We start from the raw sequence: 57671 nt of genomic DNA on the forward strand, positions 1-57671 counted from the left end.
CATTGAGATCGCAGGGGGGCAGGGGGCAGGGAGCAGGGGAGAGGGTTTGCAGCTTTTATCACCATAAAAATGGTGCAATTTAAATGACGATTAGCTTAGCAGTTCTCATTTGGATGTAATATGCACTTTAGGAGTACGGCTGTCTGCCTCTAAGAATGAGTAAGCATATATTCCACGCTATTGAGAACCGCTATAGACGCAAATAATCGTAACTAGTAGCATAAATATCTCATGCACTCTTGATAAATATAATGCTGTCTAATTTTCCAGGTGACTCTAATGGGACAAATCATTACTCAGGTTGATGCTTTTACCAATACACCTTTTGCAGGTAACCCTGCTGCTGTCTGTGTTTTGCCCACTGCCCAAGATGATTGCTGGATGCAAAATGTGGCGCAAGAGATGAATTTATCTGAGACGGCTTTTTTAGTTAGACAGGATGATGGCTTCAATCTGCGTTGGTTTACGCCCACAGTAGAAGTACCGCTTTGTGGACATGCAACTTTAGCTAGTGCCCATGTACTTTGGTCAGAGGGGCATTTGTCACAGAATGAAGTTGCGCGTTTCTACACTAAAAGCGGAGTGCTGACTGCTAAATTGCAAGGTGAGTGGATTGAGTTAGATTTTCCTGTGAATCATTCACAAGCAACAGTCGCCCCGCAAGAACTCAAGGCTGCTTTGGGTGTCCCATACAAATCTGTTTTTCTAAATTCCTTGGGCTATTTAGTAGAATTGGCATCTGAAGATTTGGTACGGCAAATACAGCCAAATTTTCAAATATTGAAAACGTTGCCTATTTCTGAAATCATTGTCACCAGCCTTACCCACCCTGATTCTGAATATGATTTCGTTTCCCGCTTTTTTGCACCGGGTTTAGGGGTTAATGAAGATCCTGTAACAGGAGCGGCTCATTGTTGTCTTGCTGCCTTCTGGCGCGATCGCTTGCACAAAAATGAGTTATTGGCTTATCAGGCATCCAGTCGTGGTGGGGTGGTAAAGGTATATTATGACGGAGGCGATCGCGTCTTTCTTTCTGGACAAGCGGTAACTGTTATGCGAGGTGAGTTATTTACTACTTGAAGGAGGCAGGAGGCAGATCGCGCAGCGTGTCGTAGACAAGGCAGGAGGCAGAAGGGGATTCTAACCCTTCCTAGTCAAAACAATCGCATTGTCAGGCGATACAATGGGATTGTCGGTCGATGCAATAGCATTGTTAATCAAAACAATCGCATTGTTAGTCGATGCAATGGCATTGTTAGTCAAAACAATCGCATTGTTAGTCGATGCAATGGCATTGTTAGTCAAAACAATCGCATTGTTAGTCAATGCAATGGCAATATTTAGTTCTAAAGTGTCTACTAAAAATACAAATAATCGAAATCTGATCGCATCTCGTGACTGGCCAATTGAGCAATTACCTGGACTGAGCCACGAGGAACAATCTCAACTGCAAAATTGTGGGATTACTAGTACAGGGGCGCTAGTCAAACAAGGGAAAACTTTAGAGACAAGACTAGCGTTAGCAAATAAACTACATATCCACCTTCAATATGTAAATAAATGGATGGCTTTAGCTGACTTGGCGCGTATTCCGAGTGTAGGCATACAATATTGTGGTTTATTGCTCCATGCAGGTATTGGTTCTGTAGCACAGTTGGCTCAGACTCCCACTCACAGATTGCACCAACAAATTATGCGCTTGCAGGTAGCAACAATGCAGCGACGAGATTTGTGTCCACCAATTGAGCTAGTACAACAGTGGAGTCAGCAAGCGAAAATATTGGGAAGTGGAAATTAGGGAGTGGGGGGCAGGGGGAGCAGAATTAATAACCAATGCCCAATGTCCAATGCCCAATGCCCACTCCCTAATCTTTAACTAAAACACCATTAAGGAAGATATCAGCAAGTCCTTCTGCCATTTCCTGCATTTGTTGGGGAGAAGCATCAGGTTCCATAATGGTGTTGTTAGAAAAACCTGCGATCGCAAACATTCCCAAGAAGACTTTAGCAACTAGCTTTGCGTCCATCTTGCGATAAATGCCTTTATCCATCGCTGTTTGAAAAAATGCTTCGCCCACATCGGTCATTTTGGTGATGACTTCTAACTGGATGCGATCGCGCAAATCGGGGTGAAACTGCACCTCCATAAAACAAACGCGCATTAAATCGGCATTTTTTTGAAAGTTCCACATCCGGCGACGCATCACCTGAGCTACGGCTTTATAGCTGCCCATTTCACTTAATTCTGTCAGCAAATCTGTGAGAATCTCCACCCATCCACTCGTAGCTACTTCTACCAAAATTGCCTTTTTATTGGGAAAATGACGGAATAGAGTGCCTTCAGCTACACCTGCTGCCTGTGCTAAATCGCGGGTGGTAGTGCCGTCAAATCCTTGAGAGGCAAACAACCGTTGTGCTGCCTGTAAAATCCGGGTACGCGTCTGAGCCTCTGAGGGTGGGGAAGAATTAAAAACTCGCATAACAGTTATGGTGAAATTTCCGGAACAGGATTTGTAGCATTATTGTCTAACGTCAAGTAAAAAAGCTCAAAAAGCTTAATACAACATTAACGTCCTGGTACTAAGTATCTTGTTTTTTAGGTAATGTAACTTTATCTTAATTTTTGCTTATGAACCAGATGAGTCGGTCAATTTGGGATTGGTCAATTAAAGGAGGCAGAGGGTCACTGAGCGCAGCCTCTCAAAGAGTTGGGAGCCTAAGTAAGATAGGAGGCAGGAAGAAGACTGCTCTCTGTGTGCCTTCTGCCTTTGTTGATAAAGTATCTGTGATGTTGCGGCGCTTATTTGTCGCTTTGTTGGCTTTGCTCATCCTCTGGTGCGGATTGCTGCCAGAAATTGCTTTGGCTCAAACTCAGACAGCACCTCTTCCTCAAAGAGTTCTGCAACCTAAGAAAAGTCAAACTCCACCGGTTCAAAGTTCGATTCAACCTTATCTGGATCGAGTTATCAAGCGGTTAACGGAATTTCGCCTCGATAATGGTCTAAAATTCATTGTCTTGGAACGGCATGAAGCGCCAGTAGTTTCTTTTCTGACATACGCAAATGTCGGTGGAGTCGATGAGCCAGATGGCAAAACTGGTGTAGCTCACTTTCTGGAACATTTAGCGTTTAAAGGCACGACGCGCATTGGTACAGAAGATTACAAGGCAGAAAAACCTTTATTAGAAACCTTAGAACGGTTGGATGCCCAAATTCAAGCAGCGAAAACCGAGGGCAAAAAAGATGAGGTTGCTCGGTTAGAAGCTGAGTTTAAGCGAGTGGAATCGCAAGCAGCCAAGCTAGTTAAGCAAAACGAATTGGGGCAGATTGTCGAACAAGCAGGAGGTGTGGGTTTAAATGCCAATACTTCAACCGAAGCCACACGTTATTTGTACAGTTTTCCTGCTAATAAGCTGGAACTTTGGATGTCGCTGGAGTCGGAACGATTTCTCGATCCTGTAATTCGTCGTGAGTTTTATAAAGAAAGAGATGTAATTTTAGAGGAGCGACGGATGCGGGTGGAAAATTCACCGATTGGACTGATGGTGGAGAAATTTATTGATACTGCTTACAAAGTTCATCCCTACAGACGTCCGGTGATTGGTTATGACGAAGATATCCGCAATCTGACACCAGAAGATGTCCAAAAGTTTTTTGATACTCACTACGTACCAAGTAATTTGACCATTGCTATTGTCGGAGATGTTAACCCGGCTGAAGTAAAAAAACTGGCGCAAACTTATTTTGGCCGCTATCTGGCAAAAACCAAAGCTGTTGAAAAAATCCCGGTGGAACCACCACAACAACAAACACGGGAAGTTACTTTACAGCTACCTTCTCAACCCTGGTATTTAGAAGGTTATCATCGTCCGGCAATTACCCATCCAGATAATGCAGTCTATGACATCATTGCCAGCTTATTAAGTGATGGGCGCACGTCGCGGTTGTATAAGTCTTTAGTAGAAAAGCAGCGTTTGGCACTAAATGCTAGAGGTTTTAGCGGTTTTCCTGGAGATAAGTACCCAAACCTGATGTTATTCTATGCTCTCACGGCTCCTGGTCATACGGTTGATGAGTTGGCGGTGGCTTTGCGCCAAGAAATTGACAAATTAAAAACTGAGCCTGTAGCTACGGTTGATTTGGAACGGGTGAAAACCCAAGCACGGGCGAGTTTGTTACGTAACCTCAATTCAAATATGGGAATGGCTCAACAATTGTTGGAATATGAGGTGAAAACTGGCTCTTGGCGGAATTTGTTTAAGCAGTTGGATGATATTTCGGCGGTAACGACGGCTGATATTATGCGGGTAGCAAAAGAGACGTTTACGCCGAAAAATCGCACGATTGGGAAGCTTTTGTCGAAAGAAAAATAAGATAAACAAACCGCAAAGGGCGCAAAGGGCGCAAAGGCAGGAGATATGAAAAGGTACAAGGTGAAGGGTAAAAGGCGAATGGCATTGAAAATCCAAAATGGCAAGGGGTTGATTTATGGTTTGGTTGCTGTTTTTGCGTGTTTACTTTTAACTTGTAATTTTTCTCTGGCAGCGACGGCTGAGGCAAAGCATTACACTGAGTTGCAGTTGCCACCGCTACCTGAGATTAAGTTACCCAAGTATGAGCGGTTTGTTCTCCAAAACGGCTTAGTTGTCTATTTAATGGAGGATCACGAATTACCTTTGGTAAATGGTACAGCGTTTGTGCGGACAGGAAATCGCTTGGAACCACAACAGAAAGTCGGTTTAGCGGGTTTTACAGGCGCGGTAATGCGAACTGGAGGAACTAAGCAGCATTCGGCTGATGAACTAAACGAGATGTTGGAACGACGGGCAGCATCTGTGGAAGCTAGTATTGGTGAAGCTTCTGGTGGTGCTAGTTTTGATGCTTTGAGTGAAGATTTAGAAACAGTATTTGGGCTGTTTGCCGAGGTGTTGCGATCGCCAGTATTTGCTCAAGAAAAGCTAGACTTGGCTAAGACACAGGCTAAGGGTGGCATTGCTCGTCGCAATGACGATCCAGATAGTATTGCTAGTCGAGAATTTAAGAAGTTGATCTATGGGAAAGATAGTCCCTATGCTCGCACAATAGAATATGCAACGGTGGATCAGGTTGAGCGTGAGGATTTGCTCAAGTTTTATCAGCAATATTTCCACCCCAACAATATGATTTTGGGAATTGTAGGGGATTTTGATGCCAAAAAAATGCGATCGCTCATTCAAGCTAAGTTTGGCGACTGGAACCGCAACCCAGGTATTGCTAATCCCAAATTACCAAGCGTTGTGCCAGCCAATACAGGCGGAGTCTTTTTTGTAAATCAGCCACAATTGACGCAAAGTAGTGTGCTTATCGGGCATTTAGGCGGACGGTTTGACAATCCTGATTATCCGGCGCTGGATGTATTGAATGGGGTTTTAAGTGGATTTGGTGGACGCTTATTTAATGAAGTGCGATCGCGTCAAGGTTTAGCATACTCTGTATACGGGCAGTGGAGTCCCCGTTTCGATTATCCTGGGATGTTCATTGCTGGTGGACAAACGCGATCGGATGCTACTGTGCAGTTTGTCAAAGCCTTACAAAATGAAATCAAGCGCATCCAAACTCAAAGAGTAACAGCAAAAGAACTTGCTTTTGCCAAAGAGTCTACACTCAACTCCTTTGTATTCAACTTTCAAGACCCCAGCCAAACTTTATCACGGTTGATGCGATACGAATATTACGGCTATCCTGCTGATTTTCTCTTTCGCTATCAAAAAGCTGTCGCTGCTATCACATCTGCTGATGTGCAACGGGTAGCACGAGAATACCTCAAGCCAGAAAAGATCGTGACTTTAGTGGTGGGGAATCAAAGTGCCATTCAACCGCCATTGACGCAGCTAGCAACACAGGTAACGCCGATAGATATAACGATTCCTGGTTCGCAGCCACAGGCGAATAATTAGTTCCATCTTTACCATTTTTTAAGGGGGTAGGAGCAAGTCTTAATTGAACTGGATTGCGCTATCAACAAGGTATCCCTCTAGTATTTCCTGGTAATCAGCATTCAGTTACAGTACTTGACTAACGACTCAAATCAAATAATTTCCTTGATTATCTGGAAATGACTGAGGCCAAATTGTAGTAACCAGTAGAAACTAAATCAGGAACCAAAACCTCTGGAGTTCCCAGAGGTTTTTTTTTAATACGCTTTTCGAGGAGCGATCGCCCGATAAACCTCAATAATAAAATTGTTGCATTAACTGGAGTAAGCTAAATTTAGGTTTGAGCTACTGGGAGTGGAAATGATGTTGTTGGAATTAAAGCGCATCTATGTTCCACCAGGACAAAGAGTGCTACTGCGAGATGTAACCTGGCAGGAATTGGAAACAATTCTAGAGGATTTAGGGGAACACCGTGCAGCACGAATTGCTTATGACAGGGGAATATTGGAGATTATGGCACCACTGCCAGAACATGAATATGGCAAAGAGATTATTGGCGATTTAGTCAAAGCGCTTCTAGAAGAGCTAAATACTGAGTTTATCAGCCTTGGTTCTACCACTTTCAAGAACCAAGCAATGGCTCAAGGTATAGAACCTGATCAGTGTTTCTATATAAAAAATGAATCCAAGATTCGTGGCAAGAAGCGACTAGATTTAACAGTAGATCCCCCTCCAGATTTAGCTCTAGAAATTGATATTACTTCTCGCACTCATCCTAATATTTATGAAGCGCTACAAGTACCTGAGCTTTGGCGTTTTAATCAAGGAAAGCTCCAAATTAATATTTTGCGAGATGGGCATTATATAGAGTCTCAGCAAAGCCTAAATTTTCCTTTATTCCCACTAATTGAAACGATTCCCCAATATCTGGAGCAAAGTACAACAGCAGGTAGAAATGCAACGCTCAAGGCTTTTCGTCTTTGGGTACAAAAGCAAATACAACAGCAATGATTGAATAATTCGTAATTCGTAATGGGCTACGCCCCGCTACGCTAACGTAATTCATAATTAATTTTAGGAGAGCTGCCTAACTTCGACCTCTATTTGGATCTGGCAACAGGTTAAGACAAGTCGGCTCGGTGAACCAAGAATCCCACGGCTTCAAGCCGTGGGAGTGTCAATTAGTAATGATTTAGGTTAATGCCAGCTTCTTTTGCCATTGCTTCTAACCCTTTAACTTCTAAGCTTTTGATTGCTTTAGTAGACAGCTTTAATTTTACCCAGCGATTTCCGCCTGCCCACCAAACACGCTTGCTTTGCAGATTAGCGTGCTGAAGGCGTTTTGTACGGCGGTGGGAGTGGGAAACAGCAAAGGCGTTATTTGCCTTCTTACCAGTTAGTTCACAGCGACGGGACATAGCAAGTATCTCCAGATTATTATTTTAATACAGCCTTTCCATTTTAGGTCTTAGGCAACAGAAGTGGAGAAGAGAGTAGGGAGATTAGGGCAGGGGGCAGGGGGCAGGGGGCAGGGGAGGCAGGGGGAGCAGGGGAGGCAAGGGGACAAGAGGTGAGAACTTGAAACAAGTCTTTCCCCTTGTCCCCAATTCTCCTTGTCCCTAAGTCCTCTTGCCAATGCCCAATGCCCAATGCCGAATGCCCGACTCGCACTATTTACTTGCTTGTTCCGTCAGTTTAGTGAGTACCTCATTTGATCGCTCGACGAAAGATTTCATTCCCTCAGCGTCAAAGCCTTTCTGAGACATCAGCGCTAGATCGTAAACGTGTTGGCAAATCAAGTTCACTAACTGATCTGTATGCGTTTGACCGTCACCTTGAATAATACTACCTTGGTTAAGATTTGCCAGATTTTGAATTAATGGGTGAGCAGTATTCACTAGCAAAATGTGATCTTCGGGAAACTCTGCTGTCCCCTGCTGCATCATGGCGTTCATTTCTCGCAGGCGGCGAAGAATCTCTGGTAAAAGCACCATCGCAGGTGGTGTACCTTGAGGATCGTCTGATTTCAAAGCTTCGGTACGGATGTTGAGTTTGGGTTTGTTGAGAGATTTCTCAAATAACTCTTTAATCGTCTCACTGCGGGTTTTGTTCGTTTTGGGATCGACAATTTCCGTAGCTTTGTCTTGTTCTAGCAGAGTATTATCTAAATCTGAGTCTACCCGCGTAAACTTGACATCCTGATATTCCCGCTCTAGGAAGTTGATAAAGTGGGTGTCGATGAAGGAGTCCATAAATAGGACTTCCAAACCTTGATTTTTGTGTAGTTCTATGTATGTAGCTTGGGTTGTTTCATCGGTGCTGTAAAAAACTCGGTTTTCGTTGCGTTCTTTGTTGCGTTCTAGATACTCTTTGAGTGTGGTGTAAGGAGCAGTGGGTGCTGAGTTCTCAGCACTGGGTGAGGGAGTAACATCTTGCCAAGCATCCCCCTCTGAGGACTGTACTTCAACGGCTGGAGTTTCAGCAGCAGCTTTTTCTGTCAGCTTGGCGGTGGTGCGGAAGACGATGATATCTTCAATTTGTTTTTTGAATTTCTCGTCGTTGAGAACGCCGAATTTTACAAAAGTACCGAGGTCTTTCCAGGCGCTGATGTATTGTTCACGATTATCGCGGAAAAGTTCTTTGAGGCGATCGCCTACTTTTTTGGCAATGTAATCACCAATTCGCTTCACGGTGCGATCGCCTTGCAAAGCACTCCGCGATACGTTTAGGGGAATATCGGTACTATCAATTACACCCCGCATCGGCATTAGAAATTGCGGGATAATTTCTTCGCAGTTGTCGCTAACAAAAACTTGATTGCAAAATAGCTTGATCTGCCCTTTGGTAACATCTACATCCGGCCTCATTTTGGGGAAATACAGAATCCCGTTGATGATAAAGGGATAGTCTGTATTTAAATGTACCCACAACAGAGGTTCTTCCTGAAAAGGATACAAGTAGCGGTAAAACTCTAAATAATCTTCTTGACTCAGATTACTTGGAGACTCTCGCCAAGGTGCTTTTTGCTTATTTACTACTTCACCATCAAGTTTAATTGGGACTGGCAAGAAGTCACAGTAGGTCTTGACAAGATTCTTAATTCGTGCGGACTCGAGAAATTCTTCCTCTTCTCCTTGCAAGCTGAGAGTAATAGTAGTACCGCGAGTTGTTCGGGGCGACTCTTCTAGGGTGAATGCTGGCGAACCATCGCAAGTCCAGTGAACCGCCTGCGCCCCTTCTTGATAGGAGAGGGTATCAATTTCTACCTTTTGCGCCACCATGAAGGAAGAGTAGAAACCAAGACCGAAATGGCCGATTATCGGTTGATCTGATTTGCCTTCATACTTATGAATAAATTCTTCAGCACTAGAAAAGGCAACCTGATTGATATATTTCTTAACTTCTTCTGCGGTCATCCCGATACCGTTATCGGAGATGGATAGAGTTTTGTTATCTTTGTCAATGGCAATTTCAATTTCTGGTTCGCCGATATCTCCAGCGTAGTCTCCGGCGCGGGATACCATTTTCAGCTTTTGGATAGCGTCTACAGCGTTGGATACGAGTTCCCGCAAGAAGATTTGGTGATCTGAGTAAAGCGACTTCTTAATGATCGGGAAAATATTCTCAGTATGAATACTGATAGTGCCTTGTTCTAGCATAATTGGTAATTTTTCGATGTTAGTATCTGAAATGATGATAGTGGCTAATATAGCCTAGCCTTCTGTTTTCCAGGATAAACCCGGAGAAAATAGAAAGGTATGATACCAATTAGGATTTTAAAAGCATAACTTAGGCGATTGAACCTTTTTTGAGCATTGTTTGCCCCCATTTTCTGATTCGGATTTCCCTACTCCCAATTTTCACCGCAGGTTTATTAACCTAGTTGAGACTGTTACCTAAGTACTAATGCCAGTTTTTTCCAACACCAAAAAATAGTGATACGGATAAGTTTGGCCGATTTTTTGATAAATATTCCGAATTTCTAAATATTGCAATATTTTTTACTTATGGTTAATAGTTCTGACTTACTTGCAAAACTCTACAATGCCTTTAACCCCTTTGAACCCTTACCCGCAGGTGATCCAAAATATGTATATTGTCAGAATGTGCGCGGAGATGCGGATATTGAGCAAGAGTTGGGAAATCGGATGCGATTAGCAGATACAAATACTTGCCAATTGTATTCTGGCCATCGGGGTGCGGGGAAGTCTACAGAATTACTAAGGTTAAAGAAATATTTAGAAAATCGAGAATTTTATGTTGTGTATTTTGCTGCTGATGAAGAGGATATTGATTCAGAAGATGCCCAGTATACAGATATACTCCTCGCCTGTACCCGCCGTTTGCTCAAAGATTTAAAAGGAATTGCTAATCCTCGTCCTATACTCAACTGGTTGAAAGGTCGTTGGGAAGATTTGAAAGATTTGGCGCAGACTCCCATAGAATTTGAGAGTCTGGGAGTAGAAGCACAGCTAGCTCAATTTGCTAAGTTGACCGCAAATTTAAGGGCTGTTCCTGAATTACGCCAGAAGATTCGCCAAAAAATTGATCCTTACACTGTCACTTTAATTGAGGTGTTAAATGAGTTTCTGGTGGATGCAAAACAGCACTTACCTAATGGCTACAAAAAACTGGCGGTAATTGTCGATAACTTAGACCGAATGGTATTAGTCAAAGATGGAGAACGCACCAACTATGAGGAAGTCTTTTTAGACCGTAGCGAACAACTCCAAGCTTTAGATTGCCATTTGATTTACACTGTTCCCATTTCAATGGTCTATTCTAGTAGAGCAACAGACCTCAGAGATATCTACGGCGACCCCCAAATTTTGCCGATGATTATGGTAAACACTCTCAAGGGAGACGTTTATCAGCCAGGACTAAAGAAAGTTAAAGAAGTAATTAAGAAGCGAGTCCGGCAAATTGCACCCGAACTATCACTAGAAACAGAAATTTTTGACAGTCCCCAAACCTTAGACAGGCTTTGTTTAATGAGTGGAGGCCATGTGAGGAATTTGCTATTGTTAACTCAAGATGCCTTTGGACGCACTGAAGATTTACCTGTTTCAGAAAAGGCGGTGCGACGAGCAATTACTCAAGCTAGAGATACTTATCGCCGCGCTGTGGAAAATCATCAATGGTGTCTGTTAGCGGAAGTCTCTTGTTCTAAGCGCATTATTAATGATGACTTATATCGCAGTTTGATGTATAACCGTTGTCTTTTAGAATACCGCTATTTTGATGATGATGGAGAAATGCAGCGTTGGTATGATATTCATCCATTGATTCAAGGAATTCCAGAATTTAAAGAAGCTGTAACAAAACTTTCATGAACCCAAATTTAAGTGATTGGGATGATGATTTACCCCCAGAACCAGAAGAAGCTTATCAAGACTTGCTTCGCGCACTGAAGCGAAAATTAGGATTTGGCTTGTTTTTTGTCCAATGTACACCTGGGGAAGCAGACAAGTTTATTGTCAAACTTTTCCAAGAGATTCCGCAGAAGAAGATTGCAGTTTTGCAGTTGGTTGAGGCGATTGATAATCTATATCAGCCAGTGGCAGAGTTTATTAAAAATAAGCAAGTTGATATTTTACTAATTCAAGGTCTGGAATATTCTTTATATAAGTATGAAAAAAGAAGTTTTGGGGAAATTACAGAAGGACAATTTAGTAATTTAACCAGTGTCCCGCATATTTTAAATCACTTAAACCAACAGCGAGAACGGTTTAGAGATGATTTTCCTATTAGCTTTGTTTTTCTTTTGCGTTCATTCTCGATTAACTATTTTATTCACCGCGCCCCAGATTTTTTTGATTGGCGTTCTGGGTTGTTTGAATTACCAACTACACCAGAAGTAGTAGATGAAGAATCATCTCGCCTACTGGACGAAGCAGGTTATGAAGAATATTTAAAACTTAGCCATGAAAAAAAAATAGAGAAACTTCTAGAAATTAAAGATATGCTAACAGAAAAATTCCAGACAGAAAGCCGGAAGCCGAGTTTACTATGTGAGTTGGGAAAATTATTAGTTACCGCTAACGAAAATGAACTAGCAATCGCATCCTATGATGAGGCGTTGGAAATTCAACCTGATTATTACCAGGCTTGGTACAATCGGGGCATTACACTAGGAAATTTAGGATGTTATGAACCAGCAATCTCATCCTACGATGAGGCAGTAAAAATTAAGCCTAACTACTACTATGCTTGGTACAATCGGGGGATTATGCTAGTGAATTTAGGACGTTCTGAAGAAGCAATTGCATCTTACGAAGAAGCCCTAAAATTTAAACATGATTATCATGAGGCTTGGAATAATAAAGGTAATTTACTATTAAATTTAGGCAATTATGAAGCAGCGATAGCATCTTATGAAGAAGCGCTAAAATTTAATCCCGATTACTACTTAATTTGGAATAATCGAGGCATTGCTTTAATAAAGCTGGGACGTTATAAAGCAGCGATCGCATCGTATGAAGAAGCATTGAAACTTAAATCTGATTACCATTTATCTTGGTATGGTAAAGGTAATGCATTAGCTAATTTGGGAGATACTGAAGCAGCGATTGCTTTTTATCAAAAAGCAGTGAAAATTCAACCTGATTACCACTTAGCTTGGTATAGTCAGGGAAATGCACTAGAGAGTTTGGGACGCTATGAAGAAGCGATTAGATGCTACGAAGAGGCGCTGACAATTAAACCAGATGACTATTTAGCTTGGTATGATCGAGGTATTGTACTAGAAAATTTAGGAAACTACGAGGTAGCAATTACTTCCTATGACCAAGCATTAAACATTAAGCCAGATGACTATTTATCTTGGTACGCTAAAGGTTATGCTTCTAAGAATTTAGAACGTTACGAAGCAGCAATTATATCCTTTGAGCAAGCACTGCAATTTCAACCAGATAATCATGAAGTTTGGTACAACAAAGCTTATTGTTATGCTCTCCAAGGTAATATTGAGCAGGCACTAGAAAACTTACAAAAAGCAATTAATCTGGGTGGTGACGAATATCGTGCGAGGGCAAAAACTGACTCTTGTTTTGATGCTATGCGGAAAGTTGAGTGCTTTCAATATTTAATTCAATAACCTCTATAAAGATTAAATTAATATAGCGATCGCCCTCAAACTTCTACTGAAAATACTAACTGAAATTAAAAGCGATGCCTATGAATAAAAAATTAAAACTTTAACCTATCTTGAAGAACGGAAATAAAATGTCAGAAACAATCAATATTGAACAAGCGGTATTAGATAATCTGCGAATTCTCTCGAATGACAAGCAACAAGAAGTCCTAGATTTTGTTGAGTTTCTTGTAAAAAAAACAATCAATCACCAACAGTTAGACACTGAAGATTCAGATTCTAGTATTTCATCAAATCTCCAACAGCAAAAACGGCTATCTCTCCGAGAAATTGCCCGACTACCTGTAGCAGAACGTCACAAAATACTAAAACCTTTTATCGCCGCCATAGCCGAAGATTTTTTGAATGACCCAGAATTAACAGAGTTTGCCGTTCTAGATGGTGAAGACTGGGAAACCGAGAATGACTAATCGCAAAAAAGGTGAGATTTGGCTAGTGCAACTTGATCCAACTAGAGGACAAGAAATTCAGAAAACTTGCCCTGCTGTTGTAATTAGTTCTGATATATCTATTTCTATACCAGTGCGGATTATTATTCCTGTGGCAACATGGCAACCTAAATTCCAAAATCGCCTTTTCATGATTCCTATCCAGCAAACTAGTGAAAATGGCTTAGACTCAAACTCAGCAGGTAATGTCTTACAAGTTCGTAGTGTAACAACTGAGCGATTTGTCCGATGTTTAGGGAAAGTTTCAACAGCCGTTATGCAAGAATTGCTAGATGGTTTAATTATCTGTATTGATTATGCTGCTGAAACCAACGACTGAAAAAGAGTATCTTTGAGAAAAATACAATTCAGATGCAGCGATCTCTTTGAAACTTCCACTGAAAACAATAGCTGAAATTAAAAGCGATCGCCCCTAAGTTGAATTACATTAACATTAAGAAAATTCTAACTAAGCAGTTATGCAAAATGAACTGACCACTCTAACTTATGAAGTTGAACTACAACCAGGAGAAAAATTCAATCTTCCAGAATCATTACTGGAAAATGTCGGTGCAGGAAGTTGGGTAATTACCATCCAAAAAAAGACACAACTACCTGTAGAAACTGGTACCCATGATAGTTTTTTGAACGGCTACGCACCAGAAGACGAAGGACTTTATGACAATTATTCAAGCCGTTTAAATTAACAGCGATCGCTGCTGAAAAGTACATGGCAAAATAATTCGCGGCTACACGGTTTGTTTGTGTAGCCGCGAATTCTAATCATCTTCTCAGACTATGTAGCAATCTGTGGTACTGATACCTTTACCACCACTTTTTTGCTAAAAGACAGACCATTTTCATTTTTGTCAATGATAATCGTATCTCCAGAGATAAAAGTATTTTCCAATAACTTGGTGGCGAGGGGGTTTTCTACTTCTCGCTGAATTGCCCGTTTGAGTGGACGCGCACCATAAACTGGGTCATAGCCTGATTCGACAAGGTGATCGCAAGCTGCTTGGGATATCTCAAAGAAGATTTTTTGCTCGCGCAGGAGATTTTCTACCCGCTTGAGTTGAATACGGATGATATGCCGCATTTCCGTGCGATTTAGGGTATGGAAGAGAATAATATCATCGACGCGGTTGAGAAATTCGGGGCGGAAATGCGATCGCAAAGCTTCCATTACCCGCTTCCGCATCGTTTCATACTTGGAATCATCACCAGATACATCCAAGATATGTTCGCTACCAATGTTACTGGTCATCACAATAACGGTGTTACGAAAATCTACCGTTCTTCCTTGAGAGTCAGTAATTCTCCCATCATCTAACACCTGCAATAAAATATTGAACACATCGGGGTGCGCCTTTTCCACTTCATCCAGCAGCACCACTGAGTAAGGACGACGGCGAACCGTCTCGGAAAGTTGACCGCCTTCTTCATAGCCTACGTATCCTGGAGGCGCTCCCACGAGGCGAGAAACCGAGTGTTTTTCCATATACTCAGACATATCCAAGCGCACCAAAGCATCATCAGAATCAAAGAGAAACTGAGCTAAAGCACGCGCAAGTTCGGTTTTGCCCACTCCTGTGGGGCCCATGAACAAAAATGAACCAATGGGACGCGAGGGATCTTTCATCCCTGCACGGGCGCGACGGATCGCGGCTGCTACCGCTTCTACAGCTTCTTCTTGCCCAATGACTCGCTGATGCAAATGACTTTCTAGTTGCAGCAATTTTTGCCGTTCCGATTCCAACAAGCGATTGACGGGAATTCCTGTCCATTTGGCGACGATTTCGGCAATATCAGCTTCGGTGACTTGTTCTCGCAGTAACGTGGAACCTTGGTTTTGAATTTCTAAAAGGCTCGCTTCTTTGGCTTCGCGCTCGTGCTGTACTCCTTCCAATTTGCCATACTTCAATTGGGCAGCTTTATTTAAATCATAAGCACGTTCCGCCTGTTCAATTTGCACTCGCAGGGCATCTTCTTCTTTCTTTAAGGCGCTTATCGCCTCCAATATCTGCTTTTCACCTTGCCATTGCTCATTAAATACTTGCTGTTTTTCTGTTAAATCGGCAATTTCTTGCTCAATTCGCTCCAAACGTTCTCTCGTTTGCGGAATGCCTTTCTCTTCGCCAGCTAATGACAGTTTTTCCATTTCTAACTGCATGAGGCGGCGATCAATGGTTTCCAATTCGGCTGGTTTGGAGGTAATCTCCATTTTCAACTGTGCTGCTGCCTCATCCACCAAATCAATGGCTTTATCTGGTAAAAAGCGATCGCTAATATAACGTGCTGACAAAGTTGCTGCTGCTACCAACGCCGAATCAGAAATTTTGACGTTGTGATGCACTTCGTAGCGTTCTTTCAATCCCCGCAGAATGGAAATAGTATTTTCTACAGTTGGCTGATCGACAAATACTTGCTGAAAGCGGCGTTCTAGGGCAGCGTCTTTCTCAATGTGTTTGCGGAATTCGTCGAGGGTAGTCGCACCAATACAACGCAGTTCTCCCCGCGCCAGCATTGGTTTGAGTAAATTTCCGGCATCCATTGCCCCTTGTTGGGTGGAACCTGCACCAACTACGGTATGCAATTCGTCAATAAATAGTACGATGTCACCGTTAGATTCTGTAACTTCCTTGAGGACTGCTTTCAGGCGTTCTTCAAATTCTCCTCGTAATTTTGCCCCAGCAATCAAACTACCGATATCTAAAGAAATGAGTTTGCGATTTTTCAGAGATTCGGGAACATCACCGTTTACCATCCGTTGTGCTAAAGCTTCTGCGATCGCAGTTTTACCTACTCCAGGTTCACCAATCAATACAGGGTTATTTTTGCTACGACGAGACAATACTTGAATTACCCGCCGAATTTCCTCATCCCGTCCAATTACCGGGTCGAGTTTTCCAGATTTTGCCTGTTCTGTCAAATCTCTACCAAACTTTTGTAAGGCTTCATAACGAGATTCTGGGCTTTGATCTGTCACCTTTTGGCTACCGCGAATGGCTTTGATCGCAACTTCTAGTTTAGCTGCATCCGCACTAAAGCCTTTGAGTATCTTTCGTCCAACGCGATCGTCTTCAGCAAAGGCTAAGAGCATGTGTTCTACAGAAATGTAGGAGTCTTTCATCCTGACTCTAGCTTCCTCGGCTCGATCTAGTAAAACATCTAAACTGCGGCTAAGGTAAAGCTGATCGCTTTTACCAACTTTGGGCTGACGTTGGGTAAAGGCTTCTAGCTGCTGTTGGAAGCGGATTGGATCAACCTCAGATTTAGCGAGGATACGTATTGCTAGACTAGTGGGTTCTTCTAACAGGGCAATAATTAAATGTTCAACATCTAGTTGCTGTTGTTGATAAGCACGGACTATATCCTGAGATTTAACAATCGCTTCCCAGGCTTTATCAGTAAATTTATTCGGATCTGTAGGTTGCATCTTTAGAATTTTAGAATTTTGATTTTTAGTTTAGGGATTGCGTGTTGGGGATTGGGGACTGGGTATAGGAAAAACTCTTGCCCAGTCTCTAATTATCCAAACATTCTCAGCGTATATCCGCGTGTATCTCCAGTGGCAATTTTGGATTGGTAATTGGCGATAGTTTAATCCATTACCTATTTTCTAATTTAAAACGAAAACACTGTTCTGAACGGACTTTCTCAAACGGTGCTATTGGAGCGATGTTTACGACGGGCTACGCTTACGTTATTAGTGTTGCTCATCGACGACAGTATGGGCGTAATACTAATAGGATTTACGCCCAGAAGATTCCCTAACCCGCCAAAAAAAGGGGAGGTAAAAAGTGAAAAGTCTCGCGCATTCGGTTAACAGGAGCGCGATACACCTGTCTGCGGAAAAATAAATCTTCCCGTATCTGGTTCAGCTTTTCAAGACATCGGTGTGGATTTTCCTACAGCTTTATTGCCTTTGATAAAGTTTTACTCCGTACTTAGGCAAAAGTAGGAGCGACGGAAACCGCTACTCTTAACTTTGGTGACTCAGCACAACTGAAGCTCAACTCCATCACCTATATTCTTAATTATAAGAATTACTGACTCACAAGTTGCTCTTGTGATTCCTGTTTGGCTGCTGATCCTTGAGTTCCCAATTGAATCAGTTCAAGTTTATACCCATCTGGATCTTCCACAAAAGCAATTACTGTCGAACCATGTTTCATCGGCCCTGGTTCACGGACAACTTTACCACCCTGATTGCGGATTTCCTCACACGTAGCGTAAATATCATCAACGCCAAGGGCAATGTGACCATAAGCATTACCCAATTCGTACTTTTCTACCCCCCAGTTATAGGTTAGTTCGATCACCGAGTTGTCGCTTTCGTCGCCGTAGCCAACAAAAGCTAGGGTAAATTCTCCCCCTGGATAATCTTTTCGGCGTAGTAATTTCATTCCTAGAACTTCACAGTAGAACTTTAAGGACTCTTCAAGGTTGCCTACCCGTAGCATTGTATGCAGTAATCGCATATTGACCTTTTCTTTGTAATTGATTTAGTGTTATTCTCTGCCAATATTTTACCTAGCTGAAAGTCTTCAGGTAAAAATGCATCAGGGAAAAAATTAATTGAAGGAGGCAGAGGGTAATTAAGGGACTTCCAACTAAAAAAATATCCCACCGCGTTTAGGGCAGGGGAGCAGGGAGCAGGGAGCAGGGGGAGGAACAGTCGTATTGAATCCAGAAATTGGGATAATTTATTTTTTGGAGTTCCCTAATTTTCCTTCTGTTTTCTGCCTGGTTGTTGAGCGTACCCCTACGGGGAAGCAAGCTACGCGTAGCGTTTCGTAGAGAAGTCGAAACACTGCCTTCTGCCTTCATTGATAAACATTCCCTTACCCATTTTTGGTGTTGATCCCTATCCATATAATGGAAATCTTCTTTAATCTCAGCCAATAAAGTCTCTTAAACGCCTATGCTAGCGATTGGGTTAGGCAGCTGGACTGTATGCGTAACAGACTCGAACAAAGGATAAAGTACAGATGAGTAAATTTCTAGATACTGCAATTGAAGCGATCGCAGCCCGTGAAATTCTTGATTCACGCGGTAGACCGACAATTGAAGCCGAAGTACATTTAGCTAACGGTGTTGTTGGATTGGCACAGGTTCCCAGCGGTGCATCTACTGGCTCTTTTGAGGCTCATGAACTGCGTGATGGCGATAAAAGCCGTTATGGGGGCAAAGGCGTACTCAAGGCAGTACAAAACGTTAAAGAAACGCTTGCGCCAAAATTGTTAGGCTTAGATGCCCTCAACCAAGAATTGCTAGACCGGACGATGATCGCCATAGATGGTTCTCCCAACAAATCCAGTTTGGGGGCGAATGCGATTTTGGGGGTTTCCCTAGCGGCAGCTAAAGCTGGTGCTGAATCTCTAGATATTCCGCTATATCGCTATTTGGGTGGCCCTTTAGCGAATTTACTCCCAGTGCCGTTAATGAACGTGATTAACGGTGGCGCACACGCCTCAAATAACGTAGATTTTCAAGAGTTTATGATTGTCCCAATTGGCGCAACTTCCTTCCGGGAAGCATTGCGCTGGGGTGCAGAGGTGTTTGCTACCCTCAGTCAGGTGTTAGATGAAAAGGGTTTGCTGACTGGTGTGGGTGATGAAGGCGGTTTTGCCCCTAACCTAGAATCTAATCAGGTGGCTTTAGAATTGCTGGTTGCTGCCATTAAAAAAGCTGGTTACAAGCCAGGGGAAGAAGTAGCTTTGGCTTTGGATGTAGCGGCTAGCGAATTTTACAAGAATGGTCAGTATGTTTACGATGGTAAACCTCACGCCCCGGCTGAGTTTATTGATTATTTAGGGCAACTAGTTGACCAATATCCGATTGTGTCAATTGAAGATGGCTTGCACGAGGAAGATTGGCAAAGTTGGCAATTACTCACCCAGAAGTTAGGTTCGCGGGTGCAGTTGGTAGGGGATGACTTATTTGTAACTAACGCCACTCGCTTGCAAAGAGGCATCCAAGAAAAAGCCGCTAATGCCATTCTGATAAAACTCAATCAAATTGGTTCTCTCACCGAAACCTTGGAAACGATTGATTTAGCAACTCGTAACAGCATCCGTTCAGTAATTAGCCATCGTTCTGGTGAAACAGAAGACACAACGATCGCTGATTTAGCCGTAGCCACCCGTGCCGGTCAAATCAAAACAGGTTCCCTCTGCCGCAGCGAACGGGTAGCAAAATATAATCGCTTGCTGCGAATTGAAGATGAACTAGGCGATCGCGCCGTTTATGCTGGTGCTGTAGGTTTAGGGCCTAAGTAGGGAATAGGGAATAAGGGAATAGGGAATAGGGAATAGTTTTCCTGTCCCCTGTACCCTGCCCCCTAATCATGGATAAAACCCCAACTTGGGCAACCCTAAGGTTTCATCCCAGTCCATCATCAGGTTTAGGCACTGAATCGCTTGGCCCGCCTGTCCTTTAATTAAGTTGTCAATTGCTGACATGACAATCACGCGACCTGTGCGCGGGTCAACTTCTACACCGATGTAACAAAGATTGCTGCCGTTAGCCCACTTGGTTTGAGGGTAAACGCCACTACCGCAGACTTTCACCCAAGGGGAGTTGCGGTAAAAGGCTGAGAAAATTGTGATTAAGTCATCTCGCACTAAACCAGGATCGCTCATTTTGGCATATACCGTTGCCAAAATACCGCGCACCATTGGGATAAGGTGGGGTGTAAATTGGATCATCAGTTCGTGACCAGCTAAGTCACTGCAAATTTGCTCAATTTCTGGGGTATGACGGTGACGGCCAATATTGTAAGCTGCTATAGAGTTGTCTGCTTCAGCTAGCAATAAGTTGGTTTGAGGTTGCCGTCCACTGCTAGATGTACCAGATTTGGCATCAATAATAGCTGTTTCTGGCACGATTAAGCCTTGCTTTAAGAGTGGCGAAAGTGCAAGGAGACTAGCAGTGGGATAAGAACCGGGACAGCCAATTAGTTGAGCTTCGGCAATGCGATCGCGATAAAGTTCTGGTAATCCATAAACTGCTGTAGCTGCAATTGTGCGATCGCTTCTCTCAATCCCATACCAATTTGTATAAGTTGTCAAATCGCTGAACCGATAATCTGCACTCAAATCTATTACTTTACATCCTTTTTCCAAAAGTTTAGGCGCGATTTGGCAAGCCAGACCATTTGGTAAAGACAAGAAAACTACTTCACAGCGTTGAGCAATTATTTCTGGTTCTACCGCCTCTATTGGCAGGTTAGCTGCATGAGCCAAATGCGGGTACAAATCTCCAAAGGATTTCCCAATACTACTCTGGCAGCCTAAATAAACCAGCTCTACTTCTGGATGATCCATCAGTAGTCGTACTAACTGTACTCCGCCATAGCCCGACGCGCCAACAATCCCAACGGGTACGCGTCTAAATTTGCCCATGATCTGAAATCCTTATCCCATGAATGGTGAATTCGTTATCAGCTATCAACAATATCAGCGACTAGACGCACAGCATACAAAACAGATGAAACCCCTCTACTTTTTTCAAACGCCGAGAAGGAGTGACGCGGTAAAATTGTCAAATATTTTATTTGTCTCTCTTGTCTCCCTTTTCTCCCTGGTCGTTGCACTTTATTACTAAACCCCAATTTTAGGGGCAGAAATTGTTGCCGCGTTATCAAATCATTGCTAGTCTACTTCTCTGCCTTATAAAGGAGCTACAATCTAAAATAAGAAATTGTAAAAAATATTTACGTTGGTAGCTGGAAATCTTTCTGTGTCACAGCCTAATACTAACCAAGCTTTTAAATTTGATTCGATTGATGCCGCGTTAGCAGACCTAAAAGCTGGTCGCGTCATCGTAGTGGTAGATGATGAAAATAGAGAAAATGAAGGCGACTTAATTTGTGCTGCCCAATTCGCCACACCTGACATGATTAATTTCATGGCGGTAGAAGCTAGAGGGCTGATTTGTTTGGCAATGACAGGCGATCGCTTAGACGAGCTAGACTTACCTTTGATGGTAAGCAACATTACAGATACTAACCAAACTGCCTTTACTGTTAGCATTGATGCTGGCCCAGAATTGGGTGTAACCACTGGCATCTCAGCAGAAGACCGCGCCCGCACTATTCAGGTTACTCTTAATCCAGGCACAAAGCCTACAGATTTACGTCGTCCTGGTCATATTTTTCCCATTCGGGCTAAAGCTGGTGGCGTACTCAAACGCGCAGGACATACGGAAGCGGCTGTGGACTTAGCCCGACTAGCAGGACTATACCCAGCAGGAGTAATTTGTGAAATTCAAAACTCCGATGGTTCAATGGCGCGGTTGCAGCAGTTAGTCGAATACGCAAAACGTCATAATTTAAAAATCATTAGTATTGCGGATTTAATCAGTTATCGCCTACAGCACGATCGCCTCGTGTATCGTGAGGTGATTACCAAGCTGCCTAGTCAATTTGGTCAGTTTGAAATTTACGCCTACCGCCACACTCTTGACAATACAGAACACGTCGCAATTGTCAAGGGCGATCCAGCTAACTTCAAAGATGAGCCAGTAATGGTGCGGATGCACTCAGAATGCTTAACTGGTGACGCTTTGGGTTCTTTGCGCTGCGACTGTAGAATGCAGCTTGTAGCTGCACTGAAAATGATTGAGTCTGCTGGTCAAGGTGTAGTTGTATACCTGCGGCAAGAAGGACGGGGAATCGGCTTGATTAACAAGCTGAAAGCCTACTCGTTGCAGGATATGGGACTGGATACAGTAGAAGCAAATGAGCGTTTGGGATTTCCTGCTGATTTGCGAGACTACGGCATGGGCGCACAAATGCTCATGGACTTGGGCATCAAAAAGATTCGTTTGATTACCAATAATCCCCGTAAAATTGCTGGAGTCAAGGGCTATGGGTTGGAAGTAGTTGATCGCGTGCCATTGTTAATTGAAGCAACCGACTACAATTCTTATTACCTGGCGACAAAAGCGCAAAAGCTGGGTCATATGCTGTTACAGACTTATCTGGTAACAGTAGCAATTCATTGGCAAGATGACCCGGAAGCTGTGACAGAACGTTATGAACGCTTAGAGAAACTGCGACACTTAGCGAAAACTAATGATTTATTATTGCAGGAAGAAGCGCGTCCATTAGCGATCGCTATATTTGATGAGCCATCTTTAACAGTACACTTGGGTTTTGATCAAGCAAAAGTTGCTAGCTCTGATTGGTATCAACAAAGTGGTCATCCTTATATACAGGCTATCTTCCAAATTCTGGATAACCTAGCAACCTTGCCATACATCCAGAAACTAGAGTTTCTGATTTCCTCTGGTTCCGATCCCTTGAGTAATTTACAAGTCCAACTAGATCGGCAAACATTCTCTGGTGGTACACTGCCTTCATCGATTAGCGATCGCTTAGAAAAGCAGCAAATATATAGCTTTAGCAAATAGCTTGTCTCAATAAATTTTGTCGGGTGTGTTATCGCGTAGCGTAACGCACCTTACAAATAAATTATTTGCTGACTCGATAAATTGGTCTGACCTGACGATAAGTATTAAGTAAGTCTAGAAATTTATTACCATCAAAATTGATCGGGTCAACTTTTTTACTAGAGCGGTCTACTAGCTTGTGGGTAGTGATGCGCTCGTCTGGAACTTGACTTTGAGCAATTAACCAAGCAAGAGAATTATATTGCGCTTCCGTGTAACCGCTATGGGTTTGTTGGTTGGTAGCGTCATAACCATCTGGGGGTGTTTCCAAAGAAACGTGATAAGCAAAATTATTCACAGACGGGGGTAAATTTGGATTAGTCTTTACAGTTTCCACTCCATCAGGACTATCAAATACTGAGTTAGCTGCACCAAAAGCCCGCTTTTCTGGTGGTACTAGATAAACTACTGTTCCGTCTAACTTAATTAGAGTGTGGTAACTTGCTTGCACATTTTCATCGTCATGGGCTACTTGAAAGAAATTAATCGCGCTGGAAGCAGAATAACCAGTTTCATGGAGGACGATAATTGGTTGGTTATTGAGAGGAAGGCCGTTAACATCTTGGGCGTACCGTTCTCCATAATTAGTTGGGTTAACTGAGACAACTTCATAATTAGGTCTGTACTGTGCAAAAGCTTGAGTGGTTACGTACCTTGCTACAGGCTTGTTAGTCTTGGCTGAGGACTTGATAACATCTTGAGATTTTTTTTCTGGCTCTTTTGCTGATTGGAATTGTGCCTGGGGATATTGACTCCAGGCTGTAACCTGTGGATTGGATATATGAGATGTTGCCAGATTATTTTGTAATTTCGTCGCTCGTCCAATTAGCAGCACTACAATTAGAGCCATGAACATCAGCGAGATTAGTAGCACCCTAGTCGCCCAGTCTTGAAACCTCATTTTTCTAATACACGTAAAACGGTAGATATAAACTTGTAGCTAAACTGGCGTATCCTTAGTAGAAAAGCACTTCTGTACGCTTCTACCGCAGATGATATCCAAACGAGAATCGCTATAATACCTTAATTCTAGTCAAATATACGTTACCAGTATATGTTGGAATGCTATGTAATTGTTTTAAATGCTTCCTCTGTGTAGAAAGCTATTTCAATGCTATCAAAACCATCACTAGGAAATTTTAAATAAAAAAATGCTCAACTACTGATTGTGGGGTAGGCAAAACGCCCACCCCACGATATTAAAAATTTATTTCCCCAAGCTTACAAGCCCATAGAGTATAAAATTACGCGATCATGTAGTCTGTCAGGCAAAATATGCTTCAGCACAGCTCCAATTTTGGCATCTTGTCCAACAAGATAGCGTGTCTTTGGCTGCTTTGCAGTGAGCGCATGGAGAACAGCCTGAGCGACAATATCCGCAGAAATTCCGTTAGATGCGAGAATCTGCATTTTCTTGCGTACAATATTCATCGCTTGACCATAGAGATTTTGTGCCGTTTGCGGTAAATCCTGCTGTGCTACTTCAGATTGACTAAGGGACTTTTCCCAAATTGGGGTAGCGATGGAACCAGGTTCAATAATTGAAACCGAGATTCCCCAAGGTCGTAATTCCATCCGCATCACATCAGTTAGTGCTTCCAAGGCAAATTTTGACGCATTGTAAGCTCCCAGGAACGGTGTAGGGCTTCTACCGGCAATCGAACCCATATTGACAATTCGACCCCGATCTTGGCGTAATAGACCAAGGAATGCTTGTGTCACTGCTAATTGTCCGGTGACGTTAACTAGCATTTGGTGTTGAAATTCTGCGATCGCTAATAATTCTAAGGGGCCTGGGATAGCAATTCCAGCATTATTTACTAAACCTAAAATTCCACCACCACCGACTGCATTTGTTACCTTATCAACCGCAGATGCGATCGATTCAGCGTCAGTAACATCTAAAAAAATCGGAATGAGCCTTTGTGATCCTTTCTGTTTAAGTGTTTGAGCATCACTATCTTGACGCACGCCAGCAAAAACAGAGAAGCCCAACTGGTCTAAAAGCAAAGCACACGCTTGACCAATTCCTGTTGATGCTCCTGTAACCACTACTGTACGTTGATTTCCTGCAACCATTAACTCTCTCCGTACTATGATGGAATTGCTGTAATTACAAATTAGTCTGAATAAGCACGCTACAGGGGAGAAAAACCACGCCCTGAAGTGGTAAAGTTTCAACCAAGGAAGAATAAGAGCAGAAGTGCTTTCACCCACAAAAGGTTTGTACCTTTCTTTTCCCCTGCCCCCTGCCTTTTATTAATCTCTGCAAGTACCAGCGCGAAGGCAATCTTCCGTTTGGTCATCTCTAGCCGACATTTGCCACGGAAATTTGTCTAACTGAGAATTTGTGCTGTAAACCACTAGAGCAGTTATTATGGAAAGCTGGTTTTCAACAATTGACACGTCACTACTACAAGTACTGCTTAGTTGAGCATTGTATAAATAAACAGGCAATGCCATTAATCCAATGCAAATTCTCCGATTCATAAAACCTCAGCAAAAAATTTCCGATTGCGCTATGTATAGATACCACCTTGATGAACCGGATTTTCAAAACTGAGTATTATATGTTGATGTTGTGTCAATTTACTCAGCGCTAGTAGCCGCAGAGACGTTATTTCTAAATTATCGGTTCCACCTTTTTTGGTTAAGCATTGCCTACAATATGGCTTCCTACTAACTTATGCAGACGCAACCCCAAAAAACAGGATAAAAAACCCACAGCACTCAAAAACATATCTTGCTAACTGCATTCCCCGGATAAAATAGTTAACAAATGTTGCCTACTAACTGACTCATGACGCCTTCACAAGACGTAGATACTCTAAACGTTCCGAACATCGATCCAGAAGGATATGGCAACTCAGACACCAATCCTCTTGATGAGTTGCCAGGTGAAGTTGAAATGTCCCTTTTCGACCACCTAGAAGAGTTGCGACAGCGCATTTTTTATTCTCTGATTGCCGTAGCGGTGGGTATTATTGGCTGTTTCTTTGCCGTTAAGCCCATTGTCCAACTACTTGAGGTTCCCGCACAAGGAGTAAAATTTCTCCAACTTGCACCCGGAGAGTATTTCTTTGTCTCCGTCAAAGTTGCAGCCTACACTGGTATCATACTTACTAGTCCTTTTATTCTTTACCAAATTATCCAATTTGTGCTTCCAGGACTGACTCGCCGTGAACGCCGGATAGTGGGGCCTGTGGTTTTGGGTTCGAGTGTGCTGTTTGGAGCGGGGTTAGTATTTGCCTATTTACTGCTGATTCCCGCAGCTTTGAATTTTTTCATCAGCTACGGAGCAGATGTTGTTGAACAAATTTGGTCAATTGATAAATATTTTGAATTTGTGCTGCTACTGTTATTCAGCACTGGTTTAGCATTTCAAATTCCGATTATCCAACTGTTGCTCGGTAATTTGAACATTGTCTCATCTCAACGAATGGTTTCTGGTTGGCGTTACGTGATTATGGGAGCAGTCGTTTTAGGAGCCGTGCTTACACCTTCTACTGACCCCTTAACTCAAAGTCTTTTAGCGGGAGCAGTTTTAGGGCTTTATTTTGGTGGTGTTGGACTGGTGAAGCTCACAGGTAAATAACATAGGGAATAGGTAAAATTATTAACTAATTACTAATTATTCCTTAACCCTTGTTCGCGTAAGAGGGTATCAGACCATAAAGCATCTTCTGGTTTTAGGGGTGGTACTGGTTCTTTATTATAATCAATTGCTAAGTAATATCTGGCACGATTGTATATACCATGCAATAAAGATTGCAAATCTACAATCGCTTCTGTATCTTCTGACTGTAACGGTAATGGAAATACAGGAATCGTTTCTCTGACGCTAAATCCGTATAATTTAGCTTGAGGACGTGTTTCACTTCTGCTAACAATAATTTGATAATCTGTTACAGGCACTTCCCCTAAAATTGACATGGCTTTTCCACTTCTGAGCAAATCAATTTCGACTAAGTGAGAAAGACTAGCTAAAACTTGTTTGCGTTTCAGTTCATAGGCTTTTCTCCCTTCGCCTGGGCGTTTATTTTTAGGAGATAAAACTTCGATAGAAGTTACCACAAAACCTGTAAAAACTTCTCGAATTTCTAAGTAATTCTCCGTAATATGTTCAGGTAACGGTATCATGACCGTAATGCCTTCTGATGTTTCTGTTTGGGTAGTAGTTGATGAGTATTGCTGCGGTGATTTGTGTTAAGAAAAAATAGAAACATCAGGTATACCAACTAATACAGAATCTGAGTCATCACTTAAATAAGTACGTTGTTCAATTGCAACTCGATAGTGTGGGGGAATATTTTCTTCAATAGTATCTGCTATAGCTGTAATGAATCGATGATGTAATTCTGAGCAAAACACAGGATTTTCTAAATAAGGATTCATTCCGGGAAATGGAGAATTCATAGTTTTACTATCCTGAAATGACGGATTAGAATGATTCTAAATTAAGGAAGAAAAACTTGGTCATAATATCCATTCCGAAGAACGTTCACCCAAATCTAGAGGAATGCTAACAGCTTTGCCGAGCCTGGGGCGATCGCGTGTTTGGGTGATAAATGTTTGTACTTGTGTTGACCCACCCAAGGCATGAAGATAATTAGCAATGCTATCAAGATGCTCTTGGTACTCTGTCTCGCTCAAGGGAAAAGAAGCTTGCTCCAAGTATTTCCACATTACTTGCAAAAATATCTTTCCCTGTGCTCGCCGGAACTGGACATCGTAAGAGTATCCCCATTTATCAAGCAACATCTGACGTAATTCCTGTCCTGTCATAGCTTTTCTCAATCAGATTTTACATTTAGTTATGATGTTAAGTTCCGTGACTCCAGTATGATAAGGATATAAAGAAATGTAATGCTAACAGAAAAGATGCTTTTTATATCTTGCAACAAAGAAGTATGGCATCGTTGTGAGCGCTAGCATTTCGACTTAGACAAGAGTTCCTCAAGTATTAGTACTTTTGTCAAAATGCTTAACAAAATACACAAAGAGCGCGTAGATTATGGCTCAATTTTCTGAATCAGCAGACGTGCCCGATATGGGGCGTCGTCAGTTCATGAATCTGCTCACTTTTGGGACTGTCACTGGAGTAGCTCTGGGTGCATTGTATCCCGTTGTCAACTACTTTATTCCACCTGCAACTGGTGGTGCTGGTGGCGGTGTAACGGCAAAAGACGAGCTAGGTAACGATGTTAGCGTCGCTAAATTTCTAGAAAACCGGAATGCAGGCGATCGCAACCTAGTCCAAGGGCTAAAGGGAGATCCTACCTATATTGTGGTAGACAGCAAAGAAGCGATCAAAGATTATGGCATTAACGCCATCTGCACCCACTTAGGTTGTGTCGTCCCCTGGAACGTTGCAGAGAACAAGTTTAAGTGTCCTTGTCATGGTTCTCAGTATGACGAAACTGGTAAGGTTGTTCGTGGCCCAGCGCCCCTGTCTTTACCTTTAGCTCATACCAATGTAGCCGACGACAAAATCGTTTTGACCCCTTGGACTGAAACCGATTTCCGCACCGGTGATGCAGCTTGGTGGGCTTAATAATTTTGTCCTTAGTTCTTAGTCATTCGTCCTCTCTTACAAAGTTCTGTTCGCCGGAAGCCGGCGCACCCTGCGGGAAGCCCTTCGGGTGACGCTCCTAACGTCGCTAACGCTGCGCTAACAGCAGTCGCTCAGGGGGAAACCCCCATCGCCCTTGGCGTCTCCCCTTGGGAGAAGACCGCGCTGCTTCACCGCAGAAACGTCTACAGACTTTGCGCTTTGTTCAGGGCTAAATGACTAATGACTAATGACCAATGACTAATGACTAATTCAATCGTTGCCCTTATTAGAGATGAGAAATGTTTTCTTAAGAGCGAGGTTAACTCGCAGTGCTAGAGCGATCGTAAAAACATTGCTTATAGCGATCGCCACCGTGACATTTTACTTCACCAGCGATCTAGCCCTTCCCCAATCAGCTGCCGCCTATCCCTTTTGGGCACAGCAAACCTATCCTGAAACCCCCCGCGAACCAACTGGGCGGATTGTTTGTGCCAACTGTCACCTAGCAGCCAAGCCTACAGAAGTGGAAGTTCCCCAATCGGTGCTACCTGACACTGTATTCAAAGCTGTAGTGAAAATCCCTTACGATCTGAGCGCCCAGCAAGTTGGTGCCGATGGTTCTAAGGTTGGCTTGAACGTCGGTGCTGTACTGATGCTACCTGAAGGCTTTAAGATTGCCCCTGAAGACCGTCTTTCTGAGGAACTTAAAGAAGAAGTTGGCGACACTCCCTTCCAACCCTACAGCGAAGATAAAGAAAATGTCGTCATCGTCGGGCCTTTACCCGGTGAACAGTATCAGGAAATCGTCTTCCCAGTTCTCTCTCCCAATCCCGCAACCGATAAAAACATCCACTTCGGTAAATATTCAGTTCACTTAGGTGCTAACCGAGGACGCGGACAAGTTTATCCTACTGGCGAAAAGAGCAACAACGCTGTTTACAACGCTTCTGCTACTGGCACAATTACTAAGATTGCCAAAGAAGAAGATGGAGACGGTAACGTTAAATATCTAGTCAACATCCAACCTGAATCTGGTGATGTTGTCGTTGATACGATTCCTTTGGGACCAGAACTGGTTGTTTCCGAAGGGCAAGCAGTTAAGACTGGTGAAGCTTTGACCAACAACCCGAATGTCGGTGGATTCGGTCAACAAGATGCAGAAATCGTATTGCAAGATGCCTCTAGAGTCCAATGGATGATTGCGTTCATCGCTCTTGTAATGTTAGCCCAAGTTATGCTTGTGCTGAAGAAGAAGCAGGTTGAAAAAGTTCAAGCTGCTGAGATGAATTTCTAAATTCTTTGCTAAATCATTGCTGACGAGACAGGCTTATTGCCTGTCTTTTTTAACAAGAGAGACTTTTTACTTGTTAGGCAGAGGATGACACTTGCGAAGTGCTGTATAAACCTAAAATTTACCCAAGCCTAAACATAGGCTTGGGTGTATCTAACAATTATCTTGATTGGAAGTTAACAAAAAATTGTGAATAAGGTTAGTTAGCTAAACAGCACCACTGTTTCTATTAAACAGAATAGCTATAGTTTTGAAAATTAGCTTTAAATCGTACACCAAACTCCAATTTTTTTGATACTGCAAATCCAGGCGAATTACATCTTCAAAACTACGGACTGTAGAACGCCCATTTACTTGCCATTCACCAGTCATGCCGGGTTTAACATCTAAACGCTGCCACTCCGGTACTTCGTAGCGTTCCACTTCATCGGGTGTAGGCGGCCGAGTGCCTACTAAACTCATTTGTCCTTTGAGGACGTTCCAAAATTGCGGTAATTCATCAAGACTAGTTCGCCGTAAAAAGCGCCCTACTTTGGTAATTCTAGGGTCATTATCATTCTTGAAAAAAGCACCTTGCACTTGGTTTTTGACTTGGGATTTCTTCGCTTCTGCATCCACACACATAGAGCGGAATTTCCAAATTTTAAACTGCTTCCCCATCCAACCACAACGGGTTTGGCTGAAGAAAATAGGGCCGGGATCATTAATTTGAATAGCGATCGCAATAGGAATAAACAAAAACCCTGTAATTAATAAACCGACCACAGACCCCACAATGTCTAATAACCGTTTCATCCAAGATGCCACAGAAGGGTGAGTAGTGGGTAACTGCTCTACTTTACGGGAAGTTGTCTTCTGGTTATCTACTAAGTTTTCTTGTTTGATCAGCGACCCATCGCCCACTAGCTCTAAGGGAAAAACCTCATTTAATCCCGTGAGTTTTAGGACTGCCATGACTTGAGGCGTTACATTCCGCAGTGTTAATGTAATACCTTTGGTCTGCGCGTATTTAAAATTACTCACCAGGGCACCTAAACCACTACTATCCATAAAAATAGTTTGGTAAAAGTCAATGATGATTTGTTTAGGATGTGAATTGGATTGGATTAAGCTTTGGCAGGTTTGTTTAAACCCTAAAGCCTCCAGCACGCTCAACCGCTTAGGCATCTGCACTATAGCTGTGTCATTTAGGGAATTAACTGGAAAATCGACCTCTGTCGGTTGGCTTGTCATGAAGCTCTGCACTTTCGTTGCCATGTATAATGTAATCTGCCAAACATTATTTTGTCCTAGAAAATTACCTAACCTAATATTGGAATTAGTAGTAATAAGGACTAATTGCTATTTACCGGGGCTGACATTGGAGATCGCTAGCGACGATTCACAATAGAACAAGAAGCCAAAAAACATCCTTGCTGTTGTGCCGACGCAGCGCGATCGCGTTGCTCTCATCAAATGATTGCTAAAACTACGGTTACACCTACCGCACGCCTAGTTGAGGTCTTTTCTGCCATTCAAGGGGAAGGACTAAATGTAGGGACGCGTCAGATATTTATTCGTTTTGCTTTGTGTGATTTGCGCTGTCACTTTTGTGATAGTGCCCACACTTGGAATGCACCTGCTAGTTGTCGGATAGAGCGATCGCCTGGATTGCGCGATTTTGAAATTCACTCTAACCCTGTCTCTCTACCCATATTAATCGAATGGGTGGAACGACAAAACCTACCTTGTTTACACGATAGCATTAGCTTAACAGGGGGTGAACCACTTCTTCATGCCCCATTTTTAATGCAGTTTCTACCCCAAGTGCGAGCCATAACTGGTCTACCTATATATTTAGAAACTGGCGGACATCGCCCAGAACAACTGGCGATGATTCTCCCCTATTTAGACTCTGTAGGAATGGATTTCAAATTGCCCAGTGTTAGCGGTGAAAGTCATTGGCTAGAACATGCTAAATTTCTCCAATTGTGTCATGACTCATATTTAAATGTTTTTGTCAAGATAATTGTGTCTCAAAACACAGATCCAGCCGAGTTGGAACGTTCAGCTTTGCTAGTGGCAGAGGTTAGTCCAGATATCTCAGTATTTTTACAACCTGTGACGCCTTTAGCAGTATCTGAGCAATTCTGCCCAATACCTATGCTTGTGCCTGCGGCCGATCAAGTTTTGAACTGGCAAGCTTTGATGAAAGGGTTTGTTAAGCACGTGCGTGTGATCCCTCAGACGCATAAAATGCTGAACCAGCTGTAAAAGCTTCTGTAAAATTTGAGTTTGATAAAGATGTAGTCAAGAAAAAAGTAAGATTTTATGAATTGCTCATTGCTGCCGCTAATTAGCAAGGCAGCAGCCCTCCATTAGGCATTCTCGGCCTGAAACTGGGAATGAGGAAAAGAGTGAAGAGCGAGAAATGAGGAGTTTTACTCATCCCACGGCTACGAAAACATGGCTTGTCTAATAACACGCTCTCGCGATCGCGACACTCGTAGACTCGTTAACGCTCCGCTATCGTCTTCTTGAATTGCCGTGGGATTTTGCATTTGTCATTAGTTATTAGTACCAATGACCAATGACCAATGACTAATTACAACCCGCCTTCATCTGGAGTTCTGGATTTAGCTTTAGCCTTATTGGCACTACGTTTGAGAGCAGAGAGCCTGGCTTCGTATCTCGACCGTTGGCGCTTATTAGGAGTATTGTCAATCAGGGTTTTCAAGGCGCTACCTAGACTTTTGTAGGCATTAGGGAGGCTATAACCAAAACGAGTTGCCAAAGCGATCGCTTTCTCATCAGCATTGAGCAATTCTTTTAGTTGCTTTTCTCCATTATTCTTTTGGTACAGTCGCCAGCCTGACACACCACAAAGCGACAAAGCTAACACCAGAAGCAATCCATCTTGTACCCACAATTCGCCTACAGCACCACCTAAACCGATGGCTAGTGCTGCCATTTCCCAACCATCTTTAGGAATCGTGTCATTTTGAACGCGAGCAACTTCATGCCAGAACAGCAGATTACGCTGATCCATTGCGAGGGCATCCCATTTAATCAGGTCAATTTGAATTTCTACCTGGTCTTTACCAATTTCTTCGCAACGAACCAGGGGTGGATTGACCTCAGTTGTGCCTTCAACCATGACCCAGCTCTGTAATTCTGGCGGTAGTAAGCCTTTCAACCGCCGTAGTTCACTCATTTCCGCTTTGGCAGAGGAGGTTGCATAGGATGTCATAATATCCAGCCCCAGAAAATTTCAGTATATAGTGAGGGTATCACTTTGGAGTATAGCGATTTAAGTGATGATCCGTCTCACTCGCTGGGAAAACTTCCTCGCTTTTTTCGCGCTTCCATTGCTTTTTCCAGCAAATCTAGCAATCCTGGAGCTTCTTCTTGGATACTGAGTAACAGTCTTTCCCCAAGCTCTATATTCCCCGGATCAAAACCTGTTGCCATCACTTCTTTCAGGCGAGGTATTGCTATGCTATCCACAATCTGAATTAACCCACTCAGACAACGGTGAAATTGTTTTTCTGTGAGAATCGAGTCTTCTAAAGGAAACTCAATAATGGCACGAATCTCGCCATCAGATGGGTCATACTCCCATTGCAACATTTTGGTTTCCCAAGAGATGGCAAGCATTGTCTGTAGGATAATTCCCTTGTGAGGATGGTCTTGAATTCCTGACAGAACTTGAGGGGCAAATACCCGGAAAAATTTCCCCTCTTCATCCAGTTGGACAACTATTAGGAAATCTTCTACATTATCAGCTTCCACACCTGTTATAATCCGGTCTTCTTGATCATCAAAACGGTAGTCCCAACCAAGGTTGTCTAAATAGTTGGCAATCTGTTTGAGGTTAGCTCCCATAAAAGCCTCATAAGGAACGGTGGAGCAGCTGTTACCAGACCTAGTTTAACCTGCTAGGGGTAGTTGTTTAGGTTGGTGTGGCTACAAGCGATCGCATCAAAGTATGCAATTAAGGAATGGGGCATTGGGCATGAGGCATTGGGCATTGAAGTGAAGATAGAAAAAACAGATTTTCATCCTGGGCTGTGAATGATATTTTCTGGGGTTCTCTTACTTATTATTCAAGAAGTGCTGAACGCGTTTTTATAAATTTTATTCAGTGAAGGATATAAAAATAATTCACTGAAATTTAATACTATCTTCCAGGTTTAATGAATGTATTGCTTATCAAGTATGGTAGCAGTAAATTAAATAAAACTCGGAAGCTTAAGCTAAGTTGAGAAATTTGCACTTACCATCTGAGGCTTTTGAAAGAATAAGTAAAAACTTAAACTAGCGTTTTTCAAAGCAAATAAATATAGCACAAAGACTGGTAGAGTTTTATATTACAAGCAGCAAAAGGTTTTTACTGAATAATTGTAGTGAAAAATACATTTTTTATTGTAGATATCAATGAAGTTTATGCGTAAATCAGCTTTAATCCTGGCGATCGCACCTCTAGTCTTTGCGATCGCTGCTTGTGGTGGAGATTCAGGTCAAATAGCAAATACACCCGGCACTCCAGGCAGTAATCCAGCCCCACCAGCAGATCGAAATCGCTGGGATAGTATTAAAAGTCGTGGTCAGCTAACTTGCGGTGTCAGTGGCGAAGTCCCAGGGTTTAGCTTTGTGGGAACTGATGGTAGATATAGCGGTATAGATGTAGATATCTGTCGCGCGATCGCCGCAGCTTTATTTGACAACCCAGACGCAGTAGAATTTCGCAATCTCAATTCCAAAGAGCGGTTTACAGCTTTGCAAACTGGCGAAGTAGACATTCTCAGCCGCAATACTACCTGGACACTTAGCCGCGATACTTCTGTGGGTCTAGAATTTGCACCTGTGGTCTTTTACGATGGACAAGCCATAATGGTTCGCAAAAATAGCAACATTAAGTCCCTGGTAGACCTTAAAAATAAACCCATCTGTGTTCAAACTGGTACTACTACCGAACAGAACTTAGCAGATCAAATGCGGAAACGGAGCGTTGCATACAAACCCGTTGTCTTTGAAGACGTTAATGTTACCTTTGCTACCTATGCTCAAGGGCGTTGCGATGGTATTACAGCTGATCGTTCGGCATTGGTTTCTCGGCGCACGACTCTACCCCAACCAGAAGATAATGTGATTCTTGAGGAAGTGATTTCTTCAGAACCCCTTGCGCCAGCAGTTGCCAAAGGGGATGCTAGGTGGGGTGATGCTGTTAAATGGGTGGTTTATTCCCTGGTAAAAGCTGAAGAGTTGGGTATTACTTCCCAGAATGTAGGTCAGTTTGCTGCTGGTAATGACCCAGATATTAAGCGTTTTTTAGGAACCGAAGGCAACCTTGGTGAAGGACTAGGCTTAACTAACGACTTCGCAGCTAGAGTAATTAAGCACGTTGGTAACTACGCCGAAATTTACGATCGCAACCTCGGCCCTAAGACAAAACTCAATCTACCTCGTGGTCAAAATCAACTCTGGAACAAAGGCGGACTGCTTTATTCTCCACCATTCCGGTAGGGAGCTAAGAGTTAGGAGTTAGGAGTTATTATTCTCCCTATGGCTCTTGTACTCAATGACAAATGACAAATGACAAATTCAAAACCAGCTTTATGGCGTGATGTCCGTTTTTGGCGCATTGCTTTACAATTCATTGCCGTATTGTTAGCAGTAATTGTAGTAGTAATACTGTTGGGCAATCTCAATCGTAATTTGCAGCGATTAGGTATTCCGTTTGGCTTTGATTTTTTTAAGCAACAAGCATCTTTTGATATTGGCGAGACGCTAATTCCCTATAAACCCACTGACCCCTATACTCATGCTTTATGGGTGGGATTAATTAACTCCTTGCGGGTAGCGCTTGTGGGAATTTTGCTCACAACAATTGTAGGAGTAAGTGCTGGGGTTGCCCGACTTTCTGACAACTGGCTAGTGCGGAATATCACGATGGTTTACGTAGAGATTTTCCGCAATACACCCTTACTGCTGCAATTGCTGTTTTGGTACTTTGCTGTTTTCCTCAATTTCCCCAAAACAGAAAATAAAATATCCCTTTGGGGTTTTATTAGCGTTAGTCAAAATGGCTTAGAACTCCCTTGGTTTACCTTATCCCCAGAGTTTTCAGCTTTGCTGTTGGGATTAACGTTTTATACGGGTGCATTTATCGCTGAGATTGTCCGAGGTGGGATTCAATCAGTAGCTAGGGGACAATGGGAAGCAGCGCGATCGCTAGGATTAAAACCAGGGTTAGTTATGCGGCTGGTAGTATTCCCTCAAGCTTTGCAGGTAATAATACCATCATTGACGAGCCAGTATCTTAATTTGACGAAAAATACCAGTTTAGCGATCGCGATCGGCTACCCTGATATTTATTTTGTCGCCTCTACCACCTATAACCAAACTGGGAAAGCCGTAGAAGTGATATTACTGATTATACTCACCTATCTCACCCTGAGTTTAACCATCTCTATAGTTATGAATTTCTTCAATCGTAGCGTACAAATTAAAGAGAGATAATACAATTTTAGATTTTAAATTTTAAATTGTGTACTCCTACCAAAAGCAAGGTATGTGTAAGTCCTGATAGAGAAATATTTATTGATAATTGCTTTTTGTTTCCTATCTGTCGCAATCATCTTTGTAAGTTACGTGTAACAAAGATATGGGGAGAACAAATCATTAAGATGACAAACAATCCAAAATCCAAAATTGTTCTGAACGTAGCTGAAGTCCAAAATCCAAAATTGTTGCGGTTGCGTAAAAATCTGTTTAATACTTGGTACAACAGCTTATTAACTGTTGTCTGTTTTATCTTGTTGTTTTGGGTAGTGCGAGGAATTGTAACTTGGGCAACTACTCAAGCACAATGGGCGGTAATTCAGGTTAATTTACCTTTATTTTTAGTTGGTAGGTTTCCTCAAACGCTATATTGGCGAATTTTGATTGTGCTGGCGATCGCTTCAAGTTTAGGCGCTATAACTGTAGGTATATTTTTTGGTAAACAACAGTTGACTCAGCGTAAAATTTATTTTTTTACTTTTATAACTGGCGTTTTATTAATTTTTTTACCGCTAGCCTTTACAGCCCGCCTCTGGTTACTATTAATTGCAGTTTTGCTAGTTGCAGGTTTTTGGTTTGGAGGAAAGTTTACTAACTTAATAACTCCTTGGCTTTCTCTATTATGGTTAGTGTCTTTCCCCGTTATTCTTTGGCTACTCGGCGGTGGATTTGGATTACAACCTGTATCTACAAATTTATGGAATGGTTTGCTACTTACCCTACTGATGGCAGCAACCAGTATTGTACTTTCCTTTCCCATTGGGGTTTTACTAGCTTTAGGGCGTACAAGCAGTTTACCCGCAGTCCGTTGGTTTTCCATCCTGTACATTGAAATCGTCAGGGGAGTACCACTGATTGGGATTTTGTTCCTCGCTCAGATAATGCTGCCATTATTTATATCAGCAGATGTGCGTTTAGATCGGGTACTACGAGCAATTGCTGGATTAGTTTTATTTAGTGCTGCATACATGGCAGAAAACGTGCGCGGTGGACTCCAATCAGTTCCTCGCGGGCAAATTGAAGCCGCAAAAGCGCTAGGATTAAATACAGCCTTCGTAGTTTTGTTTATCATCTTACCTCAAGCCTTACGTACTGTTATTCCTGCGATCGTTGGTCAGTTTATCGGCTTATTTAAAGATACTTCACTATTATCTTTGGTGGGATTAGTAGAGTTAACAGGTATTGCCCGTTCCATATTGGCACAACCACAGTTTCTTGATCGCTATACAGAAGTTTATCTATTTATTGGATTCATTTATTGGATATTTTGTTACTCAATGTCGTTGGCTTCTCGGCGATTAGAGAGACAGTTGAATAATTAGTCATTGGTCATTATAAAAATAATATTCATTATTTGGACTTTAAATATTATGTCAGAGGTACAGTCAATAATTGTTGCTGAAGATGTTCACAAGTGGTATGGTAAATTCCACGTTCTTCAGGGTGTGAGCTTAACAGTTAATCGTGGAGAAGTAGTAGTTTTGATGGGCCCATCTGGTTCAGGTAAATCTACCTTTATCCGCACATTTAATGCTTTAGAAGAATACCAACAGGGAAAAATTGAAATCGACGGCATTACCCTCAGCCATGATTTGCGAAATATTGAAACGATTCGCAAAGAAGTGGGAATGGTATTTCAGCAATTTAATTTATTTCCTCATCTCACAGTCTTGCAAAATATTACTTTGGCCCCAATTTGGGTACGGCGATCGCCAAAGGCAAAAGCCGAAGAATTAGCAATGCAACTATTAGAAAGAGTAGGAATTTTAGAACAAGCGCAGAAATATCCAGGACAGTTATCTGGTGGACAACAACAACGGGTAGCGATCGCTCGTGCTTTAGCCATGCAACCTAAAATTATGCTGTTTGACGAACCAACCTCAGCCTTAGATCCAGAAATGGTACGAGAAGTTTTGGATGTAATGCGAAATCTCGCCCGTGATGGGATGACAATGGTAGTCGTTACCCACGAAGTAGGATTTGCCCGTGAAGTCGCCGATCGAGTTATCTTAATGGATAGCGGTTCCCTCGTCGAGTCAGCCACCCCTGACGCATTTTTCAGCCACCCCAAAGAAGAAAGAACACGCAAGTTTTTGTCGCAAATTCTCTAAAACCTCTGCGCTACCTTTGACCCCTGTTTTACGCAAGTTTTTGCAAGTTGCGAGAAGTGTCTGTGGTTAACTAATTAGCTATCTCCACGCCATATAAAGAGAATTTGTTCATCAGCTTGCCTAAACTCAATACTAAACTTATCAAATACAACTTCTTTTCCTAGAAGTAATTGCTCTCCACCTGTATTAGTTTGTAACCATGCCACAGCAGCAATAAAACTGTGTTCATCAATTGTCATTTCAACATTACGTAAAACATACTCAACTCTTCCGCCAATAGTTTCTGCTAATAATTTTGATTCTGCATCAGCCAAAGCATAGCCTAAATCTTGACCGACTTTGAAGGAAATTAAACTTAATTCAGCACCAGAGTCCACTAACATAGTTGTGGACATTTCTATATCTCTATGCTTCAGTTTTACATGATAATTTGGTTGCCAATCATGTCGAGCAATTGTACGAAAGCGAATTGGTAAAATCTCAATAGAAGCAGTGCGACGCGGAACTAAGTAAATTGCAAATATTTGCTTTGATGCTTCTGCTAATTCTAGAACTTCACGCAAACTTTCACTGTGAGCTATTAAACCATTAGCATTGTAAGCAACATATTGATTTTTATATAAATCTAATAACATTTGGCGATTCTGGTTTAGCCACTTCAGCATTTGCTTACTTTCATCGGAAGAGGGTGTTTTATTCATAGATTTTGGTGATAATTTCAGCCATTTTTTACCCGCTTGCCTTTTACTTATGATTGTATCTGCGATCGCTCTGCATCTTCTGGTTAAAAAGTGCGTAGGCGTAGCCCGTCATAAACATCGTATTACGCAAACTACAAATCAATTTGGGAATACTGAGTAAAGCGCAGGTATTTGCTGTGCAGAATCGAAGCGACTAGCTACCAGACATCACGCTGCTGAAATTTTAGCTACTAGGAGAAAATTATGAGTTTACCAGTGACAGTAACCTTTATGCTTGCTGATTGGATTGCCAAAGGATTGGCAAAATAATGAACAAAATCCTTTTCTTCTTGTTTTAAATTTTTGAAGGTAGTTTGATGATGCCAATTGCGTTGATACAATTGAACAATTTCTTTCTTACTCATTTGATATACATTTTTTAGCTGCCAACCAATAGACTCTAGAAATGGTAGCTTTTGTGGATTTAGCTTAAGCATAATTAACTTTAATGGTTAAATTTTCTCTAAGTTATAATTTAGCGATATCCACCTAATTGGAACTATTTTTAAGCGATCTTCCCTTGCGCCTTTGTGAGACAAAAAAGGCGAACTTTTTGGGTTCGCCTTAATTATATGCTGTTGCTCAATCCAAACCCAAATTTAAATCTTCGCTTCTTCTCTCACCAACTTATCCCAACCCAAATCTTTCAAATTATTATTCCGACGCAACGGACGAGTCACCAACTCTAACATGTCACGCGCATTTGTAAAGCCGTGAATTTGAGCAAAAGTGAACTCCACCGACCACTTTGTATTAATACCGCGTGCTTCCAACGGATTAGCGTGAGCCATACCAGTAATTACCAAGTCTGGTTTCAACTCATAAATACGCTGAAGTTGATTGTAATTATCTGGCTTCTCTACAATCCTTGGCAGGGGTGAATTCATTTCTTGGCAAGTTTTCTCCAGCAATGCCAACTCAGCAGCTTGATAGCGCTTATCCATGTAGGGAATGCCGATTTCATGAACAGTCATCCCACAACGGATTAAGAATCTTGCTTGGGAGATTTCCAGCAAGTTATCACCCATGAAGAATACAGATTTACCACGAATTAGTTTCACGTAATCTTCCAAGCCTGCCCAAATTTGGGCTTCCCGTTCATCCAAACCCTTGGGAGTAATACCGAACACCGAGCAGATTTTCTCAATCCAAGCGCGGGTACCATCGGGGCCAATGGGGAAGGGTGCGCCAATAAGTTTACATTTACGGCGGCGCATTAAGGTGGTAGCTGTGCGGCTGAGGAAGGGGTTGACACCAGCGACGTAATACCCTTCTTCCAGTACTGGCAGTTCTGTGAAGCGCTTCGCGGGTAGCCAGCCGGAAACTTTGATGCCTTGTTTCTTCAGTTCCAAGGTTAACTGAGTAACTACGGGGTCGGGAAGAGAGCCAAAGAGAACTAAGGGTGGATGATCCACGTACTCAGATTCATCTTGGGCGACATCTTCTTTCTTTTTACCGAAGTTGAGCAATTTAGCGATCGCATTGCGTTCACTTTTTTCTGTTTCCGCCACAGGAGCCTTATCAGGACAACGGTTAGCCATTGCTGCTAAAACAGTGTCTTCCCCTTGGGTGAACGCGTAATCTAGACCATTTGCCCGCGCTACTACGATGGGAATACCAATTTCAGATTCTAGCTTCGGTGCCAAACCTTCCAAATCTGTTTTGATAATTTCAGTGGTGCAAGTGCCAATCCAGACAATTACACTAGGATTGCGATCGCGTTTAATTTGCAAGCACAACCGCTTTAACTCTTCATAATCACTCAGTTGTGCCGAAATATCGCCCTCTTCCAACTCTGCCATTGCATAGCGGGGTTCAGCAAAAATCATCACCCCCATCGCATTTTGCAGGAAGTAGCCACAAGTTTTTGTCCCAATCACCAAAAAGAAGCTATCTTCAATTTTTTGGTATAACCACGCCACGCAGCTAATTGGGCAAAAGGTATGGTAATTTCCAGTTTCACATTCAAAGCTTAAAGCTTCTGGTTGTTGAGCGACAGTCATTTTGGTTTTTTCTCCCCTTGATATTTAATGGCAAGTCAACCAATTTTAGATTTTAGATTGATAATTTTGGATTGAAGACTGGGACAACAAAAGTATCCTTTGTCTAACGACAATTTCCCTAATTCCTAATCCAAAATCCCAAATTTAAACCTTAAAATTGCGAGGAACGGCAATAATTAAGCATTGGGGAAGAGACGGGCAATTTCTGATTCATCAAAAACGCCTGCTGGCAGTTCTTCCCCCAAAAAATCGTTATTTTCTTCAGCTTTTTGCAAAGCTGTTTCATCGCCCCAGACATCTGATAACACGTCTTTAAACGCATTCTCATCTAGTGGACTATCTTCAAGTCCCTCGTCTTCATCCAGCTTTATTTCCATTACAGCTGTTACATCTGTATCGAAGGCAATTTCCCCAAACTCATCTGCTTCTAAACTAGAGGTTTCAAGAGACTCATCTTTTAAGGTGTGTCCGTTGGATAAGGAAATATCGCCAAAGTCATTTTCGGTTTCCTCCAACTCGCTGATTTCCAGCCTTGGATCGTCAGAATCCACTATTGTGAACTCCTGAACTACCGCCACCGCTGCAAAGCCATTTGTATGAGGATAGGCCAATGTTTCTTCTTCAGGCTTTTCGTCGATGACAGCTGCTGCTTCTTCTACGAATCTCTCTACTTCTGGGTTGCCAACAAAGCGATTACCGAGAACTAAATCTGGGTCAAAATGCAAATCTAGCACTTCAATCAAGGTATCGGCATCAGGATTGAGTTTGGCAAAGGGCAACATTAACTGCGCTAGTTTTGGCTCTAGGGCGTTAAGAACTCCCAGGATGAGGTAAGAAGGTGGTCGCTTCCCGCCATCAGGGGTGTACACTGATTCCACTTGCATATGCAGGGTAATCCAGTCTCGATTGTTCTGGAAAAATTGCAACCACTTTTGCTTTATTGAATCTGTAAAGCTGTGAAAGAAAGCCATATTATTGTCCCCCATCCTGAGAACTTGGTGATTTATACAATCATCAAGTCTAGTTCCTCTTCTGAATTAGGAACCTGGGGTTTACCCGGATTTAGATAAAAATCGGATAACAAAGAGAACAACTCACGATCTGGTGTGTCATTAGGCACAACACCTTCAGGACGCGCCAGAATTTGGTCAGCGATGTTGAGATAGTAGTCGCAAACGTAGTCTAGGGAAGGATCTTGCTCTGCCATCTCAAACAAAGTTTTACCCTTCACACGCGAAACACGGATATCTTCAATTAAAGGTAAAACTTCTAGAACTGGCATTGGCACAGTTTCTATATATTTTTCAATCAAGTCGCGCTTGGAGGTGCGATTGCCAATCAACCCAGCTAGACGCAGTGGGTGAGTTCGTGCTTTTTCGCGGACTGAAGCAGCAATTCGATTAGCGGCAAACAAAGCATCAAAGCCGTTGTCTGTAACAATCAGGCAGTAATCTGCATAGTTTAGTGGTGCTGCAAAACCACCGCAAACTACGTCACCCAAAACGTCAAACAGAATTACATCGTATTCATCAAAGGCATTGAGTTCTTTAAGTAATTTTACGGTTTCACCGACTACGTATCCACCGCATCCAGCACCTGCAGGTGGCCCACCAGCTTCTACGCAATCAACACCGCCGTAGCCTTTATAAATTACATCTTCTGGCCAGACATCTTCGTAGTGATAATCCTTTTCTTGGAGGGTATCGATAATTGTCGGAATCAAAAACCCAGTCAGGGTAAAGGTACTGTCATGTTTGGGGTCGCAACCAATTTGCAGCACTTTTTTGCCACGTTTAGCTAGGGCGACTGATATGTTACAGCTAGTTGTGGATTTACCGATACCACCTTTTCCGTAGACTGCTAGTTTCACTTTTATTTGCCTCTTATAGCTTTTTGTCAAACTTGTGGCTCAAACATTTGCCTTCACCTTTCCTGAGACGGCGATGCGTGAGGTCTGTGAATGTCATTATTGGGCAAATTACATAGAAAAGAAAGTGGCTCTTAATTTGGAAAACGGTCTTATCCGATGAATTAAGTCAAAATCGAATATATTTGGGATTTTATACCTCTTGAAGACTTTATTAGCTCTAAAAAGCATAAATAAACAATTTTTATTACTTATTTTTATAAAAATAGTTACAAAATACAAAAACATGAAATCGGCTTTTTTGAATGCTTTTCATAGAATTAGCTGGTGGTTGCACAACGTGTTTTCAAGGCATTGGGGCGCAGGGTTAAGGGGAAAGAGAGGTATATGCAGCCCTATGCTGGAAATACTACTGGAATTTGCGTTAGCGTAGCTCACCGTACCACTTCCCTGCGGGACGCTACGCGAACGTGGAAGCAAGCTACGCGTAGCGTCTCGTAGAGAAGGTATCGCAGAAAAATTGCCAGTTTTCAGTCTGTAGTTACAACCATTTAATTGCTGCTTGAGAGTAAGTTAGTCTGGTTTTGTAAAAAATTATTAATTTGCCAAATATTTTCCAAGAGCCAAGGGAATAGATAGAGCCTGCGGCACGCTACGCGTAGCTTGCTTCTCCGTAGGAGTACGCGGTTACACAAAGCAAAGCCCACCTCCGTGGGCTAAGAGAACAATTTTAGAGTATGCGTAAGTCTAAAATTTATTTCAGTCGTGCTATTTAAGATAATTAGGACACCTCAGTTTCAAGCCCGTGGATTTCCTGTAATGTTTGCCAGCCAGCTTGCCACTGGGAGCTATCTTGTAATAATTTGGCATTTATCCAAAAACGGACTTTCGGATCGCAAGCAGAAACCATTTCGGCATAAACCCACTTAGCCTGATTTTTACGGTTAACAACTTGGAAGTGTCGCCAGCCATCGACTTTTTTCTGTGCAGTCCACTTAGAACCAACTAGGTAAGGAAATTTCTGTTTTTTAGTCATTTGTTATTAGTCATTTGTCATTTGTCATTAGGTATTGGGAAAACACTTTCTTTATCGCCAGTCCCCAATACCTAAATTAAGATGTCACCAAATCGCCGTTACGGGTAAACTTCTGGCAATGCAACTCACTATCTTGCTGGACACATAGCGAAAACCATCTGATATGACTCCAGCAAGTATTGATGTTGTTGGTAATTTTGCGTTTTTTCTTGGAAAGGCGTTGTCTTACAACTTCATTAGGGCAAAGAATTTCTAACGTACCCGTACCATCTTCGTAATTGACGATACGAAATAGACAATCTTGCAACATCGCACGGCTGCTACTGTCAAAGAAGCCCTTAAATCGCTGTAGCTTTTCCCCTTCAGTCATTTGGCTGATGGGTTTTATTTTCAAGAAATCTTCATCCTCAAAGTCAAAGTCATCATCTTCAAAGTCGTAGGGGTCAATCATTTTCAGCATCCACTAGGCGACCTGAGATTATGTTAACTCTGTGTGGGGCAGGAGGAGAATGGTAGAGGCATAATTTGAGGCAAAGGATTTCAAACTAGAAGCATAACAACACTTGCAATCTTGCCAATCTTTAATGCTGATGGTGAAAAAACTTATCGTGCCTGTGAAACAATACGTTCTTATCAAATACCCTAAATTTATTTATGCGGGATTATCTTTTTACTCTTTACTTTTTAAGCTATAGCAGTTCTGTACTTAGTGAGGTAGGTTTTCAAAGGTACTAACCTTGGTAAAAAAGATTTGGTGTAACTTGCTGCTTAGGAAATGCTATAAGTTATTTAAATATTAAACATAACAAGCTAACTTTATAGATTTTATAAACAAATATAAATAAGTGCTACAATACTTATTACAAGTACTGGATCATACATAAAGCATACATAAAATTTGAACTTGCCGCAGTACTACAGCTACTAGATATAGAAAAAGTTTCTATGACATTAAATATAAAATCATAAAATATACTTTATTGCGTCAGATTATACCGAGAATAATACAATCACAGCATATTGGCTAAAAATGCTTTAAATGAAATCATTAGTATTTAAAAATAGCAAAAATAGCTAACTTACTTCTAAGTAGTTCCGAAACTGTATGTTGCAATAATGCCAAATTGAATAATTCTTATTTGATGTGTGTAAGCTTCTATGGTAAAGCGATCGCTCGAGGCGTCACTCACTGGGATTGAACAAGCCAAAAAAGCGTTCGCTCACAAAGGGTGGACACAAGACAATTTGGCTTTTGAAGTCAACTTAAAGACTCGCCAACCAATTTGGCGGTTTTTTACTGGGCGTCCCGTAGAGCGTCATATCTTTATACAAATTTGTTCTGTGTTGTCGTTGAATTGGCGCGAGGTTGCGGCTAATCCTCCAGAAGAATTCTCTGAATCAAAAGAACTTGGTGCTGCTGAATTTTTAGATATTGATGCTCTAGTACAACAAGTGCGATCGCAACGCTTCGACAAAATTCAAGACCAGTGCGGCACTTTGCAGTTATTAGATGTTACTCGCCCCGTTAAAATAGACGACATTTACATCGATGTCAATATTTTGGAGGAGATTGCAAGCCTTCAGTGGTTAGAGTTTGCTGATTTGCAAAACTTTACATCAAAAGAATTTGATCGTTTCGGTTTAGGTGAAGTATCCCAGACACAAATGGCGGGAATCACAGCAGTTCAAACTTACTCAAAGCTGCGGGTGTTGGGTAAACCGGGAGCAGGTAAAACCACTTTTTTACAACATCTGGCGATTCAATGCAACCGAGGGAGATTTGCAGCAAATCGGGTTCCTATTTTTATCACCTTAAGAGATTTTGCCGACGAATCTAGAAAAGCAGGGCAGTTCCATTTACTCAACTATATTTGCAAAGAATTCTCTACCTGTGGAATTTCAGATCCATCTGTGCTGGAAACTTTATTGTTGGAGGGCAGAGCATTGCTCTTGCTGGATGGATTAGATGAAGTACTCCATCAACAGAGTAAGGGTGTCGTCAATGAGATTCGCAGACTATCTGAAAAGTATCAAAAGAATATATTTGTCGTCACCTGCCGCACAGCAGCTAAAGCTTTGAACCTCAGACGCTTTACAGATGTTGAAATTGCCCCTTTTAGTCAAGATAAAATTGTTGCTTTTGCTCAGAAGTGGTTTACAGCAGTTACGAAAACGAACATCCAGGATAAACAAGAACAGGCATTTGAGTTTATTGAGAAACTAGATTTACCCGAAAATTTACAATTTCAAAGACTTGCTGTCACTCCCTTGTTTTTGCATCTCACCTGCTGGGTTTTTCATCACCAGAACAAATTTCCAACCCAAAAACCTGCTTTTTATAAGCAGTGTTTAGACCTGCTCCTGGGCAAATGGGACGAAACTAAAGCAATTGAGCGGGATGAAGTATACCAAGGTTTTTCATTACCACAAAAACTTAAGTTGCTGAGTCAGGTTGCTAGTGCGACATTTGAGCAGGGTAATTACTTTTTTGAACAACGCATTGTTAAGCAACACATTAGCGATTATATCGGTGATTTGCCGAATGCTTCCACAGAACCAGAGGAATTGGAATTAGATAGTGAAGGAATACTTCAGGCGATAGAGTTGCAACATGGATTACTAGCAGAACGAGTGCGGGGGATTTTCTCTTTCTCTTATTTGACGTTTCAAGAATACCTAACTGCCCGAAAAATCGTAGGCAGTTATAATTTACAAGCATTAAAACAACCCTTAGAACGTCTGGTGACTCATATTACTGAACCCAGATGGCGTGAAATCTTTTTGTTAACGGTTGCCATGCTACGGAATGCAGATTTTTTGGTATTTTTGATGAAGCAAGAAATTGATGCTCTAGCGGCTCAAGATCCATATTTGCAAAAATTTTTGACTTGGGCAAGTCAAAAGTCTCTCGCTGCTCCTGATTCTGCTGCAATTTGGGCGTTTTATCTTGCCCTGGCTAAGACTCCTCACCTTACTGCGTACTTTGCCCTTGTCTGCATTTTCGATCAAGATATTTTTTTGGATGTGGCATTAGATAACTTAGTAATGGAATGCGAATCTAATTTTGCTGATGTCTATGGGTGCAACGATGCTGTGAGTAGTGCTTTAGCAATTGTTCAAGATGCTGGCTTACATCAAGCTTTACAACAACTTAAAGACCTACTGCCTCATCCAGAACAAAGTAGAGAAAGGATTCAGACACAGTGGCAAACACGTTATCCTGCTTGGATGGAACGGTTAAAGGCGATTATCGCCAAGCATCAAAACATTCAGCATCACTGGCAATTCAGCCCACAGCAACAACAAGTATTGCAACAATATTACGATGCCAATCAGTTGCTTATCGATTGCCTCAATAGCAACTGTGAGGTAACAGATATTGTGCGCCAGGAGATTGAAGCCAGTTTATTGCCGATAAAAGAACTCTCCAAGCGAGAATGGCAGGGGGCAGAGGGCAGGGGGCAGGGAGCAATGTAGTAAGTCTTTTCCCTCTGCCCTTTTGCTCCTCTGCCAAATTTGTCTTGCTGCATGAAGCTTTCCCTACTGTTCTGCTAGCACTCTGATTTCGTAAAGTTCTCGCCGAATGAAATGGGATGTAAACATCAAGCTCTTACCACTACTGTTTACAAAAAAGAATCTCTGATTACGAGATTGATGGCTAAATTTGATTTGTTCCCCTCGGAAAGAGTAGATTTTACCCCGAATTAAATCGGTAGCTTTAAACATTTTCAACCTCCTCATCCTCCTTATCAAAAACCTACTTACAGCAGAATTCAAGAGTCAGAATTGGCTATGCCCCACTGCGCTAACATAAGTAAAACAGCCTTCACGCCGGGGTTTGAGGCTTAGATTGTTTACTTCAGCACCTTCAAATTCGCTGTATGTCGTAAGTAAATCTGCCTCGGTGAGGAGTATCATCGTTTCTGCACCAACTCTGCCAAAGTCAGGCTTTAACCCTAATGCCATCTCAATGAGATACGTCCATGTGCCAGATTCAGGTGTGTAGCTGCGTACAATCCCTTGTCCACCAATAAAGCTCACCCATTGAGTAGCGCGAAACTTAGGCACTTTTATGAAGGTTGCAGTCATGCGTAGAACTCCTCAATTCATAGTTGATACCTTCTGTTTTAATAGAATAAATTAAATATGTTTTGTATCTTTTTAAGTAAAAATGTTAAACATCATCTATAACTTTTGAATGTTTTAGGTGGAGATTATACAACTTATACGTAATTCAAACATTGATTCAAACATAATATATAACAGTGCTAATAAATAATATCATGTCCGCCAAATTACCATAAAAGAACGCACCCCAAACCCTCCCCGCTTGCCTATGGTGTACACACAAGTGCTGTCCACATACGTTTCAACTCTTTTACCCAGATTTTTGTCAGAGTTAAACTTGTCACACTTACCGACATCCCGCCCAGAACTAAAGTTCAGCTATGAGACTTGGAATTTATTCCGAGGGCGGATAGAAACGCAGTACGAGATTTATTAATAAAGATATGGCTGCGACAAGACTTGTGTGTACACTGTAGGGGAGCAGGGGGGAGAGGAAATATATTTTAGAATGCAACAACGAGTCTTTGAACTCCATTAATGAGTCTTTGATATTTATTAATGAGGCTCGGAACTCCATTAATGAGCCTTTGATATTCATTAATGAGGCTCGGAACTCCATTAATGAGTCTTTGATATTCATTAATGAGACTTATACTATTTCTTTGTGAGGCTGCGCCAAACCTTTTTCTTTCTCATACTTAAATATGGTTTAACGCATCTTCATACAGAAGATGTTTAATTATTCAGAAGACATAGATAACATTGACCTGCTTTTATTTACTAAGAAAAGATATTTATGCTTGGACACAACATTATTGTGATTGGTACTTCCGCAGGTGGACTCAAAGCGCTGGGCGCAATCTTGGGCGCTCTGCCTGCTGACATTGATGCTGTCTTCTTCATTGTTCAGCACATCGCGGCGGATAAGCCCAGCATTCTTCCCCAAATTCTTGCAGATGTAGGCTCTCTCCCAGCATCTCACCCGGCAGATGGAGAGCCAATTCAAACCGGGCGAATCTATGTCGCACCGCCGGATCATCACCTGTTGGTCAATCAAGGCTCGATGCGTGTCGTGCGCGGGCCTCAAGAAAACCGCTTTCGACCCGCGATCGATGCGTTATTTCGTTCAGCCGCCCGCGCTTATGGTACAAGGGTAGTAGGTGTAGTACTCACCGGCTATCTCGATGATGGCACGGTGGGGTTGCAGGCAATCAAGAAACGGGGCGGAGTGGCGATCGTTCAAGACCCGAAGGAAGCAGAATACCCCAGCATGGCAAAGAGCGCCTTGCAGTATGTGAAGGTCGATTACTGCTTGCCGCTTGCAGAAATCCCAGACTTGCTAGTGGAGTTGTCAAAGGAACCGGCCGCCAAGGAGGAGGCATACCCCATGACCAAAGAGATCGAAATTGAATCCAATATTGCTGAACAGCAGATGAATACTCAGGAGTTTTTGGAGAATGTAGAAGCGATCGGGACTCGAACGACTTACACCTGCCCTGAATGCAACGGCAGCATTTGGCAAATTGGCAAAGAAGAGCCGCTACGCTTTCGCTGTCACACGGGGCATTCCTTTACAGCTAATGTGTTTTTGGCAGAGCAAATTCAGAATCTCGAAAAAGCGCTGTGGTCGGCTGTGCGGACAATGGAGGAAAAGGTTACATTCACCCGTCAAATGGCAGAACGGATGAGAAACTACAATTTAACTAGTGCTGTAAAAAAATATGAGGATCATGCAATAAATTTGGATAAAGAAGTATCCATAATTCGAGATATCATTCTCAAGGGCTTTGCCACGAAACGAATTATTGCCCCAATGGAGGAAGATCAGCCGGAGTAACTGGAGGCTAAAGCTTCTTTAATCACTATTGCTATAAAAATCCAAAACCTTAAGGAATACTAGTACGCCACGGCGTAAATAGAGCAACCATTTAAAATTCCTAAAGAGCTTATTCCATAATACTTTTGACTTTTGACTTCCGCCTTGCGGTACTAGGTTGTAAAAAGCCTGCTTATATCGTCCGCAAATCTGCCTCGGTGAGGAGTATCATCGTTTCTGCACCAACTCTGCCAAAGTCAGGCTTTAACCCTAATGCCATCTCAATGAGATACGTCCATGTGCCAGATTCAGGTGTGTAGCTGCGTACAATCCCTTCTCCACCAATAAAGCTCACCCATTGAGTAGCGCGAAACTTAGGCACTTTCATGAAGGTTGCAGTCATGCGTAGAACTCCTCAATTCATAGTTGATACCTTCTGTTTTAATAGAATAAATTAAATATGTTTTGTATCTTTTTAAGTAAAAATGTTAAACATTATCTATAACTTTTGAATGTTTTAGATGCAGTTTAAACAATTTATACGTAATTCAAACATTGATTCAAACATAATAAATGACACGCCCTAAATCGCGTCTCTTGCCTTAACCGAACCGTATTGACCGACATCCCGCCCAGAACTAAAGTTCAACTATGAGACTCGGAATTCATTCCGAGGCAGGATAGAAACGTAGTGCGAGATTTATTAATAAAGATATGGCTGTGACAAAACTTGTTTGTACACACAAGCAGTTTCGTTCAGAACACAAGTTTTTTTTGAGCCTTTGAGTGAATAAAAAATTAGTTCCCCAATTCCTCAAAGAAGTCGGGGATTTGGACACCGCACATTTTCACAAATCAAATGTTGTATTCCTATATTTGACAACAGTACCCACAATTACGAATTACTTTAGCGTAGCGGGGCGTAGCCCATTAGGAATTACGAATTATCTGTGATTCGTCCACTCAACTTTGCAATCATCAATATCAATTGAGTAAGCTCAATCGGTTTAGCTAGATGCATTTGGAAACCAGCATCAATCGCCCTTTGCCGCTCTTGCTCGGTGACATAAGCACTGATTGCTGCTGCTGGAATTTGTCCCCCAGCTTCAGCCTCAAGCTCTCTAACCTGACGAATTAGAAAGTAACCATCCTCCTCTGGCATCCCAATATCTGCTAGAAGCAGATCGTATCTGCCAGGAGATTGAATTAGAGCAGCGATCGCTTCCCTTGCCGATGTAACAACCACTACTTCAGCCGCGAAGTCTTCTAACATCCACTTGATTAAGTCGCGGCTATCCCTTTGATCGTCTACAGCCAAGATGCATAACCCTTCAAGGGTAAGGGATGAATATTTACCATCTAATGTATCTGGAGTCTCTGATAAAAGGCTTGGCTCTAAATAAGTTGGCGGTGTAATTTGCTGTGGCATTGAGCGCAGAGGCAGCCTGATGATAATTGTGGTTCCTTGTCCCTGACCTCGACTTTGCGCTTGAACTGTTCCACCGTGAAGTTCTACAATATGACGGACGATTGACAAGCCCAATCCAAGCCCCTGAGTCGTTTTACTGCTGCTGGAATCTCCTTGGCGGAAGCGCTCAAACACATACGGCAGCAAGTCTGCCGAGATGCCAATTCCTGTGTCGCTGACTCGAATCTCGGCGTGACTATATACAGCTTCGAGCATAACTCCCACTCGCCCATCGGCTGGAGTGAACTTAATCGCGTTAGAAAGTAAATTCCACAGAACTTGCTGTAAACGGTCAAAATCTCCGACAACTGTCGCCGAGTTCAACTGTGAAACAATTTGAATGCCTTTCGCCTCTGCGGAAAATTCGATAGACTCAATGGCGGCATTCACTACTGAAACTAGATCGATTAGACGAGTCTTTAAATGAAGCTTTCCACTCGTAATCCGTGAGAGATCCAGCATATCATCGATTAACTGAGCCTGCACATTAGCACTCCGCTCCACCACTTCCCAGGCACGAGTGACTGCTTCTGAATCTAAATTGCGGGTGCGGAAAAGTTGCGCCCAGCCGAGTATAGTATTGAGCGGGTTACGAAGTTCATGGGAGAGGTTCGACAGGAATTCATTTTTAGCTTGGTTGGCATTTTCCGCTTCTTGCCGGGCTGACTGCTCCTGTGCTAAGAGTTGCGATCGCTCTAACTCAAACTGCTTGCGATCGCTAATATCTTCAATCGCCAGCAAAATCTTTTGGGTATCTCCCTGTTGAAAAATTTTCCAACCATTAAGCAGCATAGTTTTCTGCCCAATCTGCTCAAAATAATGCTCTACCTCCAAGTTTTGAATAGTGGTATCGTTAACCAGAATGTCTTCTAGGATCTGTTGTAGTCCGGGCAGGTTCCACTGACCGTTCCCTAGTCCAAAAATCAGAGATTGCGCTGTCTCTGCTGGTGAAACCTGAAATGTTTCATAAAACGAGCGATTGGCTTTGTTCACTCGGAAATCAGAATCAAGCACGATTAACGGCACTTGTACCGTCTCCACAATCGCTTCAGCGTAATTCCGGGCTTGTTCTAAGCTTTCTGCATTGCGTTTAAGACCATCAATATCTATTAACACCAACACTACACCGTCAATCTGGTTTTCTGTGGTGCGATAAGGACGGATGCGGAGGTTGTACCAATGTCCCCCTAGAGTTTGGACTTCTAATTCTTTGATGCTGAGTGTGTCAAGTACCTCCAAAATTAGAGTTTCTAAGTCAGGAATATTCAGATTGGCTCTGATATCGCTCAAAGGTCGTCCAGCATCGGTGGGAATTAAATTGAAAAGCCGTTGCGCCATTGGCGTAAAACGTCGAACCCGTAAGTCCAAAGTCAATATCAAAATGGGAATATTGATACTGCCAAGCAAATTCGTGAGATCGTTGTTAACTTGGTGTAATTCCAGATTTCGAGAGCGAAGTTCTTCATTAGTTGTGTTAAGTTCTTCGTTGGTTGCCTGAATTTCTTCTTTGGCAGTTTCTAGCTCTTCATTGGTGCTTTGCAACTCTTCATTGCTGGAGAGGATTTCTTCATTTGCAACTTTCAGGTCTTGATTGATGTGCTCTTGCTCTTGGATCACCGCTTGCAGATACTCTTGAGTCGCGGCCCTCTCTTGATTGGCATTTGCGATTTCTTGCCTTAGCCGAACAATCTCTCGCTCTAAGTTTGGCTGCTCAAGGCTCTCAGGATTTACCGCGTTGAGATTCTTAACTTCGGGTGAGGCTTCTTCAAATAACACCAGAAAGTAGAATTCTTCGTGGGTCGAAGGCTTGAATGGAATCACCTCAAGATTGATGATTCTTGAAATATCGCCCTCTTCAATTTGTAACCCTTGCTTTTTAACTAGAGTTTTTTGCCGTTGTGCCTGATAAATTGTGGCGCGTAGCTCTACAAGCAAGCCTTGGCGCACCATTTTAAATAAGTTGAGACTCGGTTTTCCAGGTGAAACTTTTAGGTAGAGATCGATTTCTCCCCGAAGTTGCAGCACTTCCATTTTGTTGTTGATTACTACACCCACTGGGGCATAGTGATTCAAGATCAGTTGGTCAGTTTTTCTGTCTAAATCAAACTCATTTGATGGATTCTCATTGGTCAGCTTGGGTTCGTCCACTTTTGCGATCGGATAATTGCTGGCAACAAACGATAGAATTGGACGATTTACAATTAGCTTTTTGGCATAGATTTTATTTTTTTTATCCATCTGAGTAAACAACTCTGCATATTTACCAGTGCTTTCTGAAGTCCCTAGCAGCAAAAAGCCAGTCGCGTTGAGACTGTAATGGAAGATGGGCAATATCCGTTTTTGCAACGTTTCGTCTAAGTAAATCAGTACATTCCGGCAGCTAATTAAATCTAAGTTAGAAAAAGGAGGGTCGCTACCTAAGTCTTGTCGGGCAAACACACACAGTTCGCGGACAGCTTTACTAATTTGATACCCACCGTCTTCAAGGGCATTAAAGAATCTGCGGCGGCGCTCTTGTGAGACTTCCACCATTTGATTCTCTATATAAATGCCCGATCTTGCTTTCTCAATCGCGATCTCGCTGATGTCTGTGGCAAAAATCTGGATCGGCGGTAGAGTAACTTTATCCGACAAAAACTCCAGCAAGGAGATGGCGATCGAATAGACTTCTTCGCCCGTGGAACACCCAGCTACCCAAATCCGAATCGGCAACTCTGGTGATTTGTTTTGGATGATAGTGGGAAAAACTCGCTCTTTCAAGAGTTGAAATGCTTCGGGATCGCGGAAAAAATAGGTGACGTGGACCAGAATTTCTTCGTAGAGCGCTTTGACTTCACTCGGATTTTCTTGCAAAAACTGGGCATAATCCTCCAAGCGTTCTAGTTTATACAACAGCATTCGGCGCTGGATTCGGCGATCGAGGGTGTTGGGCTTGTAGTGGCTGAAGTCAACGCCAGTTGCCGATCGCAACAACACAAATATAATCGCCAGAGTATCCCTCTGTTCGGGCAACTTCTCAATTGCGCTCAGTGGCAATGACTTGGAAATAAAAGGATTGCGACTGAGGATTATCAGTTCCTCGGCGATTTTTTGAGGCGGCAGAATAAAATCAACATTCCCGGTGGCAACAGCAGTATTGGGCATACTATTGAATTTTGCGGTGTCTTCACACTGAGCAAAAGTCACGCCTCCGCCTGCCTTGATTGCCTTTAGCCCCAGTGAACCGTCTCCATCCGATCCAGATAAAATTACTGCGATCGCTTTGTGCCCTCGATCTGCTGCCAATGAAGTAAAGAAGGCATCAGCAGGCATATATTTACCCTGAACTTTTTCTCGCGGCGTGAGTTGCAACACCCCACCAGACAACATCATCTTGGTGTTAGGCGGAATAACGTAGACCTTGTTAGGTTCTACACTCACGCCGTCTTCCACTTCAATCACGGGCATTTGAGTTGTTCTTGCCAGAATGTCGCTCAACAGACTCTTGTGGTTAGGGTCTAAGTGTTGAATCAGCACAAAAGCCATCCCTGTATCGGTAAGCAAATGCTTAAGTAACTCCGTAAACGCCTCTAATCCACCCGCAGAGGCGGCAATACCAACGACAGGAAATACAGCATCTGCAATGTCTTGCTGCTCTACGTCGAACGCATCATTAGCGGTAGATTCAGATACACGTTGCTTAGAGGATTGATCAGATGTCATAAGATGAAGTCTAGCACCGCAATGGTTTGGCAGATCAGGTTGATATTTTAGGTCAGTTTACTTACTTGCCTTACATATAATAATAGTTTAAATACAAGTTAAATAAACAACCTAAGTTTCCTAAATCCAAGTCATTGCCAATAAATAAGAAGCTAGAATAAATGCAATACCAATAATTCCGCTACTCAAAAGCAAAACTAATTGAGTTAAAATATACATTTGATAACTCCTGAGATTAATCCTATCGTTTATCAAATTTATTAGTAGCCTTTTAATAAAAATTATTTCCACCAATAAATGACTCATATCATTACTTCTCAAAAGTTAAACTACTATATCTAAGACATTAGTTAAAACTAGTTAGCATGAGAATAAGAATTATTAGCAATTGCTAAAATACCAAGCACAGCAACGAAATCATCAATAACTACGGGTTTAGCAAAGCATAGACTGAACCCAGCTAAAAGTGCGTGTTGATACATATCTTCTGTTACAGTGCTTGTCAGAGCGATCACTGGTACTACTTTGCCTCGCTCTCCCGCAAGTGTTCTCACTTGGTGAATCAGAGCATAGCCATCCTCATTTGACGTGGAAATATCACTTAAGAGGATATCAGGTTGCCATTGCACAAATATTTCCAGAGCTTGTCCTAAAAATGCCGCTTGCACACTCACACCATAGGATTGCATCATTGGCGTGAACGAATTGCAGAAATTGACATCATTATCTACAAGCAGTATTCGTAGCCCTTCAAGAAATAAAGGATGAGTAGAAAATCTATTGTTTCTATGCATCATAGTTTCAAAATTGAGATTTTATTAAGCTTTGAAATGTTCTTAAATCGTGAATTTATTGTGTGCTGACTTGAAGTTTAATAAACGTCTCATCAGTAGGCCAAAAACGGCAAACGTGGTATTACCTTTCAAAGTATCTACTCTTTTATAGGGCTCATGTCTAATTCAATCCTTGCGAAGCTAGGTACACATGAATTTCCTTATTTTGAGTTAATAGCTCCCTCCTTACGCAAGTAAGTTCAGTAATCAAATCAGATTTCTATAGCAGTTTTGATTGCAGTAACTAATATACTAAAGACACTAACTTTCATGGACACATCGCCAAGATAAACCTTTTATTTGACTTACTAAGTATAATTTTTGCTAACAATCTTTACTTTAACATCCTATTGTTAAAGCTCATGTTTAAATAAATGTTTTAATAGTGTATAATTTGTATAATTTGTATAAAATTACCAATAAATTCTCTAATAAAAAAAATTAAATCATTCTAATGGTTAGTGACTAATGATATCAATATTATGTCTAACGAAGTAGAGGTTTTCTATCGTTCAGTAGAAGTCAATACAAAATTTCAATTATTGTAGGTGTATGCTGTGCCTGAAGGTGATAAAGAGGCTATAAAGCAGACAGGATATAAAGATATAGCAGGTAAACCCTGATGAAAATAAGGTAGTTTACCAGGCTTTAAACGTATGAAGTCATGAATTAAATCAGTCTAAAAACCCATCGCATCTACTCATACAGCACTTCCGGCAGCTATGAGGTACATCCTAAAAGCTGAAAGCGATGATAGGAGAGGGGCAAGGAGAAAACTATATTGCATAATAGCCGGAAGCGCTGTAATTAGCCATTGCATTCCAACCTAAAAGGCACTGTATCAGAGGTATAATCGCTTTAATTCTTGCAGACTTGCAAAAATATGTTTTTGCACTCTTATATCATGTCCACTTGATTACTTATTAAATCCGAAGAACTCCACCCCGCCAAAGCTACGCTTTGTCTCCCTGCCCCTAATCCCCAGAGGGGGCCCCTCCCCGCTAGCGGGGAGGGGCTGGGGGTGGGGTGCAATGACTGTCGGAATCATAACTTATCAACGAAGGCAGGAGTTAGGGGGCAGGAGGCAGGAGGAAAACTGACCCCTAACTCCTGCCCGTGACCGGAGGGAACTTGGGTTTAAGACCCCCACCAAATTTTTAATTTGGTGGCTTTTATTCAGGAGGGGTCTGAATCCCGTTGTGAATAAGACCTTCTGCCTTGTCTACGACACGCTGCGCGATCTGCCTTCTGCCTTCTGCCTCCTTCAATTATCCGGACATGATATTAGGGAAAAGGGTGCGTATTAAAGGCAAAGGATTTTGAGTTTTTTTACCCTTTTCCCCTTCTCCTTACCCCGAATTTTGCAAGAAGTCTAATGAGTAAGGATAACAAATAAGAAATGGGAACTACGGGAAAATACCACTTTTACAAGACGTGAACACCGATCTAGGCGATCGCGCTCATCTTCTTACAATAACGATATGAAAACAAAAATTTTCCTTTCCTTGGAGTTTAACTTACGGAAAACCGCCCTGATCTGAGGTCAGCAGTGCTTTGCGCTTTTACGATGTCTAATATGGTTCGTTCCTGAAAAAGCCTATGCAACCTACTAATCCTAACCAATTTACAGAAAAAGCCTGGGAAGCGATCACCCATACCCCGGATATTGTTAAACAATATCAACA

At 42.2% G+C, this 57671-nt stretch carries 48 protein-coding genes and 1 pseudogene (1 of these 49 running past the window's edge); 23 read left to right on the forward strand and 26 right to left on the reverse strand.

Features of this window, described 5'->3' with window-relative positions; genetic code table 11:
• Nucleotides 1-279: 279 nt before the first annotated feature.
• Both H6G26_RS08545 and H6G26_RS08550 read left to right on the forward strand, forming a co-directional pair.
• Nucleotides 280-1080 carry a PhzF family phenazine biosynthesis protein gene (locus tag H6G26_RS08545; RefSeq protein WP_190728844.1) on the forward strand — a complete coding sequence of 267 codons (801 nt, stop codon included), beginning with the start codon at nt 280-282 and terminating at the stop codon, nt 1078-1080.
• Between the two features lie 271 nt (nt 1081-1351).
• Entirely contained in the window at nt 1352-1798 is a 447-nt protein-coding gene (locus H6G26_RS08550) for a DUF4332 domain-containing protein (protein ID WP_190728961.1), read from the forward strand.
• A 67-nt stretch (nt 1799-1865) separates the two neighbouring features.
• Here H6G26_RS08550 and H6G26_RS08555 read toward each other — a convergent pair whose 3' ends face one another.
• Nucleotides 1866-2480, reverse strand: a complete 615-nt coding sequence (locus tag H6G26_RS08555) for a TetR/AcrR family transcriptional regulator (RefSeq protein ID WP_190728845.1) — start codon at nt 2478-2480, stop codon at nt 1866-1868.
• A 308-nt stretch (nt 2481-2788) separates the two neighbouring features.
• On the opposite strand from H6G26_RS08555, the gene H6G26_RS08560 reads away from it, so the two are divergent.
• The 3 genes from H6G26_RS08560 to H6G26_RS08570 all read left to right on the forward strand — a co-directional run bounded on the left by H6G26_RS08560 (nt 2789) and on the right by H6G26_RS08570 (nt 6925).
• Complete coding sequence (locus tag H6G26_RS08560; protein ID WP_190728962.1) at nt 2789-4372, forward strand: pitrilysin family protein; 1584 nt, start codon at nt 2789-2791, stop codon at nt 4370-4372.
• Nucleotides 4373-4417: 45 nt separating this feature from the next.
• Entirely contained in the window at nt 4418-5935 is a 1518-nt protein-coding gene (locus tag H6G26_RS08565; RefSeq protein WP_190728846.1) for a pitrilysin family protein, read from the forward strand.
• Nucleotides 5936-6277: 342 nt separating this feature from the next.
• Nucleotides 6278-6925: a Uma2 family endonuclease gene (locus H6G26_RS08570; protein WP_190728963.1), complete on the forward strand. Its 648-nt coding sequence runs from the start codon at nt 6278-6280 to the stop codon at nt 6923-6925.
• Between the two features lie 170 nt (nt 6926-7095).
• On the opposite strand, the gene rpmB is transcribed toward H6G26_RS08570, so the two are convergent.
• Together rpmB and htpG are read right to left on the reverse strand one after the other, a co-directional pair.
• Nucleotides 7096-7332, reverse strand: coding sequence for a 50S ribosomal protein L28 (gene rpmB, locus H6G26_RS08575; RefSeq protein ID WP_190728847.1), 237 nt, complete (start codon nt 7330-7332; stop codon nt 7096-7098).
• Nucleotides 7333-7584: 252 nt separating this feature from the next.
• Nucleotides 7585-9573, reverse strand: a complete 1989-nt coding sequence (gene htpG / locus H6G26_RS08580) for a molecular chaperone HtpG (RefSeq protein ID WP_190728848.1) — start codon at nt 9571-9573, stop codon at nt 7585-7587.
• 348 nt (nt 9574-9921) lie between these two features.
• Between htpG and H6G26_RS08585 the strand changes: the two genes are divergently transcribed.
• The 5 genes from H6G26_RS08585 (at nt 9922) to H6G26_RS08605 (ending at nt 14202) form a co-directional block, all read left to right on the forward strand.
• Nucleotides 9922-11247 carry an AAA family ATPase gene (locus H6G26_RS08585; RefSeq protein ID WP_190728849.1) on the forward strand — a complete coding sequence of 442 codons (1326 nt, stop codon included), beginning with the start codon at nt 9922-9924 and terminating at the stop codon, nt 11245-11247.
• Nucleotides 11244-13010, forward strand: coding sequence for a tetratricopeptide repeat protein (locus H6G26_RS08590; protein ID WP_190728850.1), 1767 nt, complete (start codon nt 11244-11246; stop codon nt 13008-13010). Before H6G26_RS08585 ends, H6G26_RS08590 begins: the two co-directional genes overlap by 4 nt.
• A gap of 128 nt (nt 13011-13138) precedes the next feature.
• A complete protein-coding gene (locus H6G26_RS08595) occupies nt 13139-13477 on the forward strand; it encodes a DUF2281 domain-containing protein (RefSeq protein WP_190728851.1) in 339 nt (112 codons plus the stop codon).
• Nucleotides 13470-13835, forward strand: a complete 366-nt coding sequence (locus H6G26_RS08600) for a type II toxin-antitoxin system PemK/MazF family toxin (RefSeq protein ID WP_190728852.1) — start codon at nt 13470-13472, stop codon at nt 13833-13835. Before H6G26_RS08595 ends, H6G26_RS08600 begins: the two co-directional genes overlap by 8 nt.
• Nucleotides 13836-13974: 139 nt before the next feature.
• Nucleotides 13975-14202, forward strand: coding sequence for a hypothetical protein (locus H6G26_RS08605; RefSeq protein WP_190728853.1), 228 nt, complete (start codon nt 13975-13977; stop codon nt 14200-14202).
• An 89-nt stretch (nt 14203-14291) separates the two neighbouring features.
• On the opposite strand, the gene clpB (H6G26_RS08610) is transcribed toward H6G26_RS08605, so the two are convergent.
• Nucleotides 14292-16934: an ATP-dependent chaperone ClpB gene (gene clpB / locus H6G26_RS08610; RefSeq protein WP_190728854.1), complete on the reverse strand. Its 2643-nt coding sequence runs from the start codon at nt 16932-16934 to the stop codon at nt 14292-14294.
• Between the two features lie 610 nt (nt 16935-17544).
• The gene (gene gloA / locus H6G26_RS08615; protein WP_190728855.1) at nt 17545-17979 is read right to left on the reverse strand and encodes a lactoylglutathione lyase; all 435 of its coding nucleotides are present in this window, start codon (nt 17977-17979) and stop codon (nt 17545-17547) included.
• A 510-nt stretch (nt 17980-18489) separates the two neighbouring features.
• Between gloA and eno the strand changes: the two genes are divergently transcribed.
• Entirely contained in the window at nt 18490-19779 is a 1290-nt protein-coding gene (gene eno, locus H6G26_RS08620) for a phosphopyruvate hydratase (RefSeq protein WP_190728856.1), read from the forward strand.
• A gap of 66 nt (nt 19780-19845) precedes the next feature.
• Here eno and argC read toward each other — a convergent pair whose 3' ends face one another.
• Nucleotides 19846-20904, reverse strand: a complete 1059-nt coding sequence (argC, locus tag H6G26_RS08625) for an N-acetyl-gamma-glutamyl-phosphate reductase (RefSeq protein ID WP_190728857.1) — start codon at nt 20902-20904, stop codon at nt 19846-19848.
• Nucleotides 20905-21241: 337 nt separating this feature from the next.
• Here argC and ribBA point away from each other — a divergent pair, with 337 nt between their 5' ends.
• A complete protein-coding gene (ribBA, locus tag H6G26_RS08630) occupies nt 21242-22915 on the forward strand; it encodes a bifunctional 3,4-dihydroxy-2-butanone-4-phosphate synthase/GTP cyclohydrolase II (RefSeq protein ID WP_190728858.1) in 1674 nt (557 codons plus the stop codon).
• A gap of 61 nt (nt 22916-22976) precedes the next feature.
• On the opposite strand, the gene H6G26_RS08635 is transcribed toward ribBA, so the two are convergent.
• From H6G26_RS08635 to H6G26_RS08645, 3 genes are all read right to left on the reverse strand, one after another.
• Entirely contained in the window at nt 22977-23855 is an 879-nt protein-coding gene (locus H6G26_RS08635) for a peptidoglycan recognition family protein (RefSeq protein ID WP_190728859.1), read from the reverse strand.
• Between the two features lie 320 nt (nt 23856-24175).
• Entirely contained in the window at nt 24176-25033 is an 858-nt protein-coding gene (locus H6G26_RS08640; RefSeq protein WP_190728860.1) for an SDR family oxidoreductase, read from the reverse strand.
• Between the two features lie 180 nt (nt 25034-25213).
• A complete protein-coding gene (locus H6G26_RS08645; RefSeq protein WP_190728861.1) occupies nt 25214-25444 on the reverse strand; it encodes a hypothetical protein in 231 nt (76 codons plus the stop codon).
• A 310-nt stretch (nt 25445-25754) separates the two neighbouring features.
• Here H6G26_RS08645 and tatC point away from each other — a divergent pair, with 310 nt between their 5' ends.
• Nucleotides 25755-26549 (forward strand): twin-arginine translocase subunit TatC, encoded by a 795-nt coding sequence (gene tatC, locus H6G26_RS08650; protein WP_190728862.1) that lies wholly within the window; start codon nt 25755-25757, stop codon nt 26547-26549.
• A gap of 32 nt (nt 26550-26581) precedes the next feature.
• On the opposite strand, the pseudogene H6G26_RS08655 reads toward tatC, so the two are convergent.
• Nucleotides 26582-27370, reverse strand: a pseudogene (locus H6G26_RS08655) (DUF4058 family protein).
• Between the two features lie 60 nt (nt 27371-27430).
• Nucleotides 27431-27739 (reverse strand): DUF3067 family protein, encoded by a 309-nt coding sequence (locus tag H6G26_RS08660; RefSeq protein ID WP_190728863.1) that lies wholly within the window; start codon nt 27737-27739, stop codon nt 27431-27433.
• A gap of 229 nt (nt 27740-27968) precedes the next feature.
• On the opposite strand from H6G26_RS08660, the gene petC reads away from it, so the two are divergent.
• Together petC and petA are read left to right on the forward strand one after the other, a co-directional pair.
• Nucleotides 27969-28508: a cytochrome b6-f complex iron-sulfur subunit gene (gene petC / locus H6G26_RS08665; protein WP_190728864.1), complete on the forward strand. Its 540-nt coding sequence runs from the start codon at nt 27969-27971 to the stop codon at nt 28506-28508.
• Between the two features lie 292 nt (nt 28509-28800).
• Nucleotides 28801-29802 carry a cytochrome f gene (petA, locus tag H6G26_RS08670; RefSeq protein WP_190728865.1) on the forward strand — a complete coding sequence of 334 codons (1002 nt, stop codon included), beginning with the start codon at nt 28801-28803 and terminating at the stop codon, nt 29800-29802.
• Nucleotides 29803-30006: 204 nt separating this feature from the next.
• Here petA and H6G26_RS08675 read toward each other — a convergent pair whose 3' ends face one another.
• Nucleotides 30007-31056 (reverse strand): sugar transferase, encoded by a 1050-nt coding sequence (locus H6G26_RS08675; RefSeq protein WP_190728866.1) that lies wholly within the window; start codon nt 31054-31056, stop codon nt 30007-30009.
• Between the two features lie 198 nt (nt 31057-31254).
• Between H6G26_RS08675 and H6G26_RS08680 the strand changes: the two genes are divergently transcribed.
• Nucleotides 31255-32052 carry a 7-carboxy-7-deazaguanine synthase QueE gene (locus H6G26_RS08680; protein ID WP_190728867.1) on the forward strand — a complete coding sequence of 266 codons (798 nt, stop codon included), beginning with the start codon at nt 31255-31257 and terminating at the stop codon, nt 32050-32052.
• Between the two features lie 331 nt (nt 32053-32383).
• Here H6G26_RS08680 and H6G26_RS08685 read toward each other — a convergent pair whose 3' ends face one another.
• Both H6G26_RS08685 and H6G26_RS08690 read right to left on the reverse strand, forming a co-directional pair.
• The gene (locus tag H6G26_RS08685) at nt 32384-33028 is read right to left on the reverse strand and encodes a DUF3318 domain-containing protein (RefSeq protein ID WP_190728868.1); all 645 of its coding nucleotides are present in this window, start codon (nt 33026-33028) and stop codon (nt 32384-32386) included.
• Between the two features lie 77 nt (nt 33029-33105).
• A complete protein-coding gene (locus H6G26_RS08690) occupies nt 33106-33663 on the reverse strand; it encodes a hypothetical protein (RefSeq protein ID WP_190728869.1) in 558 nt (185 codons plus the stop codon).
• 561 nt (nt 33664-34224) lie between these two features.
• Between H6G26_RS08690 and H6G26_RS08695 the strand changes: the two genes are divergently transcribed.
• The 4 genes from H6G26_RS08695 to H6G26_RS08710 all read left to right on the forward strand — a co-directional run bounded on the left by H6G26_RS08695 (nt 34225) and on the right by H6G26_RS08710 (nt 38453).
• Nucleotides 34225-35304, forward strand: coding sequence for an amino acid ABC transporter substrate-binding protein (locus H6G26_RS08695; RefSeq protein WP_190728870.1), 1080 nt, complete (start codon nt 34225-34227; stop codon nt 35302-35304).
• 69 nt (nt 35305-35373) lie between these two features.
• Entirely contained in the window at nt 35374-36300 is a 927-nt protein-coding gene (locus H6G26_RS08700; RefSeq protein ID WP_190728871.1) for an ABC transporter permease subunit, read from the forward strand.
• A gap of 167 nt (nt 36301-36467) precedes the next feature.
• Nucleotides 36468-37664, forward strand: a complete 1197-nt coding sequence (locus H6G26_RS08705; protein ID WP_190728872.1) for an amino acid ABC transporter permease — start codon at nt 36468-36470, stop codon at nt 37662-37664.
• 48 nt (nt 37665-37712) lie between these two features.
• Nucleotides 37713-38453: an amino acid ABC transporter ATP-binding protein gene (locus tag H6G26_RS08710; RefSeq protein ID WP_190728873.1), complete on the forward strand. Its 741-nt coding sequence runs from the start codon at nt 37713-37715 to the stop codon at nt 38451-38453.
• Between the two features lie 74 nt (nt 38454-38527).
• On the opposite strand, the gene H6G26_RS08715 is transcribed toward H6G26_RS08710, so the two are convergent.
• From H6G26_RS08715 to H6G26_RS08745, 7 genes are all read right to left on the reverse strand, one after another.
• Nucleotides 38528-39154 (reverse strand): retropepsin-like domain-containing protein, encoded by a 627-nt coding sequence (locus tag H6G26_RS08715; RefSeq protein WP_190728874.1) that lies wholly within the window; start codon nt 39152-39154, stop codon nt 38528-38530.
• Nucleotides 39155-39384: 230 nt separating this feature from the next.
• On the reverse strand, nt 39385-39630 hold the full coding sequence (locus H6G26_RS08720; protein WP_199326722.1) for a hypothetical protein: 246 nt from the start codon (nt 39628-39630) through the stop codon (nt 39385-39387).
• 162 nt (nt 39631-39792) lie between these two features.
• Entirely contained in the window at nt 39793-41196 is a 1404-nt protein-coding gene (locus H6G26_RS08725) for a ferredoxin:protochlorophyllide reductase (ATP-dependent) subunit N (protein WP_163939065.1), read from the reverse strand.
• 176 nt (nt 41197-41372) lie between these two features.
• Complete coding sequence (locus H6G26_RS08730; RefSeq protein WP_190728875.1) at nt 41373-42167, reverse strand: DUF5331 domain-containing protein; 795 nt, start codon at nt 42165-42167, stop codon at nt 41373-41375.
• Between the two features lie 32 nt (nt 42168-42199).
• A complete protein-coding gene (gene bchL / locus H6G26_RS08735; RefSeq protein WP_190728876.1) occupies nt 42200-43066 on the reverse strand; it encodes a ferredoxin:protochlorophyllide reductase (ATP-dependent) iron-sulfur ATP-binding protein in 867 nt (288 codons plus the stop codon).
• Nucleotides 43067-43844: 778 nt separating this feature from the next.
• On the reverse strand, nt 43845-44099 hold the full coding sequence (locus H6G26_RS08740) for a TIGR02450 family Trp-rich protein (RefSeq protein WP_190728877.1): 255 nt from the start codon (nt 44097-44099) through the stop codon (nt 43845-43847).
• Nucleotides 44100-44175: 76 nt separating this feature from the next.
• Nucleotides 44176-44550, reverse strand: a complete 375-nt coding sequence (locus H6G26_RS08745) for a hypothetical protein (RefSeq protein WP_190728878.1) — start codon at nt 44548-44550, stop codon at nt 44176-44178.
• A 707-nt stretch (nt 44551-45257) separates the two neighbouring features.
• Between H6G26_RS08745 and H6G26_RS08750 the strand changes: the two genes are divergently transcribed.
• Complete coding sequence (locus H6G26_RS08750) at nt 45258-47576, forward strand: NACHT domain-containing NTPase (RefSeq protein ID WP_190728879.1); 2319 nt, start codon at nt 45258-45260, stop codon at nt 47574-47576.
• A gap of 63 nt (nt 47577-47639) precedes the next feature.
• On the opposite strand, the gene H6G26_RS08755 is transcribed toward H6G26_RS08750, so the two are convergent.
• A complete protein-coding gene (locus H6G26_RS08755) occupies nt 47640-47825 on the reverse strand; it encodes a hypothetical protein (protein ID WP_190728880.1) in 186 nt (61 codons plus the stop codon).
• A gap of 54 nt (nt 47826-47879) precedes the next feature.
• Nucleotides 47880-48188, reverse strand: coding sequence for a hypothetical protein (locus H6G26_RS41745; RefSeq protein WP_199326726.1), 309 nt, complete (start codon nt 48186-48188; stop codon nt 47880-47882).
• Nucleotides 48189-48963: 775 nt separating this feature from the next.
• On the opposite strand from H6G26_RS41745, the gene H6G26_RS08765 reads away from it, so the two are divergent.
• Nucleotides 48964-50004, forward strand: a complete 1041-nt coding sequence (locus H6G26_RS08765) for a chemotaxis protein CheB (protein WP_190728881.1) — start codon at nt 48964-48966, stop codon at nt 50002-50004.
• 172 nt (nt 50005-50176) lie between these two features.
• On the opposite strand, the gene H6G26_RS08770 is transcribed toward H6G26_RS08765, so the two are convergent.
• The 3 genes from H6G26_RS08770 to H6G26_RS08780 all read right to left on the reverse strand — a co-directional run bounded on the left by H6G26_RS08770 (nt 50177) and on the right by H6G26_RS08780 (nt 55950).
• Entirely contained in the window at nt 50177-50386 is a 210-nt protein-coding gene (locus H6G26_RS08770; RefSeq protein ID WP_190728882.1) for a hypothetical protein, read from the reverse strand.
• Between the two features lie 534 nt (nt 50387-50920).
• Nucleotides 50921-55153, reverse strand: coding sequence for a chemotaxis protein CheB (locus H6G26_RS08775; protein WP_190728883.1), 4233 nt, complete (start codon nt 55151-55153; stop codon nt 50921-50923).
• A gap of 356 nt (nt 55154-55509) precedes the next feature.
• Nucleotides 55510-55950, reverse strand: a complete 441-nt coding sequence (locus H6G26_RS08780) for a response regulator (RefSeq protein ID WP_190728884.1) — start codon at nt 55948-55950, stop codon at nt 55510-55512.
• Nucleotides 55951-57585: 1635 nt separating this feature from the next.
• Between H6G26_RS08780 and clpB (H6G26_RS08785) the strand changes: the two genes are divergently transcribed.
• A protein-coding gene (gene clpB, locus H6G26_RS08785; RefSeq protein ID WP_190728885.1) for an ATP-dependent chaperone ClpB crosses the window boundary here: on the forward strand, nt 57586-57671 show its 5' portion. 2533 nt of this gene lie beyond the right edge of the window; the window shows 86 of its 2619 coding nt (coding positions 1-86); its start codon is at nt 57586-57588; its stop codon lies beyond the right edge, outside the window.

Origin of the sequence: Nostoc sp. FACHB-888, assembly GCF_014696655.1 — a bacterium.
In the GTDB taxonomy this organism is placed as follows: domain Bacteria; phylum Cyanobacteriota; class Cyanobacteriia; order Cyanobacteriales; family Nostocaceae; genus Nostoc.

Excerpts from the sequence above, each read along its gene's own strand:
- H6G26_RS08545 (WP_190728844.1), top strand. The coding sequence starts at position 280 with ATGGGACAAATCATTACTCAGGTTGATGCTTTTACCAATACACCTTTT.
- H6G26_RS08555 (WP_190728845.1), bottom strand. The coding sequence starts at position 2,480 with ATGCGAGTTTTTAATTCTTCCCCACCCTCAGAGGCTCAGACGCGTACC.
- H6G26_RS08560 (WP_190728962.1), top strand. The coding sequence starts at position 2,789 with ATGTTGCGGCGCTTATTTGTCGCTTTGTTGGCTTTGCTCATCCTCTGG.
- H6G26_RS08565 (WP_190728846.1), top strand. The coding sequence starts at position 4,418 with ATGAAAAGGTACAAGGTGAAGGGTAAAAGGCGAATGGCATTGAAAATC.
- H6G26_RS08570 (WP_190728963.1), top strand. The coding sequence starts at position 6,278 with ATGTTGTTGGAATTAAAGCGCATCTATGTTCCACCAGGACAAAGAGTG.
- rpmB (WP_190728847.1), bottom strand. The coding sequence starts at position 7,332 with ATGTCCCGTCGCTGTGAACTAACTGGTAAGAAGGCAAATAACGCCTTT.
- htpG (WP_190728848.1), bottom strand. The coding sequence starts at position 9,573 with ATGCTAGAACAAGGCACTATCAGTATTCATACTGAGAATATTTTCCCG.
- H6G26_RS08585 (WP_190728849.1), top strand. The coding sequence starts at position 9,922 with ATGGTTAATAGTTCTGACTTACTTGCAAAACTCTACAATGCCTTTAAC.
- H6G26_RS08590 (WP_190728850.1), top strand. The coding sequence starts at position 11,244 with ATGAACCCAAATTTAAGTGATTGGGATGATGATTTACCCCCAGAACCA.
- H6G26_RS08595 (WP_190728851.1), top strand. The coding sequence starts at position 13,139 with ATGTCAGAAACAATCAATATTGAACAAGCGGTATTAGATAATCTGCGA.
- H6G26_RS08600 (WP_190728852.1), top strand. The coding sequence starts at position 13,470 with ATGACTAATCGCAAAAAAGGTGAGATTTGGCTAGTGCAACTTGATCCA.
- H6G26_RS08605 (WP_190728853.1), top strand. The coding sequence starts at position 13,975 with ATGCAAAATGAACTGACCACTCTAACTTATGAAGTTGAACTACAACCA.
- clpB (WP_190728854.1), bottom strand. The coding sequence starts at position 16,934 with ATGCAACCTACAGATCCGAATAAATTTACTGATAAAGCCTGGGAAGCG.
- gloA (WP_190728855.1), bottom strand. The coding sequence starts at position 17,979 with ATGCGATTACTGCATACAATGCTACGGGTAGGCAACCTTGAAGAGTCC.
- eno (WP_190728856.1), top strand. The coding sequence starts at position 18,490 with ATGAGTAAATTTCTAGATACTGCAATTGAAGCGATCGCAGCCCGTGAA.
- argC (WP_190728857.1), bottom strand. The coding sequence starts at position 20,904 with ATGGGCAAATTTAGACGCGTACCCGTTGGGATTGTTGGCGCGTCGGGC.
- H6G26_RS08635 (WP_190728859.1), bottom strand. The coding sequence starts at position 23,855 with ATGAGGTTTCAAGACTGGGCGACTAGGGTGCTACTAATCTCGCTGATG.
- H6G26_RS08640 (WP_190728860.1), bottom strand. The coding sequence starts at position 25,033 with ATGGTTGCAGGAAATCAACGTACAGTAGTGGTTACAGGAGCATCAACA.
- H6G26_RS08645 (WP_190728861.1), bottom strand. The coding sequence starts at position 25,444 with ATGAATCGGAGAATTTGCATTGGATTAATGGCATTGCCTGTTTATTTA.
- tatC (WP_190728862.1), top strand. The coding sequence starts at position 25,755 with ATGACGCCTTCACAAGACGTAGATACTCTAAACGTTCCGAACATCGAT.
- H6G26_RS08660 (WP_190728863.1), bottom strand. The coding sequence starts at position 27,739 with ATGACAGGACAGGAATTACGTCAGATGTTGCTTGATAAATGGGGATAC.
- petC (WP_190728864.1), top strand. The coding sequence starts at position 27,969 with ATGGCTCAATTTTCTGAATCAGCAGACGTGCCCGATATGGGGCGTCGT.
- petA (WP_190728865.1), top strand. The coding sequence starts at position 28,801 with ATGAGAAATGTTTTCTTAAGAGCGAGGTTAACTCGCAGTGCTAGAGCG.
- H6G26_RS08675 (WP_190728866.1), bottom strand. The coding sequence starts at position 31,056 with ATGGCAACGAAAGTGCAGAGCTTCATGACAAGCCAACCGACAGAGGTC.
- H6G26_RS08680 (WP_190728867.1), top strand. The coding sequence starts at position 31,255 with ATGATTGCTAAAACTACGGTTACACCTACCGCACGCCTAGTTGAGGTC.
- H6G26_RS08685 (WP_190728868.1), bottom strand. The coding sequence starts at position 33,028 with ATGACATCCTATGCAACCTCCTCTGCCAAAGCGGAAATGAGTGAACTA.
- H6G26_RS08690 (WP_190728869.1), bottom strand. The coding sequence starts at position 33,663 with ATGGGAGCTAACCTCAAACAGATTGCCAACTATTTAGACAACCTTGGT.
- H6G26_RS08695 (WP_190728870.1), top strand. The coding sequence starts at position 34,225 with ATGCGTAAATCAGCTTTAATCCTGGCGATCGCACCTCTAGTCTTTGCG.
- H6G26_RS08700 (WP_190728871.1), top strand. The coding sequence starts at position 35,374 with ATGACAAATTCAAAACCAGCTTTATGGCGTGATGTCCGTTTTTGGCGC.
- H6G26_RS08705 (WP_190728872.1), top strand. The coding sequence starts at position 36,468 with ATGACAAACAATCCAAAATCCAAAATTGTTCTGAACGTAGCTGAAGTC.
- H6G26_RS08710 (WP_190728873.1), top strand. The coding sequence starts at position 37,713 with ATGTCAGAGGTACAGTCAATAATTGTTGCTGAAGATGTTCACAAGTGG.
- H6G26_RS08715 (WP_190728874.1), bottom strand. The coding sequence starts at position 39,154 with ATGAATAAAACACCCTCTTCCGATGAAAGTAAGCAAATGCTGAAGTGG.
- H6G26_RS08720 (WP_199326722.1), bottom strand. The coding sequence starts at position 39,630 with ATGCTTAAGCTAAATCCACAAAAGCTACCATTTCTAGAGTCTATTGGT.
- H6G26_RS08725 (WP_163939065.1), bottom strand. The coding sequence starts at position 41,196 with ATGACTGTCGCTCAACAACCAGAAGCTTTAAGCTTTGAATGTGAAACT.
- H6G26_RS08730 (WP_190728875.1), bottom strand. The coding sequence starts at position 42,167 with ATGGCTTTCTTTCACAGCTTTACAGATTCAATAAAGCAAAAGTGGTTG.
- H6G26_RS08740 (WP_190728877.1), bottom strand. The coding sequence starts at position 44,099 with ATGACTAAAAAACAGAAATTTCCTTACCTAGTTGGTTCTAAGTGGACT.
- H6G26_RS08745 (WP_190728878.1), bottom strand. The coding sequence starts at position 44,550 with ATGATTGACCCCTACGACTTTGAAGATGATGACTTTGACTTTGAGGAT.
- H6G26_RS08750 (WP_190728879.1), top strand. The coding sequence starts at position 45,258 with ATGGTAAAGCGATCGCTCGAGGCGTCACTCACTGGGATTGAACAAGCC.
- H6G26_RS08755 (WP_190728880.1), bottom strand. The coding sequence starts at position 47,825 with ATGTTTAAAGCTACCGATTTAATTCGGGGTAAAATCTACTCTTTCCGA.
- H6G26_RS41745 (WP_199326726.1), bottom strand. The coding sequence starts at position 48,188 with ATGACTGCAACCTTCATAAAAGTGCCTAAGTTTCGCGCTACTCAATGG.
- H6G26_RS08765 (WP_190728881.1), top strand. The coding sequence starts at position 48,964 with ATGCTTGGACACAACATTATTGTGATTGGTACTTCCGCAGGTGGACTC.
- H6G26_RS08770 (WP_190728882.1), bottom strand. The coding sequence starts at position 50,386 with ATGACTGCAACCTTCATGAAAGTGCCTAAGTTTCGCGCTACTCAATGG.
- H6G26_RS08775 (WP_190728883.1), bottom strand. The coding sequence starts at position 55,153 with ATGACATCTGATCAATCCTCTAAGCAACGTGTATCTGAATCTACCGCT.
- H6G26_RS08780 (WP_190728884.1), bottom strand. The coding sequence starts at position 55,950 with ATGATGCATAGAAACAATAGATTTTCTACTCATCCTTTATTTCTTGAA.